Source organism: Arthrobacter sp. CAN_A2 (genome assembly GCF_015752045.1).
GTDB lineage: Bacteria > Actinomycetota > Actinomycetes > Actinomycetales > Micrococcaceae > Arthrobacter_D.
On the sequence record NZ_JADOUS010000002.1, the window covers coordinates 1 to 56,098 of the forward strand.

The window sequence follows — 56,098 nt, forward strand, 5'->3', positions numbered from 1 at the left end:
AAATGCGCGACAACCAGCCAATTCAACCAATCAAAAAACAATCGGTATCAACAAACTTGGCACACTATTGAGTTCTCAAACAACAGGAACAACCGATTACTCACGGAACCCGACGCTCACACGCCCACTCGGCTCCGCTTTCCCTCGCCGTTATGTTCACAGCTTATTTCACTTTCTTTTCCCTTGTCAAATCCCCCACCGTGACCTGAACCACGACAAAAGAAATACGACAAAGAACAAACCCACCACAAATGAAAGCCGAATTCGCCACCATAAAAACAGCGCACGAACCAACCACAAGAATTTGGAGGGGATGGCCACCCTCACCGGGGCAACTCCATCACTATACGGCCACGCCGCCCCGCCACCAAATCCACCTGCCGTCCACCTGCACGACGCCCCTCCACCCAATGGAAGAGCCGGCACACCCTGCGGGGTGTGCCGGCTCTCCTGGTGGGCGCGGGACCTGTCAGGCCACGTCGACCATGGCCAGGTTGCGTTTGCCGCGACGCACCAGGAGGTAGCGGCCGTGCAGCAGATCCCCCTCGACGACGACGTGGTCGGCGTCGGTGATCTTCGTGTTGTTCACGTAGGCACCACCCTCCCCGATGGTGCGACGGGCCGCGGAATTGCTCGCGGACAGCCCGGATGCGACGAGCAGCTCGACGATCCCCAATCCGTCCCGGGAGATCGCGACGGAATCCAGTTCGGCCGTCGCTGCCTCGAGGGTCGCGAGATCCAGGGACCCCAGGTCGCCCTGACCGAAGAGGGCTGCGGATGCCGCGATCACCTTCTCGGTCGCGTCGACGCCGTGGACCAGGGCGGTGACGTCGTAGGCCAGTGCGCGCTGAGCGGCCCGCTCGTGGGGCCGCTCGGATGTCGCCTGCTCGAGCGCGTCGAGTTCCACCCTGCTGCGGAAGGTGAAGATCCGCAGGCGCTCGGCCACATCGGCGTCGGAGGTGTTGAGCCAGAACTGGAACATCGCGTAGGGGCTGGTCATGGCGGCATCGAGCCAGACGGCGTTGCCTTCACTCTTGCCGAACTTGGTGCCGTCCGAGTTGGTGATCAGGGGCGTGCCGATGGCATGGACACTTTTGCCCTCCACCTTCCGGACCAGCTCGGTCCCGCTGGTGAGGTTGCCCCACTGGTCCGAGCCACCGGTCTGGAGGACGCAGTCGTAATCGCGGAACAGCTGCAGGAAGTCCATGCCCTGGAGGATCTGGTAGCTGAACTCGGCGTAGCTGATCCCCTCATCCGAGTTGAGCCGCTTGGCGACCGTCTCCTTCTTGATCATCGTGCCGACGCGGAAGTACTTCCCGACGTCGCGCAGGAAATCGATGACGCTCATCGGGCCGGTCCAGTCGAGGTTGTTCACGATCCGCGCCGCGGTGTCCCCTTCGAAATCGAGGAACCGGCGGACCTGGCCCTCCAGGGAACCGACCCACTCGGCGACGGTCTCCTTGGTATTCATGGTGCGCTCCGCCGTCGGCCGCGGGTCGCCGACCAGACCGGTGGACCCGCCGACCAGGCCGAGGGGACGGTGACCGGCGAGCTGGAGGCGGCGCATCGTCAGCAGCTGCACCAGGTTGCCGAGATGGAGGCTCGCGGCCGTCGGATCGAATCCGCAGTAGAAGGTGATGGACGGGCCGCCCAGCAGTTCCCGCAGCTCCCCCTCATCGGTGGAGACATGGATCAGACCACGCCACACGAGCTCGTCGTAGATACCGTCGAAGGACGGATCGTTGCGCTGGCCTGCGAGGCCACTGACCGGGACATCTGTTTGCTGGGACACGAGTCCAAATTATCAGTCGGCGATACCAGCAGGAATCCGGCCACTCGAGATGACGCGGAGGCGCTGCGTGGGGCGGGTCATCGCCACGTAGAGGTCACCGACCCGGGCCGTCGCCGAATCGAGCATCTCCTGCGGCTCGAGGATCACGACGCCGTCGAATTCCAGGCCCTTCGACTCGCGCGGGCTGATCACCACGATGTCCTGGCCCGGCCCGCCGGCTCCCGAGCCGACGCGCTCCCCGAACGCAGGCGCCAGAACGTCCCGGACGGCCGGTAGCAGGTGGTCGGGCGCGATGACTGCGAGCAGACCCCCGTCGATGGCCGCCAGCTCCTCGGGCATGGCCTGCACCAAAGCGGTGACGGAGTCGCCCACCGTGTCCAGGATCGGGGGGAACCGCCCCTCCCGCACCGCCTTCGGCGCGGACACGACGAGCCCCGCCGCATTCGCCATGCGCACCGCGGCCTCGGCGATCTGCGCGGGGGTGCGGTAGTTGACGGTCAGCTCCTCGAGCTGCCAGCGGTCCCGCACGAACGGTTCGAGGGCCTGCTGCCAGGACCTCGAACCGGCGGCCGAGCTGGTCTGCGCGATATCCCCGACGATGGTGAAGGACTTCAGCGGGCAACGCCGCATCAGCAGGCGCCACTGCATCGGGGAGAGTTCCTGGGCCTCGTCGACCACGATGTGCCCGTAGGCCCAGGTGCGGTCGCCGGAGGCGCGCTCTGCGGCCGAGAGCCTGGTAGCGGTCACGGCGTTGTGCTGCGCCAGGTCCTCGGCGGTCAGCATCCCGTCCACCCCGGAGTCCTCCAGGGACGCGTTGACGTTCTCGAGGGCCCGCTCCGCGTTGGCGAGGTCGCGCTTCTGCTCCTGCTCACGGGCGGCGGTGTCGCGTCCGGCGGACGGATCGAGGTCACCGAGCAGTTCGGCGGCCTCGTCGAGCAGGGGCACGTCCGCCTCGGTCCAGGGGGCGCCCGCGGGCCGGGCGAGGGCCGCCAGTTCCTCCTCCCCCAGGTGGGGCGCCGCCGCGCGCAGCAGCTCCGGGCGTGCGAACAGCTCGGAGACCAGCTTCTGCGGGGTGAGGGGCATCCACGCGAGATTCAGCGCGATCCTCACGTCGCGGGAGCTGCGGACGTCCTCGGCGAGATAGGAGCGGTCGGCGTTGTTGCCGCCGCCCGAGGATTCCTCCAGCTTGTCCAGCAGCTGCTCGGTGAGCTCACGGAGGAGGATCTTGACGAAGGTGACCCGCGCTTCGTTGTGGGGTTTCCCGGTGGCGCGCGCACGCTCCCGGGCGCGGGAGACCTGCCGGGGGGTGAGGGTCAGCATGGTGCCCTCGACGTTGAGGCGCTTGTTCTCCGACGGGACGCGCTCCCGGTTCGCGACGGCGTTGCGGATGACCTGGGCCATCTCCAGCCTGCCCTTGAGTGCGGCCGCGGTCTCGTCCGCCTCCAGCACGGTGGTGACGCCCGGCATCAGGGTACCGATGCCCGCCATGACGACGCCGGTCTCGCCGAGGGACGGCAGGACGCGCTCGATGTATTTCATGAAGGCGTCGGTGGGTCCGACAAGCAGCACGCCGGCGGACTTCAGCCGGTCGCGGTGCGTGTACAGGAGATAGGCGGCGCGGTGGAGGGCGACGGCCGTCTTGCCGGTGCCCGGACCGCCCTGCACCACGGTCACCCCGGGCAGCGGTGCCCGGATGATGCGGTCCTGCTCAGCCTGGATGGTGCCCACGATGTCGGACATCTGGCCGGTGCGCCGCGTGTTCAGCGCGGCGAGCAGGGCCCCTTCGCCCTGCAGCGAGTCGTCGTCGCCGAGGAGGTCCGCATCGAGGACGTCGTCCTCGATGGCGACGACGTCACGGCGCGAGAGGATCAGGTGGCGACGGCGTCGGACGCCCATGCGCTCGAAGGCCGTCGCCTGGTAGAACGTGCCGGCCTCGGGTGCCCGCCAGTCGACCATGAGCTGCCGGAGGTCCTCATCGGACAGGCCGATGCGGCCGATGTACCGCTTGTCGCCGTCGTCGAGGTCGAGGCGTCCGAACACGAGGCGGTCGTCGACGGCGTTGAGCTGCGCGAGGCGGTCCTCGTACATCGTCGCGAAGGCGTCCCGCTCCGACCTGTTCTGGTGGGATCCGGCCGCCTGCGTGCGACGGACCTCGGCGAGCTGCCGGGCCTTCTCCGCACGGAGTTCATCGAGACGGTGGTACAGGCCATCGACGTAGCCGCGCTCGTAGTCCAGCTCGGCCTTGGCCTGGGACGTCTCGTGCATCGGAGATTTCCTTCCTTCAAAGGCAGACCGTCAATTCTAGCGTGGTGGACGCTACACGGTTTCGAGCGCGTGCACCCGGCGGCCCGCGAGGGCGTCGCGTCCGGCGAGGTCCGCGAGTTCCAGGACCACACCGCAGCCGACGACGACGGCGCCGGCCTGTTCGAGCAACGCTCCCGCGGCGGCGAGCGTTCCCCCTGTGGCGAGGACGTCGTCGAGCAGGAGCACGCGCGTCCCGGCGGGCAGGTCCGACTGGTGGATCTCGAGGGTCGCCTGTCCGTATTCGAGGTCATAGGACTCGCGGTACACGGCGCGGGGCAGCTTGCCCGCCTTGCGGACGGCGACGACGCCGGTGCCGGTCGCGTAGCCGACGGCGGCGGCGAGGAGGAACCCGCGGGCTTCCACCCCGGCGACGGCGTCGAACTGGCCCGCGAAGGACTCCGCGAGCGCGTCGACGACCGCGCGGAAGCCCTGCGCGTCGGAGAACACCGGCGTGAGGTCCCTGAACATGATGCCGGGCGACGGGAAATCGGGGACCACGGAGCACAGCCGGTCGACGGCCTCCCGGGCCTGCGTGGCCAGTATGGTGGCGCCCGGTACCGTCGCCGGGCCGAGGTCCGCTTCGCTGATAATCACGGATCAACCTTACGGGCTGCACGGGGCTTCCCCGGACGGAAGCGGGAGACCGTGGGCTCGTCCGGCAGCCAGAAGCGCCACGGATACTCCTCCGTCCCTGCGACGCCGCTGACGCCCACACGCGGTCCCCGGAGGACCGCCGTCGCGGGCAGCTCCGGCAGGACCAGCCGGAAGGGGTGCGCGAGCACGTCGGCGCCGTCGTTCCGGCGGTCGAGGCCGAGCGCCTGGGCGAGGCGTGCGGGCCCCCGGGCGAGGTCGAGGTCCGACGCCGGATGCGAGCGCCGCCGGCGGGCGAGGTCCGCGCCGTCGACGATCTCCCCGGCGCGCAGGAGCAGCCCCGTGGCCCACCCCTCGTCCCCGCAGACGATGTTGGCGCAGTAGTGCATGCCGTAGGTGAAGTAGACGTAGAGGTGCCCGGCGGGCCCGAACATCGTCGCGTTCCGCGCGGTCCTGCCCCGGAAGGCGTGGGAGCCCGGATCGTCGGGGCCGAGATAGGCCTCGACCTCCGTGATGCGGACGGTGACGTCGCCGTCGTCGTCGCTGTGCGTGAGGTGCGCACCGAGGAGCGAGGGTGCGACCTCGAGGGCGCTGCCGCCCAGTCGTGCGCGGAGGTCCACGGTCGTCCTGCTCTCATCGATCACCCTTCGACCGTAACAAAGGCCTCCCCCGCCCCTCCGACCGTCGTGTCCGAATCCCGCTAGTCCGACGCGTGCCCGGGTGGCAGGATGGCGCCATGGACTTCTGGCAGCGCTACAGGGCGATCGACGCCCGGGACGCCCGCTTCGACGGGCAGTTCGTGACCGCTGTCTCGAGCACCGGCATCTACTGTCGGCCGTCCTGCCCCGCCCGGACGCCGAAGCCCGCCAACGTCACCTTCTTCCGCACCTCGGCGGCCGCCCACGACGCCGGGTACCGCGCCTGCAAGCGGTGCCTGCCCGAGGCCGTTCCGGGGGACCCCGAATGGAATCTGCGGAGCGACGCGGCGGCCCGGGCCATGCGGCTCATCGCCGACGGCGAAGTGGACCGCGCGGGGGTGCCGGGCCTGGCGGCGCGGATCGGGTACTCCCCCCGACAGCTCAACCGCATCCTGAAGGAGGAACTCGGCGCCGGAGCGCTCGCGCTGGCCCGCGCACACCGCGCCCAGACGGCGCGGACCCTCCTCACCGCCACGACGCTCCGCTTCGCCGACGTGGCGTTCGCCGCGGGCTTCGGGAGCATCCGGCAGTTCAACGACACCGTCCAGCAGGTCTTCGACCTCACTCCCGGCACACTGCGGGAGACGTCCCGTCAGCGGTCCGGGGCGTACGGCCCGCCGACGGCAGAACCCGGTGGGCCGCTCCGGATCTCGCTCTCCCTGCCCGCGCGGCTGCCGTACGACAACGGCATCTTCGGCTTCCTCGCCGCCCGCGCCGTCGCCGGCCTGGAGATCGGCACGGCGACGAGCTACGAGCGCCTGGTCCGCCTGCCGGCCGGGCCCGCCTGGTTCAGGGCGGAGGCCGTCGAGCCGCGGGGGAACGGACGGGCCGCCCTGCCCGTCACGGTCTCGGTGGCGGGGCTGGCGGACCTCCCCTCGCTGCTCAGCCGCATCCGGCGGCTGTTCGACCTCGACGCCGACCCCCTGGCCGTCGATGCCGGACTGTCACGTGATGCCCGCTTCGCGGCACTCGCCGCGGACCGGCCGGGCCTGCGTCTTCCCGGCTCGCTGGATCCCCACGAGACGCTGATCCGTGCCATCGCGGGCCAGCAGGTCACGGTCGCCGCCGCGACGACCGCACTCTGCCGGCTGACCGCGACGGGGCCGGCAGTCGGTGCGCCGGGCACCGGGCTGAACCGCCTCTTCCCCTCCGCCGAGGACCTCGCTGCCGCGCCCGGGCCGCTCCTGCGCGGGCCGCGGCGCCGTGACGAGGCGCTCCGCGCGGCGGCCGGCAAGCTCTCGTCCGGGGCCCTCATAATCGGGATCGGGTCCGACCCCGCCCGTCTGCACGAGGACCTGCTGCGGCTGGACGGCGTGGGACCCTGGACCGCGGACTACGTCACCATGCGCGTGCTCGGCCACCCTGACATCCACCCACCGGCCGATGCCGCCGTCCGCAACGGCTGGGCCCGGGTCGCACAGCGTTCGACCGTCGGTCCGGCCGTGACCCTCGATGCCGCGATGACCGACATCCGGCCCTGGCGCTCCTACGCGACCCTGCACCTGTGGCGGACCGCCGCCGCGCCGATCTCCCCGAGCACGACCGGAGAGCCCGTCGATGACGCCGCCTGACCACGCCCCACGTACCCTTGACCGACCCACCGAACGGATGCCCCCGCCATGAGCGCAACCCTCTCCCCGCCCGCCGTCCTCCGGGGCGCCACCACCGCGACCGTCGACACGCCCGACGGCCCCTTCACCGTCATCGAGGCGGAGGGAGCGGTCCTCTCCTCAGGCTGGACCTCCCTCCCGGAGGAACTGACCGGGCAGATCCATCCGAGCCTCCTGGCCGCCCGCTTCGACCCTGCGGCGTCCGCCATGCGCCCCGTCCTCGACGCCGTGGCCCGCTACTACGACGGCGACGTCGACGCCATCACGGCGGTGCGGGTGCGACAGGCCTCCGGACCGTTCCGCGCCCATGCCTGGGACGTCCTGCGCACGATCGCTCCGGGTGCGCCGGTCACCTATCTCGAGTACGCGGCCCGGGCGGGCAACCCGGCCGCGGTCCGCGCGGCGGCGGGAGCATGCGCGAAGAACGCCGCAGCGCTCTTCGTCCCCTGCCACAGGGTCATCAGGACCGACGGCTCGCTGGGCGGCTTCCGCTGGGGCCTCCCGGTCAAGCAGCGGCTCCTCGACCGGGAGGCCGGCCGGACGCCGGTGGCCTGACCCCCGGGTCTCTCAGGCGTGGGCGACCAGGCGCTGCCGGGCCGCCATGTCGCGATAGAGGTCGCTGCTCTCGAGGAGTTCATCGTGGGTGCCGACGGCGGCGACCCGCCCCTGGTCGAGCACGACGATCTGGTCGAAGTCCGCCACCGTGGACAGGCGGTGGGCGACGACGACAACGGTGCGGTCCCGCGAGGCCTCCCCCAGCGTCTGCTGGAGCAACTGCTCCGTCCGCGAGTCGACGGCCGACGTCGGCTCGTCCATCAGGAGGACCGGCCGGTCGGCGAGGATGACGCGGGCCCAGGCCAGGCGCTGCCGCTGGCCGCCCGAGAGCCGGATCCCGTCCTCGCCCAGGTTGAGGTCCAAACCGTCATCCGACCGGTCCCCGAGCGCATCGAGGCCCACCGCCGCGAGGACCCGGCGGAGCTGGTCGTCGGTGGCGTGCGGGGCTGCGAGCCGGAGGTTGTCCGCGAGTGTCCCGCTGAGGACGGGGGCCTCCTGCTCCACCAGACCGATCCGCGAGCGCAGGTCCGAGCGCGGGATCCCGGGCAGGGCGACGCCGTCGACCAGAATGGTGCCCGCCGTCGGTTCGTAGAACCGCTCCAGCAGGGCCAGCACCGTGGACTTGCCGGCGCCCGAGGGCCCTACGAGGGCCGTCCTGCTGCCCGCAGGGACGGTGAAGCTGACCCCGTCGAGGACCGGCAGCCCGGTAAGGCCGTCCGCACCGTGCCGTTCCGAGGGGCCCGGCACCGCCGGCGATACCGGAGATACGGGCGATACCGGAGATACGGGCGATACCGACCCGTCCACTGACGTCAGGGCCCCATCCGCCACGGCCGCGGCGTCCCCGCCGTCGTCGTAGCGGAAGCTGACATCGCGCAGTTCGATGCTGCTGCCGTGGGCGGACGCGGCCGGGGACGGCGCCGTCACCCCGGGTCCCGCCTGTCCGAGGCGCCCCTCGTCCGCCCGCTCCGGCTCCAGCCGTGCGATCTCCTGGATGCGGTCCAGCGCTGCGAGGCCGGACTGGATCTGCACGAACGCGCTCATGGCGGACCCGATGGGCATCACGAGCAGGAACAGGTACAGGATGAAGGCGATGAGGTCGCCGAGCAGCAGTTCGCCCGCGGCCACCCGGATCCCGCCGACGGCCAGGACCACGATGAACGCGCCCTGGATGCAGATGGACATGATGGGCTGGACAGCGGCCTGGAGGCGGGCCATGGCAATGCCGGCGTTGTACGCCGTGGTCGCCTCCACGTCGATCACCGCGGCCTCGCGCTCCTCGGCGACGGACGCCTTGATGGTGCGGATGCCGGAGAGGCCCCGCTCGACGGCGGCCGTCATCGAGCCGACGGCGTCCTGGACGTCGCGGCTGCGCTTGCGGATGAGGCGCCCGAGGAACACGACGCCGCCCGCGCCCACCAGGACGGCGGACAGCGTGATGCCGAACAGCAGGGGGTCGATGAGCACCATGAGGACGACGGCCGCGCAGAACATGAGGATGGACGAGACGATCTCGAACAGGCCGGAGGTGATCACGCTGCGCATGAGGGTCGTGTCGGAGCCGACCCTCGACATGAGGTCGCCGACGCGGCGGCGGTCGAACTCGCGCACGGGCAGCGCCAGCAACTGACCGACCAGCGACCGGCGCACCCCGAGGACCACGGACTCGGCAGTCCGCTGGAGGAGGTAGGACTGCGCCGCACCGAAGACGGCCCCGCCCAGGGTGATGGCGACGAGGAACCAGACGAAGACCGTGGCCGGACGATTCGCGGAGACGGCGTTGACGAGCTGCTGGACCATCAGCGGCTGCGCGATGGAGAGGCCCGTCGAGACGAGGGAGACGACGGCGACCAGGACGAGGACGCGCGCGTGCCCCCGCAGGTAGGGGAAGAATTCCCGGAGCGTGGCGCGCGGTGCGGTGGGCTGCATGCTCACACGATGCGCCGGGTGGTGCACGGTGTCAAAGCACTTCGCGGCGGGCGTAGCAGGTGCGCCGGGCTGCGTTCCGCCCACTGTGCACCCCTGAGCCCGCTCACTCAGCATCGGTCAACGGAAGCGGGCTCAGATGGTGAGGACGCCGCCGATCGCGGGGGTGATGAAGACGGCGGAGCGCTGCACGGCGTCATCGGGGTCCTCGGCATCCTCCGTCTCGTAGATGAGCCACGCCCCGGTCGGCGTGGACCATACGCGGGGTCCACCGACAGCACACTCAGGCATCGGAGCCTCGGGCCACACCACCCATCGCACGCTCGAATCCTGATCGACGATTGCTGCGACGGGTCGACCGGCATCCGGCACGATCGAAGCTCCGAGCGTGTATCCCGGACCGCTGATATCCGTCGAGTGACGATATGCCTCGCATCACCGCTGCACGCAGCTCAGGGGTTCTGTCGTTATTGACTTCTCCCCGATAAGCGAGCACGCTTGGGGTTCTCGCCCCGGACCCTGGCAGAGAACCGCTGTTGCCGTTCCACCAGAGGGGTCCCGTGCCATACGCATTTCACCACACCGGTCCTGGCGTGCCTCTCCGATCACCGGACACGTCCTTCAACCTGCCTGAGTTTCCATCGGTACAAAGCCCCATCCACCGGGGAGATGAGCGACGGCAGACGCTCCTCCCGAGATACTTCCTCGAACCCGGCATCGCCGCCGTGAACGCTTCAGGGACACCTCGACGGGCCGGTCAGCACAGCGACGTCCGTGCACATCGTGGTCTCACGGGGACAGGGTGTGGCTGGTGACCGAGGAGCTCAAGGTGCATAGGGGCATGCCGTCGTCACAGTACGGCGGCAGCGCACGGGTGCGGGATCTCGCCACTGAACTGGCGGAGCTGGCCCGGTCGCTGCAACAGGAACCGGATACGGACGCGATCCTCGGTGGATTCGTCCACGCGGCCCTCGAACTGATCCCCGGGGTCGATGAAGGCTCCGTCAGCGTGGTCCTGGGGCGGAGGAACATCGGAGCCCGCGCCCCGTCCGGGGACCTGCCGGTGCGTATCGACGCGCTGCAGATGGAAACCGGGGAGGGGCCCTGCCTGGAAGCGGCCTACGATCACCGGACCGTCCGCGTGCCGGACATGGCGCTCGAGAAGCGGTGGCCGCTCTTCGCCAGGCGCGCCACCGAGGCCGGCGCCCGCGGCATGCTCTCCATCCAGCTGTGGGTCAAGGGCGACGACCTCGGCGCGCTCAACCTCTACTCGTACAGGGCCAATGCGTTCACGGACGAGTCGGAGAACGTGGGCCTGCTGGTCGCGTCCCACGCCGCTGTGGCGTTCGCCGAGGCCGAGAAGGCCCGGCAGCTCCACGCGGCGGTGGATTCCAGGGACGTGATCGGGCAGGCCAAGGGCATCCTCATGGAACGCCACAAGATCACCGGCGAGCAGGCGTTCATCGTGCTCTCCATGGCCAGCCAGCGCACCCACCTGAAACTCTGGGATGTCGCCGACCACCTCATCAGCAGCGGCGAACTCCCCAGTAGGCAGTACGCCGCACGCTGAGGAACGCTGTCCCGCGTGCAACGGAACCGGTCGGTCGTGCTGTGATCCGACGGACCGGGACGCCGTCCGGCCCGTGCATTCCGGAACCGAACGCCTCGATCGCGTGGCGCCGGGCCGGTCGCGCCCCTTCGTCGAGCCAGGATGTGAAGGCGCCCTACCCGGAGCTGACGGCACCATCGGCCCGATCCTTCTCCTGCTCCTGCTCCTGCTCCTGCTCCTGGGCACAGCCGATGTCGGAGTCACGCGGTGGGGCGAGTGACGGGAGCAAAGCATTCCTGCCGATCGGGATCGTGTTCCTTGTTGTCGCGATTGCAATGATGTTCTCGGGGACGACGTCCTGGATCGCGTTCTCCACCGTTGGCATCACGTTCCTCATTCTGGGAACGCGGAAGCCCTCACATGAGGGTGGGACCCCTCCCAGCGGGACTTCGCCGGGCTGATCACGACCGGCGTACGCCGAAGAGCCACGCATTCCTCGGCTGGACCTACCTCTCATAGACGCGACCGGCCGCGGCGCGGCCCCGACAAGGAGCCGCACCGCGGTCGGCAGCCGGTGGTCGGCGATCAGGCTGTGGCGTACGCCTCGACGCCGTCGAGCTCGGCACGCAGGGCGGTGAGCTGGCGACGGACGGCGGCCGGAGCCGTACCGCCCTGCGCGTCGCGGCTGGCCAGCGATCCTTCGACCGTGAGCACCTCGCGCACGGCGGGCGTCAGGTGCGCGGAGATCCCTGCGAACTCCTCGTCCGTCAGGTCCCACAGTTCCACGCCGCGCTGCTCGGCGATGCGGACGGCGGCGCCCGAGAGCTCGTGCGCCTCGCGGAACGGCACGCCCTGCCGGACGAGCCACTCCGCGATGTCGGTCGCGAGGGCGAATCCCTGCGGTGCGAGTGCGGCGAGGCGCCGGGTGTCGAACACGAGGGTCGCGATCATGCCGGAGACCGCGGGCAGCAGGACTTCGAGGGTGTCGACGGCGTCGAACACCGGCTCCTTGTCCTCCTGCAGGTCCCGGTTGTACGCGAGCGGCAGTCCCTTGAGCGTAGCGAGCAGCCCCGTCAGGTCGCCGATCAGCCGGCCGGCCTTGCCGCGGGCGAGCTCGGCGACGTCGGGGTTCTTCTTCTGCGGCATGATCGACGAGCCGGTCGAGAAGGCGTCGTCGAGCGTGACGAAGGAGAACTCCTTCGTGGCCCAGATGATGATCTCCTCGCTCACGCGGGAGAGGTCCACCCCGATCATCGCGGCGACCCAGGAGAACTCCGCGTAGACGTCCCGTGACGCCGTCCCGTCGATCGAGTTGTGCGTCGCGGAGAAGAAGCCGAGGTCCGCGGCAACGGATTCCGGGTCGAGGCCCAGCGACGACCCCGCGAGGGCTCCCGATCCGTAGGGTGAGATCCCGGCGCGGCGGTCCCAGTCCTGCAGTCGCTGGACGTCCCGCAGCAGCGCCCACGCGTGGGCCAGCAGGTGGTGGCTCAGCAGTACCGGCTGCGCGTGCTGCAGGTGCGTGCGCCCCGGCATGGGCACCTCGAGGTGCGCCTCGGCCTGGTCGACCAGGGCGCCGATCGTCGCAAGGACGCCGCGGGCGATGATGCGGGCGTGGTCCCTGAGGTACATGCGTCCGAGCGTCGCCACCTGGTCGTTGCGGGACCGGCCGGCGCGCAGCTTGCCGCCGAGCGCCGGTCCGGCGCGTTCGATGAGGCCGCGCTCCAGCGAACCGTGCACGTCCTCGTCGCTCTGCGCCGGCATGTAGGCACCGGACCGCACGTCGGCGTCGAGGCGGTCGAGGGCGTCGATCATCCCGGCGAGCTCGCCGTCGTCAAGCAGCCCGGCGCGGTGGAGCACGCGGGCGTGGGCGCGGGAGCCCTCGATGTCGTAGACCGCAAGCCGCCAGTCGAAGTGCGTCGACTTGCTGAGCGCGGCGAGGGCGTCGGCGGGGCCGCCGGCGAACCGGCCGCCCCACAGCGAGCCCTCATTCGTCCCCGGGCGCCCCCCAACCTCGCTTCGCTCGGCCGGGGACCCCTGCGCTCGTGGGCCCAGGTGCTCTGGAGCCATCAGGCGCCCGCCCGCTGGTCCCGGCTCGAGGCCACTTTGGAGGACAGGCCGAAGATCTCGATGAAGCCGCGGGCCATCGACTGGTCGAAGGTGTCCCCGGAGTCGTAGGTCGCGAGGTTGAAGTCGTAGAGCGCGACGTCGGAGCGGCGCCCGGTGACGGTCGCGCGGCCGCCGTGGAGGTTCATGCGGATGTCACCGGTGACGTACTGCTGGGTGTCGTCGATGAAGGTGTCCAGCGAGCGCTTCAGCGGGGAGAACCACTGGCCGTCGTACACCAGCTCGGTCCAGCGCTGGCCGACGGTCTTCTTGAAGCGGGCGAGCTCGCGCTCGATGGTGACGTTCTCGAGCTCGCGGTGCGCGGCGATGAGGGCCATCGCGCCGGGAGCCTCGTAGATCTCGCGGCTCTTGATGCCGACCAGGCGGTCCTCGACGATGTCGATGCGGCCGATCCCCTGGGCACCGGCGCGGCGGTTGAGCTCCTCGATGGCCTGCAGCGGCGTGACCGTGTTGCCGTCGATCGCCACGGGGATGCCCTCCTTGAAGGAGATGACGACCTCGTCGACGGCGGGCGGGAACTCGGGCGACTCGGTGTAGTCGTAGACGTCCTTGGTGGGTCCGTTCCAGATGTCCTCAAGGAATCCGGTCTCGACGGCGCGGCCCCAGACGTTCTGGTCGATGGAGAACGGGTTCTTCTTGGTGGTCTCGATCGGCAGGCCCTTCTCCTCGGCGAAGGCGATGGCCTTGTCACGCGTGAGGGCGAGGTCACGGACGGGGGCGATGCACTTCAGGTCGGGGCCGAGGGTCTGGATGCCCACTTCGAAGCGCACCTGGTCGTTGCCCTTGCCAGTGCAGCCGTGGGACACGGTCGTGGCGCCGAACTGGCGTGCGGCGGCGACGAGGTGCTTGACGATCACGGGCCGGGACAGCGCGGAGACCAGCGGGTAGGCGTCCATGTAGAGCGCGTTGGCCTTCAGGGCGGGCATGCAGTAGTCGGTCGCGAACTCCTCACGGGCGTCGGCCACGTAGGCTTCGACGGCGCCGCAGCCGAGTGCGCGCTGGCGGATGGTCTCGAGGGACTCGCCGCCCTGTCCGACGTCGACGGCCACGGCGATCACCTCGGCCCCGGTGGCTTCGGCGATCCAGCCGATGGCTACGGAGGTGTCGAGTCCGCCGGAGTAGGCGAGGACGATGCGTTCGGTCACGGGAGGTGCTCCTTCGATTGTCCGGGCGGGCGCCCGTGGGTTGGTAGGTCTTCAGGGTGTCATGCCGCGGCAGGCGCAGGGCCAGGCGTCACGACGGGGTCAGGACGGATCGGTGGATCCCTGCGGTTCCTGCGCCAGTCCGAGGAAGCGGTCGGCGACGGCCGCACCGCCGTCGGGGTCCCGGCTGACGAGCATCACGGTGTCGTCCCCGGCGATGGTGCCGAGGATCGAAGGCATCACCGAGTGGTCGATGGCCAGGGCGAGGAAGTTCGCGGCTCCCGGCGGCGTCCGCAGGATGACGATGTTCCCCGAGGCTTCGGCCGTCACCAGCAGCTCGTTGCACAGCTTCGCGAGCCGGGCGTCGAGGATCTCCTGGGACACACCGCTGCGGGCGTGCCGGCCGCCGCCCTCCACCGGCACCGCGTAGATCAGCGCGCCCTCGGCTCCGCGGACGCGCACGACGCCGAGCTCCACGAGGTCCCGTGACAGCGTCCCCTGATTGACCTGTACGCCGTCGGCGGCGAGCAGGGTGGCCAGCTCCACCTGCGAGCGCACGGACTCGGCGGTGAGGAGGTCGGTGATGAGGGCGTGCCGGGCGGTCTTGGTGGTGAGGCGGGAGGAGTCGCGCTGCACGGTCATGAGCTGCTCCCCTGCCCGTCCGGCCGGGCGGACTGCTGCACGAGCCATGTCATGAGCGCCTTCTGGGCGTGCAGGCGGTTCTCGGCCTCGTCCCAGACGAGCGACTGCGGGCCGTCGATGACGTCCGCGGCGATCTCGTAGCCGCGGTAGGCGGGGAGGCAGTGGAGCACGACGGCGTCCGGCGCGGCCTGCGCCATGGCCGCGGCGTCGACGGCGTAGGGGCGGAACAGCTCCTGCCGTGCAGCCTTCTCGTCCTCCTGGCCCATGGACACCCAGGTGTCGGTGGCGACGACGTCCGCTCCGGCGAGGGCGATGGCCGCGTCGGTGGTGACGAGGACGGACCCTCCGGTCTCGGCGGCCCGCTCCTCGGCCGCGGCCACGACTGCCGGGTCGGGGAGGTACCCCCCGGGTCCGGCGATCCGGACGTGCATCCCGGCCGTGACCCCGGCGAGGAGGTAGGAGTTCGCCATGTTGTTGGCGCTGTCCCCGAGGTACGTCATGGTGAGCCCGGCCAGCGTGCCCTTGTGCTCGCGGATGGTGAGCAGGTCCGCGAGCAACTGGCACGGGTGGTAGTCGTCGGAGAGGGCGTTGATGACCGGGACACTCGACGCCGCGGCCATCTCCTCGAGGCCCGCCTGGGCGTAGGTGCGCCACACGATCGTCGCGACCATCCGGTCGAGGACCCTGGCCGTGTCGGTGATGGACTCCTTGTGCCCGAGCTGGGAGTCCCCGGCGCCGATGATCAGCGGCACCCCGCCGAGATCCGCGACCCCTGCGGCGAAGGACACCCGGGTGCGGGTCGAGGTCTTGTCGAAGATCACGGCGACGGTCCTGCGGCCCGCACCCTCCCCCGCGAACGGGGCGTGGGCGTATGGCTTCGCCTTGAGCTCGGCGGCGAGGTCGAGGACCTCGGCCTGCTCGGCGGGTGAGAGATCCGTGTCGACGAGGAAGTGGCGCGTCATGGGGTTGGCTCCCGGGTATCGGCGTGGGCGGTGCGGGCGGTGGTGAGGATGGCGGGCAGGGCGTCCAGGAACGTCGCGGCCTGCTCGCGGGTGAGGATGAGCGGCGGCGCGAGCCGGAGGGTCGACGGCCCCGTCGCGTTGATGATGAAGCCTGCGGCGAGAGCCGCCTGGACCGCGTCCGGCGCGTACTCACCGTCGACGTCGAACCCGATGAGCAGGCCCTGACCGCGTACCGCGGTGACGCCCCCCATCGGGGCGAGACCCGAGGTGAGGAAGGCGCCGACGTCGGACGCGTGCTGCAGGGCGCCCGTCGTCTCGAGGACGTGCAGCGTGGCGAGGCCCGCCGCGGTGGCGACGGGGTTCCCACCGAAGGTGGTGCCGTGCTGGCCTGCACCGATCAGCGAGGAGACGTCCCCGCCGAAGGTGACGAGCGCCCCGATCGGGAACCCGCCGCCGAGGCCCTTGGCGAGCGTCATGGCATCCGGGACCACGCCGTCGACCCATTGGTGGGCGAACCAGCGGCTCGTCCGCGCGACGCCGGACTGGACCTCGTCGAGGATGAGCAGGGCGCCGTGCTCGCGGGTCAGGTCCCGTGCGGCGCGCAGGTATTCGGGCGAGAGCGGCCTGACGCCGGCCTCACCCTGGATGGGTTCGATGACCAGTGCTGCCACGGAGGAGTCCATGGCGTTGCGGAGGGCCTCGATGTCGTCGAAGGGGATGTGCTCCACCCCGCCGGGCAGGGGCTCGAAGGGTTCGCGGTAGGCCTTCTTGGACGTCAGGGCGAGCGCCCCCATGGTGCGTCCGTGGAAGGCGCCGTCGAGGGCGAGGATGCGCTGCCGTTGCGGGGTGCTGTTGCGGCGCGCGAGCTTGACGGCGGCCTCGAGGGCTTCGGCTCCCGAGTTGGTGAAGAACACGCGGGACCCGGCGGGCGCCTCTGCCAGGGCCAGCAGCTTCTCGGCCAGCGCGACCTGCGTGGGACTCGTGAAGAAGTTGGAGATGTGGCCGAGGGTCGCAAGCTGGCTGGAGACGACGGAGGTGACGAAGGGGTGCGCGTGGCCGAGGGCGTTGACCGCGATGCCGCCGAGGAGGTCGAGGTACTGCTCGCCGTCGGCGTCCCAGACGAAGCAGCCGGACCCGCGCACCAGCACGCGCTGCGGCGTCCCGAAGACGCCCATCAGCGAGGAGCTGTAGCGGGCGAGCCAGTCCGCGCCCGAGGCTCCACCGGTGAGCAGGTCCGCGGTCTCCTTCATGGCGGGCTCATCCGTGGCCATGTCATTCGTGGCGATGTCGCTCATGCCGCCCCTCCCGGTGTCGTGGGGTGCGTCGGGACGGCAGCGTCGTCGGGAACCACCTGCGTGCCGATGCCCGCGGTGGTGAACGTCTCGAGCAGCATCGAGTGGGCCAGCCGCCCGTCCACGATGTGCGCGCGCTCCACCCCGGCCTCGACGGCCTGCAGGCACGCCGCCATCTTCGGGATCATGCCCGATTCGAGGCTCGGCAGGAGCTCGCGAAGCTCACTCACGGTCAGGGAGGAGATGAGCGAGCTGGGATCCGGCCAGGCCGCATAGAGCCCCTCGACGTCCGTGAGGATCACGAGCTTCGAAGCCCCGAGCGCGGCGGCCAGCGCCGCGGCGGCGGAATCGGCGTTCACATTGAGCACCTGCTGCATCGCCTCGCCATCGGCGTCGTACTCCGGTGCGACGGTCGAGATCACGGGGATGCGCCCGGCCTGGAGGATGTCGAGGATGGCGCCGGGATGGACCGCGGTCACATCCCCGACGAGCCCGAGGTCCACGGCCTCGCCGTCGACGACGGTCCCGGTGCGCACCGCGCGGAGCAGGCCCCCGTCCTCGCCGGACAGGCCGACGGCGTAGGGGCCGTGGGAGTTGATGAGTCCCACGAGTTCCCGGCCCACCTGGCCGGTGAGGACCATGCGGACCACGTCCATGGCCTCGGGGGTGGTCACCCGCAGGCCGCCCTTGAACTCGGACTCGATGCCGAGCTTCTGGAGCATCGCGTTGATCTGGGGGCCACCGCCGTGCACGACGACGGGGCGGATGCCCACGTGGTGCAGGAAGACGACGTCCTCGGCGAAGGCCCTGCGCATCTCGTCGTCGACCATGGCGTTGCCGCCGTACTTGATGACCATCGTGGTGCCCGCGAAGCGCTGGATCCAGGGCAGCGCCTCCACCAGCGTGGCGGCCTTGTCCTGGGCCTTCAGGGTCGAAGCCGACGGCGTCGCCGTCGGGTTCGCGTCGGTGCTCGTGTCACTGCTCGTCATGGCGTCTCCCGTCAGCTCGAGTAGGCGGAGTTCTCGTGCACGTACTCGTGCGTGAGGTCGTTGGTCCAGATCGTGGCGCGGGCCGTCCCGGCGGCGAGGTCGATCTCGACGGTCACGTCCCGACCCGTGAGGTCCACGAGGTCGCGCGGGTCGCCGATCCCCCCGTTCCGGCAGATCTGCACGCCGTTCATCGAGACGTTCAGCGCATCCGGCTCGAACACGGCGTCCGTGGTGCCGACGGCCGCGAGGACACGGCCCCAGTTCGGGTCGTTGCCGAAGATGGCGGTCTTGAACAGGTTGGATCGGGCCACGGCACGGCTGACCACCTCGGCGTCGCGCTCGGAGGCGGCGTTCACGGTGGTGACGGCGATGGTGTGGCTCGCGCCCTCGGCGTCGTGGATGAGCTGCGCCGCGAGGTCGAGGCAGACCTGCGTGAGGGCCGCGGCGAACTGCTCGGGGTGCGGTGCCACGCCGGCCGCGCCGGAGGCGAGCAGCACCACGGTGTCGTTGGTCGACATGCAGCCGTCCGCGTCGGTGCGGTCGAAGCTCACGCGCGTGGCCTCCCGCAGGGCGGCGTCGAGGACTTCGGGATCGAGTGCGGCATCCGTGGTGAGGACCACGAGCATCGTGGCCAGGCCCGGTGCCAGCATGCCGGCGCCCTTCGCCATCCCGCCGATCGCGTAGCCCTCGCTCGCGGCGTCGGCCGTCGCCGGGTAGCGGGCCTCTTTGGCGACCGTGTCCGTGGTCATGATCGCCTCGGCGGCATTGGGCCCGCCGCCCCGGCCCAGCGATCCGGCGGCGTCCGTGACCCCGGCGAGCAGCCGGTCCATCGGGAGCTGTTCGCCGATCAGGCCGGTGGAGCAGACGAAGACGTCGGTCGCGGAGACCCCGAGGAGACCGGCGGTGACCTCTGCGGTCCGGTGGGTGTTCTGGAAGCCCTCGGGCCCGGTGCAGGCATTGGCGCCGCCGGAGTTCAGGACGACGGCGTCGATGCGTCCGTCCGAGACGACCTGCCGTGACCAGAGCACGGGTGCTGCCGCTACGCGGTTGGAGGTGAACACGGCGGCCGCGTTGTGCAACGGGCCGTCGTTGGCGACGACGGCGACGTCGGGCTTGCCGGTGCTCTTGAGGCCTGCGGCGACGCCCGCGGCACGGAACCCGCCGGGATAGGTGATGCTCACGGTGCGATCCCCTGAATGGTCAGGCCCGCGGTCTCGTCGAGTCCGAGGGCGATGTTCATGGACTGCACGGCGCCGCCGGCGGTCCCCTTGGTGAGATTGTCGATGACGCTGCTGACGATCACGCGGCCGGCGTGGTCGTCGAAGGCGAGCTGGAGGTTCGCGTAGTTCGAGCCGAGGACCGCCTTGGTGGTGGGCCACTGGCCCTCGGGCAGCACCCGGACGAACGGCTCGGCCGCATAGGCGTCCTCCCAGGCCTGCCGCAGCTGCGCGTACCCGATGCCGGGCTTCACCCGGGCGGTCGCCGTGGTCAGGATCCCGCGCGCCATGGGCGCGAGGGTGGGCGTGAAGGACAGGGACACGCGCTCGCCGGCCGCGCGGCTCAGGCCCTGCTCCATCTCCGGGGTGTGGCGGTGTCCGCCGCCGACGCCGTAGGGGCTCATGCCGCCCATGACCTCGGACCCGAGGAGGTTGGGCTTGACGGCCTTGCCCGCCCCGGAGGTACCGGACGCGGAGACGACGACGACGTCGTCGGGCTCGAGGAGTCCTGCCGCGAAGCCCGGGGTGAGGGCGAGGAGGACGCTCGTGGGGTAGCAGCCCGGGACGGCGATCCGGCGGGCGCCGACGAGACCGGCCCGGTGTCCGGGCAGTTCGGGCAGCCCGTAGGGCCAGGTGCCCGCATGGGCCGAGCCGTAGAACTTCGTCCACGCGGCGGGGTCCTGGAGGCGGTGGTCGGCGCCTGCATCGATCACGAGCGTGTCCGCCGGCAGCCGGGCAGCGACCTCGGCGCTGGCACCGTGCGGCAGGGCGAGGAAGACGACGTCGTGTCCGGTGAGCACCTCGGGGGTCGTCTCCTGCAGCACCCGGTCGGCGAGCGAGTGCAGGTGGGGCTGGACGTCGCCGAGGCGCGCACCGGCGTTGCTGTGGGCCGTGATCGCCCCGACCTCGATGTCGGGATGGTTGGCGAGGAGCCGCAGGATCTCTCCCCCGGCGTAGCCGCTGGCGCCGGACACGGCTGCGGTGAACGTCATGAATCCAGCCTACAACAACATCATGCACAGCCATACATATTTATGCACTCGGGCCTCCGTCATCCGGGACTCAGTGAATCAAGTGGTGATGCCCCCGCTGTGGACGGGGCGGACCTCGACACCGCCCGTGCCGGTGCGGACCGCCGGGTTCCGGCCGGCGATCGCGACCGCGGCGGCGAGATCGGGGGCGTCGACGACGTAGAAGCCGGCGACGAACTGGTCGGCCGGCACGAAGGGCCCGGCCTCGATGCCATCCCGTCGGATGGACACCGCCTGTGCCCGGGGCGTCAGCGCGTAGGCCAGCGACATCGTGCCGGAGGCTGAGAGGTCCTGTGCATGGCGGTCGTTCTCTTCCAGTTCGGCCGCTGCTGCGTCCACCGCGTGGAGGGACTCGTCGGCGTAGATGAGGATGGCGAACTGGGGCATGGGTCGTCCTTTCGTGGAGGGCGGTAGGACAGTCGCTTATGTCTGGGGCTCGTACCCGATCAGCCAGCGCAGGCCGTGCCGGTCGGTGACCTGGCCGTCCGAGGCACCCCAGGGCTTCGGTGCCAACGGGTCGATCCCCGATCCTCCGACCGACAGCTTGTCGAACCACTCGTGGAGGATCGCCGGCTCGGCGGTCCCCAGCAGGGACAGCATGAGGCCCTCGAACCGCACGGTCTGTGCTCCTGCCGCCGCATCCGATCCTGCGAGGGCGACGACGCCGTCGAGCATGCCATGGGCCACGGCCTCGGGCGGGCCGTCGGTCCTCCCGAAATCCTCGTAGGAGTGCAGGGTCAGCTCGCCCCCGAAGACCTCGGCGTAGAAACCCAGCGCTTCCCGTGCGGTCCCGGGGAAGCTGAGGTAGACGAGGGGTGCGGCTATGGTCGGCATCACGTCAGCCTTCCACACCCCGGCCCGGACGGACAGGGATCACCACGGGATTAGCATGAGGGAACGCCACTGAAAGGGAACCCCATGCCTTCTGCCATCGTCGTCACCGCACCGGGCGGTCCGGACGTCCTCACCCTTGCGACCGTCGACCGTCCGGTACCGGGTCCGGGCCAGCTGCTCGTGAGGGTCGCCGCCGCCGGGGTCAACTTCATCGAGACCTACCAGCGCAGCGGCGCCTACGCCGTCGGCTACCCCTTCACTCCCGGTGCCGAGGCCGCAGGAACCGTGGAGGCGCTCGGCGAGGGCGCCACGGACTTTTCCGCCGGGGACCGCGTCGCTTTCGCCGAGGGGACGGGCACCTACGCGGAGTATGCCCTCGTGGACGCGGACAGGGCACTCCCGGTACCGGAGGGTGTGGACCTGGAGACCGCGGCAGCCCTCCCCCTGCAGGGCATGACCGCCCACTACCTGATCAACTCCACCTTCCCTGTCGAGCCCGACCACACCGTGCTCGTCCATGCGGGCGCGGGCGGCGTGGGCCTGCTGCTGATCCAACTGCTCAAGGCGAAGGGCGCCCGCGTGATCACGACTGTGTCGACGCCGGAGAAGGAAGACCTTGCGCGTACTGCCGGCGCCGACGAGGTGCTGCGCTACGAGGGATTCGCCGACGCGGTGAAGGCCCTGACGGACGGGGTCGGGGTGGACGCCGTCTTCGACGGCGTGGGCAGGACGACGTTCGACGACTCGCTTCGCTCGCTGCGGATCCGCGGCACCCTCGTGCTCTTCGGGGCGGCCTCCGGCGCGGTACCCCCGCTGGACCTGCAGCGCCTCAACAGCGGGGGCTCGCTCTTCGTCACCCGGCCCACGCTCGCGCACCACCTGCTCTCCTCCGAGGAGCGCCGCTGGCGGTCCGAGGAACTCTTCGGTGCGGTCGCGGCGGGCCAGCTCGAGGTGCGCATCGGTGCCCGGTACGCGCTCGCCGACGCGGCGCGCGCGCACGAGGACCTGCAGGCGCGCCGCACCACGGGCAAGGTGCTCCTGGTCCCCTGAGAAGCCGATAGCATCCGGGCCTTCGTCGTGTGCCGTTAGGTCCTGACGACCTCCACAAGGAGTCAGGCGAAGAGCAGTTCAGCCCGTCGGGATCGCCGCGCATAAGGGTATGCGGGAGTGGAGTGATCGTCCGGCGCGTGGCTCGGGGGTGTGGGCGGGCGGGCGTATCTCCCGGGTTCTTGCGCGTGTTCCCGCTCGTGCTCGTGTCCGCGTTCGTTCTGGTTGTTACCGGGGAGCGGTGGTGCCGTGGAATGGTAGGTATGCCCGGTGGGTGTCCTGAGCTCAAGGGCATGCCGGACCCCTGGACCGGTGTTGGGAGGCGCTGTTGCCGTCCAGCCGGCGAGTTCCTTGGTGTGGTTGCAGGCCTCACACAGCCCGGCACCGTTCGCGAGACTGGTGGGCCCGTTGGTGTGCCAGGGGATGATGTGGTCGTAGTGGCGGATCGGCGCATCACAGAACGGCGTCCGACACAGGTGGTCGCGGGCCTGGATGAACCGCCGCTGACCGGGAGTGAACAACCGGGCCCGAGAGTCGACGGCCACCAGCTCACCACTCCCCGGAGCGGTATAGAGACGCCGGAGCCACACCTCGAACCCTTGACGGGTTGATGGATCGGACGCGTTCCCTGATGCGGATCCGGCGGCTTGCCCGGCGGACGGCATCGATGCGCGCTGGAACGCCTGCCCGGTGGGCTGCCCGGCTGACTGATCGGTGGGTTGATTCCTGGGCTGACCCGCGGGCTGGTCGAATGGGTGCTTTGTGGTGTTCCGGGTGGCGAGGAGGTCCCTCGCCCAGCCGGCCGGGACGATCCCGTAGCCGGGCAGCCGAGCCGGTTCGCTATCGCCCTGGAGCAGGGTCCTGTCCGTCATGATCAGCTGCACCTCGACCCGGGAGAACCCGCCCGGTGTGCCCGTGGTCCGCTCCACCAGGGCATCAGCCATCACCTGACCCCGGCTGCGCTGATCGCCTTCCGCGCGGCAGGTGTCGGCGTGCCGGGAAAGCTCCGCATGCACCGCCACCCCCTCCGCCACCGGCAGCAACGCGGTCAGATAGGTCATGGTGTCCGGGGCCGGCCGCAGACTCACATGCCGCTCCGACGCCGCACGGCTCGCACGCTGGGTCACAGAGCGGGGGTCCTTGCGGTACGCCGCCGCCCGGGCGGCCGCGACGATCTGCCGGTCCCCGGCACCCTCGAAAGCACCCGTGTCGGCGGCCAACTCCTCATCGACCGCGCACCGATCCGCCGCCGACAGGCACGCGGTCTCCCGGACCAGGAGAGTCGCCCGCCACTCATTGAGTCGCCCGGCCTCGAGGGCGGCCTGAGTGTGGGGCATCTCCGTCACCAGCGCCCGCGCCAACCCCAACAGCCGACCGCCCCGGGCCAGGGACTCCCTCCGGGCCAAGGCGATCTGCGCGGCCACACCCTTGCCCTGCTCAGGGGCCGGGACACCGGCCGCGGCCTGGGACCGACGCTGGTCGAGGTCGAAGGCGACCGTATCCCGGGCCTGCCGACCCGCGATCAGCGACTTCATGTCCTCCAGGTCGCTCACCTCATCGATCAGTTCCGCACCATCCGTTGGTATGGGGAGGGAGGCCATCGCGTCAATCAGGTCCCGCATGCAGCGAACCCGCACGAAACCAGCCGGGACAACGCCGGACGGAACGGTAGTCGCCTCGACAGTAGCCCGCCGCGAAACACCACCGATATCGGTGGCCTCGAGCGGAGCATTCGGGCTGCTGTCCATACTGAATTCTCCCTGCTGCCACCGACATTATGAGGTTGCTACGAACCGCCGCTGGAGGAAAAGAATCAGCAATCATCAGGGTCGTTTCCGGCCCGGATGGCCGATGCCGGTAAGGCGGACCACGCATCAGGTACGAAGCTACGACGATCCTCCGCAGCACGCTGCAATGCGCGGATTGGCAAGACGAAGACCTCCTCGATCTCTGCTGCGGCCGGTGGACGCCTCACTCGCATCCGCAGTAGCAAAGGGACCGAGGACAAGAGAAAGCCCGCCCCCACTCCGGGGACGGGCCTTCGGGTACTACAGGGATCAGCGCTGCACGGCGCCGAACCGCTCGGCCGCGAGGGCCACGGCGGCGTCGCGTGCGGCACTGGCCTCGTCCGCCGTCAGCGTGCGGTCCGGAGCACGGAAACGCAGGGCGAAGGCCAGCGACTTCCGCCCGTCGGGGATTCCCTGCCCCGTGTAGACGTCGAACAGGCTGACGTCCTCGAGGAGCTCGCCCGCCCCCTCACGCAGGGTCTCGAGCACATCGCCCGCGACCGCGGAGGATTCGACGACGAGCGCGACGTCCTGCGTGGCCGGCGGATAGGTGGACAGCGACCGCGCGACGATCACGTCCGCGGCTGCCTCGAAGAGCAGATCCGCGGTGATCTCCAGGGCCACCGTGCGCGCCGGCAAATCCTGCGCGGAGATCAGCTTCGGATGCAGCTCGCCGGCATAGCCCAGCACCTCGCCGCTGCGCAGTGAGAACTCTGCCGTGCGACCGGGGTGGAACGCCTGGTGGCTGCCCTTCCGGACCACGACGTCGACGCCGGTGACCTGTGCCATGAGCTGCACGGCGTCGACGGCGTCCGCCCAGTCCCACGCGCGCGGGGCGACGCCGGCCGACGGCTCCGTCTCATGGCCCGTGAACAATGCGGCAACGACCAGCGGCTGATCCGGGATCCCGGCGTGCAGCCCGTCGAGGACGTCGTCGTCGGGCCTGATGCCCAGTGGCGGGATGGACTCGGAACCGAGCGCGCCGTCGGGCAGGAAGACGGACCCCGCCTCGAACAGCGCCAGGTCACGGAAGCCACGCGAGTGGTTCCGCTTCGCCAGCTCCACGAGACCGGGGAGGATCGACCGGCGGAGGAAGCCCAGTTCGGCGCTGAGCGGGTTCGCGAGCTTCACCGAGGCCGGTGCGGCGCCCTCGTGCGGCGTCCCGAACACGGCGTTCGACGCCTCGCTCACGAACGGGTAGGAGAGCACCTCCGTGAGCCCTGCCGCCGCGAGGGCGTTCATGAGCCGCCGGCGCTGCTGCTGCACGCGCGTCAATCCGCGCCCGGGCGGCGCGACGGGCAGCGAGGAGGGGATCGTGTCATAGCCGACAAGGCGGATGATCTCCTCGGTCAGGTCCTCGCGGGTCTCCAGGTCGCTGCGCCAGCTCGGAGCGGTGACGCGGTAGCCGCCCTCGGTCTCCTCGACCGTCGCCCCGAGGTCCGTGAGCGTGCCCCGGATCTGCTCGTCGGTGAACTCGCGTCCGATCAGCCGGGCGGGGAAGTCGGCGGCAAGGTCGATGACCCGCGGTTCCGGTGCCTGGCCGACGTCGGTGGCGGCGTCGTCGACGGTCCCGCCGGCGAGTTCGAGGAGGATTTCGACGGCGCGCTGCGCCGCGATGTCCGCCACGTTCCAGTCCACGCCGCGCTCGAAGCGCTTGGACGCCTCGGACGGCAGCCGATGGCGGCGCCGGGACCGGCCGATGCTGACGGCGTCGAAGTGGGCGGATTCGATGAGCACGTTGGCCGTGCTCGCCGACACCTCGGTGGAGGCACCGCCCATGACGCCGGCGATGCCGATGGGACCCGAGGCGTCGGTGATGAGGAGGTCCTCGGCGTCGAGCGTGCGCTCCCTGTCGTCGAGGGTCCGCAGCGTCTCCCCCGCAGTGGCGCGGCGCACCACGATGTCGCCCGAGAGCGCGTCGAGGTCGTAGAAGTGCAGGGGCTGGCCGAGCTCGAGCATCACGTAGTTGGAGATGTCGACGACGAGCGAGATGGAGCGGATGCCGGCGAGGCGCAGCCGGGCGGACATCCACGGCGGCGTAGGGCGCGTGGGGTCGACGCCGCGGACCGTCCGCGCCACGAACCGGTCGCAGCCGGGCGTGCCGTAGACGGGAGAGGCGTCCTCGAGCCGCACCGGGTATCCGCCGGGCGCGGCAGGCGGGACGACGACGGCGGCGGCCGGGTCGGTGAAGGCCGTCCCGGTGGCGTGGGCGTATTCGCGGGCCGCCCCGCGGATGGAGAAGCAGTAGCCGCGGTCGGGGGTCACGTTGATCTCCGCGGCCTGGTCGTACAGGCCGAGGAGTTCCATGGCGTCGGCGCCGACCTCGGGGTCGAGCCCGAGGGTGGACAGCACGAGGATGCCGTCGTGGTCGTCGCCGATGCCGAGTTCGCGGACCGAGGCGATCATGCCGGCGGACACGTGGCCGTAGGTCTTGCGGGGGCTGATGCGGAAGTCGCCCGGCAGCACCGAGCCGGGCAGGGTGACGACCACCTTGTCGCCCTCGACGAAGTTGTGGGCGCCGCACACGATGCCCTGGACGCCGGAGGGGTCGATGCCGTCCCCGGTGAGGGTCTGCTGGGCGCCCTCGGGCACCACGCGGACCTCGCACCAGTTGATGGTCTTACCGTTGGACTGCGGTTCCTTGACGATGCTGAGCACCTGGCCGACCACGATCGGACCGGTCAGCTCGTCGGTGGGACGGTGGACGGCCTCTTCCTCGAGGCCCACCTTCACCAGCTCGGCCATCACGTCTTCCGCGGTCGCATCCGCAGGTACGGCTGCGTACTCACGCAGCCAGGACAGTGGGATTCTCACTTAGATCTCCATCCCGAAGTGTTCGCTGAAACGTACGTCGCCCTCGATCATGTCCCGCATGTCGATGACCTCGTTGCGGAACATGAGTGCCCGCTCGATCCCCATGCCGAAGGCGAACCCGGAGTAGACCTCCGGGTCGATGCCGGTGGCGCGCAGGACGTTGGGGTTGACCATGCCGCAGCCACCCCACTCGATCCAGCGGGGGCCGCCCTTGGCGCCCGGGTGCCAGATGTCGAGCTCGGCGCTCGGCTCCGTGAAGGGGAAGAAGTTGGGGCGCAGGCGCACCTTGGCGTCGTCGCCGAAGAGCTGCTGCGTGAAGTGCTCGAGCGTGCCCACAAGGTCCGCCATGGTGAGTCCCTTGTCGATGGCGAGGCCCTCGAACTGGTGGAAGACCGGCGTGTGGGTGGCGTCGAGCTCGTCCGTGCGGAACACCTTGCCCGGGCACAGGATGTAGATCGGCAGGTCGCGCTCGAGCATGGAGCGTGCCTGGACGGGCGAGGTGTGGGTGCGCAGCACGAGGTGGGCCTCGGGCGGCTCGACGAAGAATGTGTCCTGCATCTCGCGTGCCGGGTGGTCGGGCTTGAAGTTCAGGGCATCGAAGTTGAACCACTCGGACTCGAGCTCGGGTCCTTCGGCGATCTCCCAGCCCATGCCCACGAAGACGTCGCTGACGCGCTCCTGCAGCGTCGACAGCGGGTGCCGGGCACCCGTCCGACGACGGCGCGGGGCGGCGGTGACGTCCACGGCCTCCTCGACGAGGATCCGTGCGTCGCGCTCGGCCTCGAGCTCCACCGTGCGGGCGGCGAGCGCCTGGTTGATCCGCCCGCGTGCGGGGCCGATGTTCTTGCCCGCCGCCGACTTCTGCTCCTTCGGCAGGGCGCCGATGCCCCGATTGGCGAGGCTGAGCGGCGACTTCTCACCGGTGTGGGCGATCCGGACCGACTTCAGCACGTCGAGGTCGGTCGCGGCCGCGATGTCGGCGAGCGCGGCGTCGACGGCGGCGGCGACCGACGCGGCGTCCAGCGGATCGGGGGCCTGGGCATCGCGGCCGGCAGGCCCGGTGTGCTCTGGGGTTTCGGACATGGGGTTGCGTACCTTGCACTCTCGAAACGTGCGGCGGGCCGTTCGCTGGGGCGGGCCACACCGTGGACAGGAAAACGCCGGGACGCAGCGGGGCGCACCGGCGTCTCAAGTCTAGGCGACGGCTTCGGCGGCGTGACAACCGGCTGTCGGGCGCGCTGCCAGGCGGCGCGAGGGCAGGTGGCGCGGGGTCGCCGTACGATGGCGGCATGAACCGGAGGCTCGTACCGTTCCTCAACTGGATCAACCTGTCGACGCCGTGCGGCCTCGCCGTCGCGGCCCTGTCCGGCTGCCGTGTCTCGCCCGGACCGTACGGCATCCTGCTCGCGGAGGGCTACCGCCGTCGCCTGCCGAGGGCACGCGCCTTCACGGTGGGCAGCGTGGTACTGCTGCGGGGCAGCGCGCCCCGCACCGCCTCGCCGGCGTTCCTCCGGCTCCTCGAGCACGAGGCGCGCCATACCCGCCAGTACGCAGCGTGCCTCGGCCTGCCCTTCCTCCCGGCGTACCTGGTGGCGGCGGCCTACTCGCTCCTGCGCACCGGGGATCCGGCGTCGCGCAACGTCTTCGAGCGCTGGGCAGGGCTTCCCGACGGCGGCTACCGGGAGCGGCCGGTGCGTCCGCTCAGGGCATCGCTCAGCGCATCGGTCAGGGCCGCGGTCAGGGCATCGGTCGCCTCGCGTGGCACGAGGTCCGGCCGGCGGTGATGCCGGTCAGTGCTCGGCGCCCGCGGTGATCCGCGCGTCGAGGGCGGTCTCCGCCGTCGTCGTCGCGATCGCGACGAGGGCTGCTGCCATCGCCTCGACGGTGATGCCCGGCTGCCCGTGGGCGGATCCCTGCTCGGTGGAGAAGGGCACGTGGATGAACCCGCCGCGGATTCCCCGCCGATCCTGCAGCAGGTCCATGAGTCCGTAGAAGAGGTGGTTGCACACATAGGTGCCGGCCGTCTGCGAGACCTCGACGGGAACCCCCAGCCCGGCTACGGCCTCGCGGCACGCCTTGATCGGCAGGGTGCTGAAGTACGCTGCGGGGCCCGCGGCCACCACCGGTTCGTCGATGGGCTGGAGCCCGGCGTTGTCGGGGATGCGGGCGTCGTCGACATTGATGGCCACGCGTTCCAGCGAGACGCTTCCGCGCCCGCCGGCCTGGCCGACGCACAGGACGATGTCGGGCTCGAACTGCCCGAGGGCGGCCTCCAGCACCTCGATGCTCCGCCCGAAGACGCACGGCACCTCGACGGCAGCGGCGTCCAGGCCCAGCGCGACGAGCAGTTCTGCCGCCCGCTGTGCGGCGTGCCAGGACGGATTGGTCGATTCTCCCCCGAAGGGTTCGAAGCCGGTCAGCAGGATCATGCCCCCAGCCTAGACGGCCCGCGAGTCGACCGTGACGGAATATTAGTACGCGTGTTCTAATAGTCCGTATGCGATGGGACGGGCAGAAGATCACGCACGACGGCGACGCGCCGGCCGCACCGCCGCTGATGCCGCTTGCCGGTCTCGTCAGGACGGTGCAGACGCCTGACTTCGCCGGGATCACCTTCCACGAAGTAGCCGCCAGGACGATCCTCAACAAAGTCCCGCCCACGTCCTCGATGCCCTTCTCGTGGACCATCAACCCGTTCCGCGGCTGCTCCCACGCCTGTGTGTACTGCTTCGCCCGCAAGACCCACAGTTACCTGAATCTCGACACGGGGCTCGACTTCGACGCGCAGCTCGTCGTCAAGATCAACGCGGCCGAGGTGCTTACCCGCGAGCTGGGCAGGCCCTCCTGGGCCCGCGAGCACGTCGCTCTGGGCACGAACACGGACCCGTACCAGCGGGCCGAGGGGCGTTATCGGCTCATGCCGGGCATCATCTCCGCCCTCGCGGACTCAGGGACGCCGTTCTCCATCCTGACCAAGGGCACGCTGCTCGCGCGCGACATCCCCCTCCTGAAGGCGGCGTCACAATCGGTCGGCGTCGGCATGGGGATCTCCCTCGCGCTGGTGGATCCGGTGCTGGCCGAGGCGATCGAACCCGGCACGCCCGCACCGAAGGCACGGCTGGCGCTCATCTCCAAGCTCCGCGAAGCCGGGCTGCCGTGCGGCGTCCTCGCCATGCCGATCCTCCCCTGGCTCACGGACGGCGACGAATCGCTCGACCGGTTGTTCGGCGCGCTGGCCGACGCCGGGGCCACGGGCGTGACCGCCGGGCCGCTGCACCTGCGGCCCGGTTCCCGCGAGTGGTTCATGCAATGGCTCGCCGCGCACCACCCGCGGCTCGTCCCCCGCTACGAGGAGCTCTACCGCGGCGGGAGCTACGCGTCGAAGGAGTATCGGGACTGGCTCTCGGGGCGGATCCGGATCTTCCGCAGGAAACACGGTCTGGTGGCCGGCGCCGGATTCTTCCGCAACCTGTCGGCCGACGGACAGCCCGGAGCGGCCGCGGCGCCCGCCCCCACCGCCCCCGCGCCGGATCCGGTCCAGGCGGCGCTGTTCTGAGGCCCAGTCCCGACGCCCCGTTCTGGGTGCCAGTTGTGAGGCCCCGTTCTACGGCACTGCCGTCAGGGCTGCGTCGTCAGGGCTGAGTGCTCGAACGAGGGACTCGTCGCACGGCGGGCTCCTCAGCGAGCGGCGCGGGAAGCCGTCGCGGACCGCAGGGCGGCGAGGATGGGCCGGTCGGCGGGGATCCACGGCAGCGCCTCGAGCTCCTCGCCCGGGTGGAGCGGCAGCCAGCGCAGATCGTCATGGTCCTGCAGCGGCATCGCCTCGCCCGCCGTGACTTCGGCCAGCCAGACCCGCATCGCCGCGCGCTCGTTGAGCGGCCACCCCTGGGGTCCGGGGCCGGTGATCTCACGGCCGAGCCGTGCGGTGACGCCGAGCTCCTCCTCCAGTTCGCGCAGCAGGGCGGCCTCGCAGTCCTCCCCCGCCTCCACCTTCCCGCCGGGGAACTCCCACATCCCGGCGAACTGCGGCGGCGCCGACCGCCGGGCGACGAGCAGTCGGGTCGGCTGCCCGAGGGAGTCGACGACGGCCGCCCCCACGATCTGGAGGAGCTGGTTCGAGGATGGTTGCGTCACCCGCCGAGTCTATCGACGACTCCGCCGCGCTCCCGTCCGGCCCCGGGGTCGGCTCGACGCTCGCCCCCTCACCCTGAGGCTCCCGACGACGGCACCCCGGATCCCGTCCCTCGGCGTCCCGAGGTCGCGTTTCGGGACAGCACGGCGTCGTCGCCTAGGCTTGAGGGGACGACGGCGTCCGTGTCGCCGTCCGCTCCTCCCATTCCGTGGCGGGGCTTCCGGCGGCCGATCCTCCCGTTCCCCAGATCCAGCCGCAAGGACACCCATGACCGCCTCCGCTCCCCCGTCGACGTCGAACCGGTTGACCGGCCGTCCGCTCCTCCTCGCCATCGGCGCGCTCGCCGTCGGCGGATTCGCGATCGGTACCACCGAGTTCACCATCATGGGCCTGCTGGAGGAGATGCGGGCGGATCTCGGCGTGGACTACGCGCAGGGCGGGCACGTCATCTCCGCCTACGCCCTCGGGGTCGTGGTGGGTGCTCCGATCCTGGCCACCCTCGGCGCGAAGAAACCGCAGCGCGCCGTCGCCCTGGCCCTCATGGTCCTCATCACGGTGGCCAACCTGTCGTCCTACTTCGCGTCGGGTTTCGGCTGGATGCTGGCCTCGCGGTTCCTGGCCGGACTCCCGCACGGCGCCTACTTCGGCGTCGCCGCCGTCATCGCCGCGTCCCTCGCGGACCCCGCCCGGCGTGGACGTGCCATCGCCATGGTGATGCTGGGCCTCAGCATCGCCAACGTGGTGGGTGTCCCGTTCGCCACGTGGCTCGGCCAGCAATTCGGCTGGCGGTCGATGTTCCTGCTCGTGGGACTGATCGGCGCGACGACGCTGGTGCTGATCCGCGCCTTCGTCCCGGACATTCCGGTACGGCCCGGTGCGAGCATCCGCACGGAACTCGGGGCCCTGCGCCGTCCGCAGCTCTGGATGACACTGCTCATCGGCATCGTCGGCTTCGGCGGCTTCTTCGCCGTCTATGCATACATCTCACCGACGATGACCGAGGTGGCGGGCCTCAGTGCGTCGCTGCTGCCCCTCGTCGTCGCGCTGTACGGCGTGGGCATGGTGGTCGGCAACATCCTGGGCGGGCGCCTCGCGGACAGGTCCATCATGGGCAGCATCTACGGCGCCATGGTGGCCATCGCGGCGGTCCTGCTGCTGTTCCCCCTCGCCGCGACCATCCCCTGGACCGCCTGCGTCTTCGTCTTCCTCGTCGGTACGAGCGGATCGGCGCTCATCCCGCCCCTGCAGGCCCGCCTGCTGGACGTCTCGCCGGGAGCGCCGTCGCTCGCCTCCTCGATGAACCACTCCTCGTTGAATACCGCCAATGCGCTCGGCGCGGCGCTGGGCGGCGCCGTCATCACCGCCGGGTGGGGCTTCACGGCACCCGCCCTGGTCGGCGCGGTCCTCGCGGTCCTGGGCCTCGGCGTGGCCCTGCTCAGCGGCAGGATGGACAGGCGCAGCGCACGTGGCCTCTCCGGGCACGCGGACTCCGGATCGACAGGGCCGACAGAGCAGACAGGGCCGACAGAGCAGACAGGGCCGACAGGGTCAGCGAAGGCGCTGCGCGCGCGCTGAGGCGTACAGGCAGACGGTGGCGGCGGTCCCGACGTTGAGGGACTCCGCGCTGCCGTAGATGGGCACCGCGACCCGCGCGTCCGCGGCCGCGGTGACGTCGGCCGGCAGCCCCTGCGCCTCGTTGCCGAAGAGCCAGGCGCCGGCGTCCTCCAGGCGCACCGTAGTGGAGTCTGCCGCGCCGACTGCGTCGGAGCCGTTGGAGCCGTCGGCGTCGCCGGGCCCGGGTGAGGCGGCGTCGCCCGAGGGCCGCCTCGACGGCGCGTCGCCGCCCGGCCCGGCCCGGCGTGTGCGCACGGTGGCGAACCTGCGCTGCGCGCTGGCGTCCTGGAGGTCGTCGAGGCTGGTGCTGCCGTAGCCGTCGGCTGCGAGGACGGTCATGCCCGCGTCCCGCAGGCCCTCCATGAGCCCGTCGAGCTCCGCGCCCAGGACCAGCGGGAGGTGGAAGAGAGAGCCCACGGTGGACCTCACGGTCTTGGGGTTGTACGGGTCCACGCTGGCGCCGGTCAGGATGACCGCGTCGGCACCCGCGGAGTCCGCGGCCCTGATGATGGTGCCCGCGTTCCCCGGGTCACGTACCTCCACGAGCACGGCCACGAGGCGCGGCGAGGCGGAGAGGACATCGTCGAGTGGGACGTCGACGAACCGGCATACCGCGACGAAGCCCTGGGGTGTCACGGTCGAGGACATGGCGGCGAGGACGTCGGCGGTGACGAGCCGCACGGCCGGGGCGCCGTCGTGCCCTGACAGCTCCGCGATGTCGGTGTGGCGCTCGAGTGCCTCCGCCGTCGCGTACGCGTCGACGACGACGCCGTCCTGCCCCGCCTCGTGGCGCGTGAGATGCAGGCGCAGCGCCTCCCTGACCGCCTGGGGGCCCTCGGCCAGGAACTCCCGCCGCCTTAACCGCGAAGGACGCCCGGCCAGGCGTGCCACCTCCTTCACCCGATCAGCGTGGGTGTTGGTCATCAGTGGCGCCTGGGGGCGTCCGTTCGCAGTCATGGTGTTCCGGTGTGCGGGCCTGGAGACCCGCAGCAGCCGATGCGCCTAGGCCGAGGCCTTGAGCGGTGCCGAGGTGTCCGCCGGCAGGGCGTTCTTGGCGAGCTGCACGAGGGCCGCGAAGGCCGCGCCGTCGGTGACGGCGAGATCGGCGAGCATGCGGCGGTCGACCTGGATCTCGGCGGCCTTGAGCCCCTGGATCAGGCGGTTGTAGGTCAGGCCGTTCGCGCGGGACGCAGCGTTGATGCGCTGGATCCAGAGGCGACGGAAGTCACCCTTGCGCTTGCGGCGGTCGCCGTAGCTGTAGACGAACGAGTGGAGCAGCTGCTCCTTCGCCTTGCGGTACAGGCGTGAACGCTGGCCGCGGTAACCCTTGGCGCGCTCGAGGATGACCCTACGCTTCTTGTGGGCATTGACTGCCCGCTTCACACGTGCCACGTGTGTACTCCTTTGGTTCTTCTCCGGTCACGGCTGGAGCCGTGAGCGCGGCACCGTGGGTGCCTGCGCTTTCCCGGGAGGGGGTGGATTGGTGGTTAGACGCCGAGCATCTTCTTGATGACCTTGGTGTCGGCCTTCGAGACGATCTTGTCGCCCGCGAGGCGGCGCGTCACGGTCGAGGACTTGTGCTCGAGGTAGTGGCGGCGGTTGGCCTGCTGGCGCTTGAGCTTGCCGCTACCGGTGAGCTTGAAGCGCTTCTTGGCGCCACTGTGGGTCTTCATCTTCGGCATGGGAACCGATCTCCTTTGGATAGCCGGGCGGGTGCACCCGGAGTTCGGCACCCGAAGGTGCCTGCTGGTTTCGATCGTGCCCGATCGGACAGGGCAGGGGCCTAGTCCGTGCTTCCGGGCTTGGGGCGGCTGGTCGGGCTCTTGGTCGGAGCCGTTCGTCCGGCTGGCTTGGGGGTTGCCGGCGGCCTGGGCGCTCCGGGCTTCGGCATGGCCATCGGCTTGGCAGCGACGGCCGGCTTCGGCGCGGGCGCCGCGTCCGGGGTGGATGCCGGAGCGGCATCCGCCGTCTTTGCCGCCGGGGCGGCAGAACGGGCCGGCGCAGGCCGCTCGGTCGCAGGCTTCGACGCCGTCGAGCGCGGGGCCGATGACGTGCGGGCCGGTGCGGCCTGACGGACGGGCGCGGACCGGACCGGAGCAGCCGCGGCCGGAGCCTCGGTGGTCACCGGAGCAGCCTCGGTGGCCTCGGGAGTTGCCGGTGCTTCCTGCACGGGCGCCTCCGTGGCCTCCTGCGCGGGGGCCTCCTGCACGGGAGCTTCCACGACCTCAGGTTCGCTCCTGATCTCGTAGCCCTCGGGCAGCAGGTCCGCGAGGGACTGCGTGAGCGGCGCACCACCGGAGCCGGAGGTGTCGATGCGCTTGACCTCGCCACCCGACTTCGCGACCTCGTTGGCGGCCTTCGCCTCGGCACGCTGGGTCTCCCGGCGCGCCTCCGCCTTGGCTTCGGCCTTGTTCTTCGTGGGGCCGATCACCATGACCATGTTGCGTCCGTCGATGCGTGGCGTCGACTCGACGACGCCGACCTCGGCGACATCGTCTGCGAACTTCTGCAGCAGGCGGATGCCCATCTCGGGCCGCTGCTGCTCACGTCCGCGGAACTGGATCATGGCCTTGACCTTGTCGCCGGCGCCGAGGAAGCGCATGGCGTGCCCACGCTTGGTCTCGTAGTCGTGCGTGTCGATCTTCAGGCGGAAGCGGATCTCCTTCAGGACCGTGTTGGTCTGGTTCTTCCGCGCCTCGCGCGCCTTGACGGCTGCTTCGTACTTGTACTTACCAAAATCCATGAGCTTGGCTACCGGAGGCTTCGCCTGCGGTGCCACCTCGACAAGATCCAGGTCGGACTCGGCGGCAAGTCGGAGCGCGTCCTCGATACGGACGATTCCTACCTGTTCGCCGGCAGGTCCGACCAACCGCACCTCGGGAACGCGGATACGATCATTGATTCTTGGCTCGCTAATGTGTGACTCCTGTGGATTCTCGAGCTGAAACCGCCTGCAGACGAAAGAAGGCCTCCCATTGCATGCGCAATCAGAGGCCTCGTTGACCGGTCATCTGCGATCGGAGGAAGCGTGAGCCTCCTGCACGATCGTTGGCAGGACCGACCAGGAACCCGGCTACCTGCAATGCGATCTGAGATCGCACCAGGCAAACGCGGGTGGGAGAGGACTCCGCTTGCAGACCGGCACCAAAGCCTGCTCGAAGAGCACAGCGGCTAACAGCGACCGGTTGGTCTATGCCAAGCTTACCAGTATGAACACGCCACACGACAACCCGCAGATCACCCCCGCCGAAGGACCCCCTGCGACCTCCCGCCGCAGCTTTTCCGACGAGCAGGACCACGGCCACAGTGCATCGGACGAGGCCGAGCAGGGCGTCCGGCAGCAGATGCGGGACATCTCCGAGGTGGCCGCCGTGGAGGTCATCGTGACGTCCGCGGTGCACCTCATGAGTGCCGCCGCCGTGAAGTGCGGTCTCGGCCACGAGGAGAACGCCGAGCAGCTCAAGGACCTCGACGAGGCCCGGAAGCTGATCACCGCGCTGGCCGGTTTCGTCACGGCGGCCGCGCCCGAGATCGGGTCCCAGCACGCAGGACCGTTGCGCGATGGACTCCGCTCGCTGCAGCTCGCGTTCCGCGAGGCGTCGATCATCCCGGATGCGCCCGGCCAGGGACCCGGCGAGAAGTACACCGGCCCCGTCAACTGACACCGTCGTCGTCCCCGGGCCGCCGGGGTCCGGAACGGCCCGCGCCCGACCAGGCGCGGGCCGTTCGCGTTCGACGCAGACGGCGCGGAGGCTCGTGGCCCGCCCGGTCCGCTGCGCGCTCTCCCCCTAGCGGGAGACGGGGACGGTGTCTGCCGTCGGCCGGCTGCCCAGGTCACGCACCATGAACCCGACGACGCCGACGAGCGCCGCGACGATTCCCACCGCGGTGAAGCCGCCCCATGGACCGACGGCATCGATAAGGAGTCCTGCGACCGGCGCACCGAGCGCGACGCCGGAGGTCAGCGCCGAGCCGTACCAGCCCATCGCCTCGCCCCGTCGGTCCTCGGCCACGAGGTCGGCGACCTTCTCGGACGCGGCGGAGAGGACGGGCGCGCAGAGGAGGCCGGCCGGGATCGAGAGCAGGGCCAGCGACAGCGTGGTCTCGGCGAACCCCATGGGGAGGGTCAGGAGCGCCATGCCGAGCAGGAGGAGTGACGGAGCGATCGGCCGGTGCAGGGCGCCGTAGACGAGTCCGCCGACCACCGACGCGGCGCACCACGCCACGAAGACGAGCCCGAGCTGGCCCTCGTTCCCCGTCTGTTCGAGCGCGGCGACGATGCCCACCTCGGATCCTGACAGGACGAGCCCGGCGCCGGCAGCGGTGATCATGACCATGACCAGCGGCACGGTGATCCACGGGAAGGCCCTCCGTACGCCCCTGCGGAGCATCGAGGCGGGTTGGTGCTCCGGTGTGCCGGCACCGTGGGCGCCGATCAGATCGGCCGCGGCCTCGTTGATCCCGGCCGGCGCGGACGCTGCGACCGTGACGGCGTCGGGGAGCTGGTCCGACCGCGTGGGCGGGTTGAACCACATGAGGAACAGGCCCGCCGAGGCAGTGGCGATCCCCACCAGCGTCAGGCCGAGTACCGTGGACACCTGCGTGGCCAGGACGACGCCCACCGCCGGGCCGACCATGAAGATGACCTCGGTGGAGATCGCGTCGAGCGTGAACGCCGTGCGCCGCCGGTCACCGTCCACGAGCACACCGAGCGCCTGACGGATCACGGAGAAGGCGGGCAGGGTGAAGAGTCCGCCGACCAGCGCCGCGACGAGCAGCCACTGGTAGGACAGGTGCGGGGCGACGGACCAGATGGCCGCCTCTGCGATGACGGAGGGAATGAGTGCGCGGCGCAATCCCGCGCTGTCGATCCGCCTGCCGCGCCATGGTGCGCCGACGGCGATGCCGATCGTGACGACCGCGGCCACGGCGCCCGCTTCCGCGTAGCCGCGATCGAGGGTCTGGACCACGTGCAGCGTGAGCAGCACCCCGGCAGCGGAGTGCGGGAAGCGGGCGATCATCCCGACGAGGAGCAGCCTCCGGACGGAACGGATGCGCAGCAGGTCCCGGTATACGGCGAAGTTCACGATCAGTCTTTCTGGCCGACGACTCCGTCAGCGGGTGAGTTTGATGTCGAGCGAGTCGACGCGTTCCACGAATCCGGTGAGGTCCAGGAGCTTCCCGCGGAAGGAGGCGACGGCGTCGCGCACCCCGTCGGGAGACAGGCCCGGGCGGAGCTGGAGATCCATCCTGAGTTCGGGGCCCGGTCCCCCACCGGAGGCAATGCTACCGCCGGCCGTGCGTGTCAGCACTCCGCCCGCGGGACGCAGGCCCACCGCGAGGATGTCCGCCTCCTGTCCGGCCGCCTCCTCGACGAGCGAGGCCAGCGCCGGGTCCTCGTACGACGGCGTCCAGGGGACCTGCCGGGCCAGGGCCCAGACGGCAGGACGCCGGAGCACGAACGTGAGGTCGGCGCCCGGGTCGAGGACCATCAACTGGGCATCCTCGGCGGCGGCCGCGAGGGCGGCCCGCGATGCGTACGCCGCGACGGGCCGCGCGTCCCGGTGCCAGCGGCCCAGCGCCTCGGTCGAGGAGAAGACCGGGAGGGCCTTGCGGCCGTCGGGCGCCGTCAGCGTGACGAGCGCCATCTCGGCCTCCTTGTCGGAGTGCAGCCCCGTGGCGGCCTCGGCCTGTTCGCTGAGCCGGGCGACGATGGGGATGAACACCCTGGCCGTCGTGAGGGCCCCGAACACGGCCCGCTCCGCGTCGCCGGGCCCGTCCGCTGATCCCAGGAGCCCGGCCAGCGCCGCCACGAGCCCGGGATCGGCCGTGCCGTCGTCGTCGTCGAAGGCATGCAGCGGGTTCTCCGGACCGGAGAGGTCGCGTCCCGCCCACGGCTGCCCGGCGGAATCCGCGGTGTTGCCGGCGAGGGCCGCCGCGATATGGGCGGGAAGCTGCCGGCCGCTCACGCGTCCGAGGCGGGCAGCCCTGCGACGTCCAGGGCCTGCGGCAGGGTGAAGGCCCCCGCATAGAGTGCCTTGCCGACGATCGCACCCTCGAGCCCGAGGGGTACGAGGTCGCGGAGGGCGGCGATGTCATCAAGGCTGGAGATACCGCCCGAGGCGACGACGGGGCGCGTCGTCTTCGCGAGGACGTCCCTGAGGAGGGTCAGATTCGGGCCCTTGAGCGTGCCGTCCTTGGTCACGTCCGTCACGACGTAGCGCGCGCAGCCGGCATCCTCGAGGCGCTGGAGGACCTCCCACAGGTCTCCGCCCTCCTGGGTCCAGCCGCGCGCCGCGAGCGTGGTCCCCCGGACATCGAGCCCGACGGCGACGGCGTCCCCGTAGCGGGCGATCGCCCGCTCCGTCCACTCCGGGTTCTCCAGCGCTGCCGTGCCGAGGTTGACGCGCGTCGCCCCCAGCTCCAGGGCAGCCTCCAGCGACGCGTCGTCCCGGATGCCCCCAGAGAGTTCCACCTTGATGTCGAGGTCCCTGACGACCCGCTCGAGCAGGTCCTTGTTGGACCCGCGGCCGAAGGCCGCGTCGAGGTCCACGAGGTGCACCCACTCGGCACCGGCGTCCTGCCAGGCGCGGGCCGCATCCACCGGATCCCCGTAACTGGTCTCGCTGCCCGCCTCGCCCTGCACCAGGCGAACGGCCTGGCCGTCGGCGATGTCGACGGCGGGGAGGAGCTCGAGGGTGGGCGATTCGGAGAAGGGGCTCATGGTCTGCTGACTGCTTTCGTACGGGCGGCGGTGCCGCGGGTGTGGGAGTGAGAAGGGTCGGGGCGGGCTAGTCGCCCGGCAGCGTGAACAGGTAGGAGGCCAGGAGCGCCAGGCCGGCGAGGGCGAGGAAAACGATCCACACCCAGCGCGGGAACTCCTGGCCGCGCAGGGAGAAGGCTCCGCCGATGAGGAGTCCGGCAACCCCCATGAGCACGAGGCTCAGCATCGGTTCACCATCGGATCAGCGCAGCCCGTCGATCCAGTTGCGCAGGAGCTGGGCCCCGGCGTCACCGGACTTCTCGGGGTGGAACTGGGTGGCGCTGAGCGGGCCGTTCTCGACGGCGGCGATGAACCGGCCGCCGTGGTCGGACCAGGTGACCTGCGGCGGCTTCATGGCGGGCTGGGTGACGTCGAAGGACCAGTCCTGCACGCCGTAGGAGTGCACGAAGTAGAACCGCTCGTCGCCGAGGCCGTCGAACAGGACGGTGTCCTCCGGCGGTTCCACCGTGTTCCAGCCCATGTGGGGTACGACGTCGGCCTTGAGCCGTTCGACGGTGCCGGGCCACTCACCCATACCGGGCGTGCGCACGCCGTGCTCCACGCCCTCGTCGAACAGCACCTGCAGGCCCACGCAGATCCCCAGGACGGGGCGGCCGCCCGCGACCCTGCGCCCGATCATCCGCAGGGCGTCGACGTCCTTCAGCCCCTTCATGACGGCGGCGAAAGCACCGACGCCCGGGACGAGCAGCCCATCGGCGTTCAGGACGTCCTCGGGCTTGGCACTGAGGACCACGTCGGCGCCCACGTGTTCGAGGGCGCGCACCACGGAGCGGACGTTGCCCGATCCGTAGTCGAGGACGGTGACGGTGCGCGCGGTCACAGCGCTCCCTTCGTGGACGGGATTCCCTCGACCCGCGGATCCGGTTCGACCGCCGCGCGGAGTGCACGGGCGAGGGCCTTGAACTGGGCCTCGACGATGTGGTGGGGGTCGCGGCCGCCGAGGACGGTGACGTGCAGGCAGATCTGGGCGTGCAGGGCGAGCGCCTCGAACACGTGGCGCGTCAGCGAACCCGTGAAGTGGCCGCCGATGAGGTGGTACTCCTGACCGGCCGGCTCCCCGCCGTGGACGAGGAACGGACGTCCCGAGATGTCGACGACGGCGTTGGCGAGTGCCTCGTCCAGCGGGACGGTGGCCTCGCCGAAGCGTCGGATCCCGGCCTTCGTGCCGAGAGCGAGACGCAGGGCCTCGCCGATCGCGATGGCCGTGTCCTCGACCGTGTGGTGGACGTCGATGTGCGTGTCCCCGGAGGACCTGATGGTCATGTCGATGAGCGAGTGCTTCGACAGGGCGGTGAGCATGTGGTCGTAGAACGGCACCGTGGTGTCGATCGACGACGCCCCGGTGCCGTCCAGGTCGAGCTCCACGAGGACATTGGACTCGCTCGTGACGCGCTCGATACGGGCCGTACGGCCGCGGGCGGCATCAACTGTCATAACAACTTCCTTTTGTGCGCGTCATTCAGGCGCGGATCGACGTGGGACCGTGACGGGCGGCGCGAGCCACCCGGTGGTCCTGCCCTTCAATTCTAGGTGTACTCGCTCGACAGGTTCGCGTCACCGGCCCGCGCGGGGGTCCGGGTCGACGGTCGGCACGTCCATCCCACGCCACCCGGCCGATCGCCCTGCCCGACGCCGCCGGGACGGCACGGCCCGCCACGCCTCCCGGACCTGCCGACCGGTCACCGTGCTCCGCTTCAGTGGCGCGGGCCGAACCGCTGCTCAGCGGTGAGGGCGGATGCTCCCACGTAGCGGGTCAGCCAATCGTGCAGGGCGGCGGGTTCGCGCAGGAGCTCGTCGATGCCCGACGATGCGGAGGCGACATCCACCCAGGCAGGCCGGCGCACGCGATGATTGACCTCGATGCCCTTCCACCGCAGCAGATCCGCCCTCGGATGATTCGCCGGGTAGCCCCGGGGGACGCGCTTCAGCGGTTGCGCCCGTCCGGGGCGGATCATCATTCCCCGCGCGGTGACGGTACTGATCGCGGCGACCAGGGCCGCGCCCGAGGCCTCGTCGGCCACCGCGGCACGGAACCCGGCGAGCTGATCCGCTGCGGGCAGCGGCAGGCCGGTTGCGACCAGCAAGCCGAGGCTGCTCACGCGGATGAAGGCACCCACCCCGTCGGGGCGCTCGGCGACCGCGCCGATGAAGGTCTTGTACGGCGGGCTGTCCGCCCGGAACCTGACGTCGTTGTGGGGGCGGTAGATCCGCCAATCCGAGAACGACGTCAGGGCGGCACACACCGCGGAGAAGACCGGCCGGATGCCTTCGTCGTACAGCCTGCGCTGGCGAGCCCAGAACTCACGCGTGTTGTCCGCCTCCAGCCGCGCGAAGAACGACTGCGCCTCATCGAAGATCGGACGATCCATGCGACACATGATGGGCGAAGCGTCCGGGCGGCGCAAGGCCGCCGGGAACGGTCCGGCAGGGCCCGGACCAGGCGGCGCCGACCGTCAGATCAGCGTCGCCAGCGCCGTCAGGAACGCCGTCGTCTCCTCCTCCGTGCCTGCGGTGACCCGGAGCGACCCCGGGATCCCGACATCACGGACGAGGACACCTGCTTCCAGGAGGCCCTGCCAGACACGGTGCGGGTCGTCGAGGCCCGAGAAGAAGACGAAATTCGAGTCCGAGGGGGCGGGCGAGAGCCCCAGGGTCTCGAGCTCTCGCACGATGCGGTCCCGCTGCACCTTGATCGCCTCGACGTTCGCCAGGAGCGTGTCCGCATGGGTGAGGGCGGCATTCGCGGCCGCCTGGGTGATGGCGGAGAGGTGGTACGGCAGCCGGACCAGCCGCAGGGCATCGGCGATCTCCGGCGCCGCCGCGAGGTAGCCGATCCGGGCACCGGCAAGGGCGAAGGCCTTGCTCATGGTCCGTGACACGAGCAACCGCGGGCGTCCCGACAGAAGGGTGAGGGCGCTCGCCGTACCTTCCTGCGCGAACTCGCCGTAGGCCTCGTCCACGATGATGATGGCGCGCGCGTCCTCACCGGCCTCGTAGGCCGCCTCGACGACGTCGAGGCCGAGCGCCGTGCCGGTCGGATTGTTCGGCGAGCACAGGAACACGATGTTCGCCCCGGATGTGCGGACGGCCCGGGCGGTGTCCTCGGGTGTCATGGTGTAGGCGGCGCCGCGGGCGGCGGTGACGTAGCGCGTGCCGGTCCCGCTCGCGAGCAAGGGGTACATCGAATACGTGGGCGGGAAGCCGATCGCGGTGCGTCCGGGCCCACCGAAGGCCTGGAGGACCTGCTGGAGGACCTCGTTGGAGCCGTTGGCGGCCCACAGCTGATCGGGCGTCAGGCCGTGCCCGAGATAGTCGGCGAGGTTCTTCCTCAGCTGGGTGAACTCGCGGTCGGGGTAGCGGTTGAGCCCCCGGGTCGCCTCCGCGACGGCCTCCACGATCGCGGCGTGCACGTCGGCCGGCACGCCGTGGGTGTTCTCGTTGACGTTGAGCAGGATGGGGACGTCCAGCTGCGGAGCGCCGTACGGGTGCAGCCCCACGAGGTCGTCGCGCAGAGGAAGGGCGGCTAGGGCTTCAACGGAGGAGGGCACCACTCCAGTTTAAGGGATGCCGTCTTCCGCGGGCGAATGGGCTGCGTCCGAGACTCGACCCCGACGCGGGTGGCGCTCACCCCTCGGCGGGGACCGCGATGCTCTGCCCGGCCTGCACCACGGAGCTCGGCAGGTCGTTGAGCTCGACGATCTCCGCGACGACGTCCCGGGGATCGCGCTCCGGCGCGTAGAGCACGGCGAGATCCCACAGGGTCTCCCCGGTGGCGACACTCACCTCGACCGTGGCGGTGGACGTCGGCGCCGACTCCCCCGCCTGGGCCTGGGAGGTCAGGAACGCTGCCAGGAGGATCAGGGCCGCGACGGCCAGGGCGATCGGCAGGCCGACCAGCAGCAGGCGCCCGCGCCGCGTGAGCGTCAGGGGGCGTTCCGTACTCCGCTGCGTGGAGGTACGGGGCTGCATGGAGGTACCGGGCTGCATGGAGGTACCGGTCGTGTCCGAGGGACGGGCCGAGTGAGGGCTGGAGGGCGCCGCGAAGGCCGAAGGTGTCAGGGGGCCGGTGGACGGCGACGCTCCGGGCGCGGAGATCAGCCTGAGATGGCTTTCGGGGCGAGCGGGCGTCCACAGCGAGCTGCCATGCAGTACGGGTGTAACCATTGCCGTTCCTCTTTCCTTCGAATGCCCTGACCGGGCGAAGCGCTCGGTTCGAACACACGTTCTAATAAGCCTCTGCCTATTTCTAGCATCTACGATCGACCCGTGTCGAGACTCGCTCGAACATATGTTTGAAAAGTGCCCTCGTCTGTCCTAGCGTGGGGAGATCAGGACATCGTCGACGGATGCTGCTCTCCGAGGGCCGTTCCGTGGCCGATGCATCTCACACAACCAGCCGCCTCTGACAAAACGACTTCCGGTCCACGGGAGCGGACCGGCGGTGACGACGGGATCAGCGATCCCAGGCGAAAGGCGCAACAGTGGCGGAATCACCAGCGGCAGCCCGGCAGGAATCGAACACTGCCGACGTCCCGGCAGACGCCGTGCCCATCTCTGCGGGCCGGGGCAGGCCGCGCGGCCGCTCCGTGTCCAAGGGGCTGACCGCCCGGCAGCTGACGATCCTCGAGACGATCCAGCGGTCGATCGCCGACAAGGGGTACCCGCCGTCCATGCGGGAGATCGGCGACACCGTGGGCCTCGCGAGCCTGTCCAGCGTGACCCACCAGCTGGCGCAGCTCGAGAGGCTCGGGTACGTGCGCAGGGACCCGAAGCGCCCCCGCGCCATGGAGGTCCTGCTCCCCCTGACCCTGGCTCCGGACACGTCGGGCGCGCACGCCGATTCGTCTCCGGACCGGAAGCCTGCCGTCGAGCACCGGATCGCCGTCGACACCGCCCTGGTGCCGCTCGTAGGGCGCATCGCCGCGGGTGGTCCGATCCTCGCGGACCAGGTGGTCGAGGATGTCATGCCCCTCCCCCGCCAGCTCGTCGGCCACGGGGATCTCTTCATGCTCAGGGTCTCGGGAGACTCCATGGTGGACGCCGCGATCTGCGACGGCGACTGGGTGGTGGTCCGCAGGCAGCAGAGCGCACAGAACGGCGACATCGTCGCGGCGCTGCTCGACGAGGAGGCCACCGTCAAGACCTTCCGGCAGCGGGACGGGCACACGTGGCTCCTGCCGCAGAACACCCGCTACGAGCCCATCCTGGGCGACCATGCCAGCATCATGGGCAAGGTCGTCTCGGTGCTGCGCGCGCTGTAGCTTCCGCGCGGGAGGCCGCGCCGCCCGGGACTTATCAGCGCCCCGAGAGCCGCTCCAGGATCCCCGTGACGGTGGCGCGGTCCGTCGTCGCCCAGAAGGGCGGGAGGGCGGCCCGGAGGAATCCCCCGTACCGGGCGGTGGCGAGCCGACTGTCCAGGACGGCGACCACGCCCCGGTCCCCCGTGGCCCTGATCAGGCGGCCGGCGCCCTGTGCGAGCCGGACGGCCGCATGGGTGGCGGACACGCTCATGAATCCGTTGCCACCGTTCCGGGCCACCGCCCTGGTGCGGGCGGTCATCAAGGGATCGTCGGGCCGGGGGAACGGGATGCGATCGATCACGACCAGCCGGCACGAGGACCCCGGCACGTCCACGCCCTGCCACAGTGACATGGTGCCGAACAGGCAGGTGTCCGGTTCCTCCGCGAACTGCGTCACCAGCGCATTCAGTGAGGACTCCCCCTGGCACAGGATCTCGAAATCGACCTTCGGGCGCAGAGCCTCCGCCGCCTCCTCGGCAGCGCGCTTCGACGAGAACAGTCCCAGCGCGCCCCCACGGGACGCCCTGAGCAGTCCGAGGAGCTCCTCGAGCTGCGCCTCGGAGGTGCCGCGTTCGGGTTTCGGGAGGTCCTTCGCCACGTAGAGCACGCCCTGCCGCGGGTAGTCGAAGGGGCTCCCGACGTCGACGCCGGTCCAGGCGGGTGCACCGGGACCGCTGAGGCCCAGTGATCCCGCGACGGGGCCGAACTCGGAGCCGATGGCGAGGGTCGCGGAGGTGAGGATCACGGTGTGGTCCTCGAACAACCCCTCCCGCAGCCGCCCGGCGACGGACAGCGGTGCGACGTTCAGCGTCGCGGGCGCGCTCTCGTCGGGCTGCGCGTAGCCGGATCCCGGCGTGAAGGTGCTGGGGCGCGACGCCCAGACCACCTCGTTGACGTCGGAGGCGGCGAGGATCCTCTCGGCGAGCTCGAAGACCAGGGTGGCGCGGGACCGCGCGACCTGCCGGCCGCCGTCGACGTCGGCTTCGGACTTGCCATCCGTCTTCGTGTCCGACAGCGCAGCCCGGGAGGCGTCACGGACCTGGGCGAGGGCCTGCTCGAGATCCTCCGGGAGGCCGCCCGGCAGCAGGCCAGAGGGGACGAGCTCGGCTGCCGCCTCGAACGCGTCGGCGGCCGTGTCGAGGGATCCGGTGCCGATCGAGGCGTGGCGGCGGAGCGCCGCGGCGGCCGCGCTCACCATCGAGGCGGAGAGCTGGCCGGAGACGGCTCCGGTCACGCGGTCGTGGAGCTCGTGCGCCTCGTCGATGACGACGACGTCGTACTCCGGCAGGACCGCGAGACCCTCGAAGGCGCTGATCGCGAGCATCGCGTGGTTGGTGATGATGATGTCGGCGTCCGCCGCTGCGGCGCGCGCCTTCTCACTGAAGCACTCCTGGGCCATCGGGCAGCGGGCAGCGCCGAGGCACTCCATGCTGGAGACGGACACCTGGCGCCACGCGCGGTCGCTCACGCCCGGGACGAGGTCGTCGCGGTCGCCGGTCCCGGTCTCCTCGGCCCATTCACGCAGCCGCACGACGTCCCTGCCGAGCGCCGAGGACGGGCCGTCGACGGCCGGGGCCGGATGCGGTGCGGCGTCCTCACCGAGACTGAAGAGGGTTCCGGGCGCGTCCTCCTCCGGGAACCCGCCGCCGGTCTTGTGGAGGCAGACGTAGTTCGACCGGCCCTTGAGCAGGGCGACGTCGACGGGGCGCGTGAGCGCGGGCCTCACGGCGTCAAGAAGGCGCGGCAGGTCCCGGCCCACGATCTGCGCCTGGAGGGCCAGCGTGGCCGTCGAGACGATCGAGGGCTTGTCGCTGTCCATCGCATGGGCGATCAGCGGGACCAGGTACGCGAGCGACTTCCCGGTGCCGGTGCCGGCCTGGACGAGCAGGTGCTCGCCCGCGCGGATCGACTCGCTGACCTGGCGGACCATCTCGTGCTGACCGGAGCGCATCTCCCCGCCCATGGCGCCCACGGCGGCGTCGAGCAGTTCGAGGGCCTGCCGGGCTTCAGCCGAAGGGCGAGCCGCGTCCGGCGCCGCCACGGCGCCGGACCGCGTGCTCTCACTCATGCCGGACGTACGCCTCCAGCTCGGCGGCCAGGCCCTCCCGGACCATCACTTCGAGGCGTGTCCCCTCGCCGACGTGTTCCAGGCCGAGGATCTCGACGTCCTCCTCGTGGAGGCGGCTGAGGATCTCCCCGCGCGCGTACGGCACCATGAGGTCCAGCTTCACACCCGGTCGGGGGATGTTCGTGCTGATCAGCTGGCGCAGCTCCGTGAGCCCTGCACCGGTGCGCGCCGAGACGACGACGGACCGGGGTTCGCGCTGCCGCAGGCGCTCGATGACGAACGGGTCCGCGGCGTCGGCCTTGTTCAGCACGATGATCTCGGGCACCCTGCGGGCGTCGACCTCCGTCAGCACGGCGCGGACCGCGGCGATCTGCCCTTCGGGGTCGGGGTGGGATGCGTCGACGACGTGCAGGATCAGGTCGGAGTCGGCGACCTCCTCCAGCGTCGAGCGGAACGCCTCGATGAGCTGGGTGGGCAGCGAGCGGACGAATCCGACCGTGTCCGCCAGGGTGTAGCCGATCCCGTCCGGCGTCTCCGCCTTGCGGACCGTCGGATCCAGAGTGGCGAACAGCGCGTTCTCGACGAGCACCCCGGCGTCGGTGAGCCGGTTCAGCAGCGACGACTTGCCGGCGTTCGTGTAGCCGGCGATGGCGACGGACGGCACCTGGTTGCGGCGGCGGTTGGAACGCTTGGTCTCCCGCGCGGGCTTCATCCCGGCGATCTCACGGCGGAGCTTGGCCATGCGCGTGCGGATCTTCCGGCGGTCGAGCTCGATCTTCGTCTCACCCGGACCACGCGAGCCCATGCCGGACCCTGCGCTGCCGACCTGGCCACCGGCCTGGCGGGACATCGACTCGCCCCAGCCGCGCAGGCGCGGCAGCAGGTACTCGAGCTGCGCGAGCTCGACCTGGGCCTTGCCCTCACGGCTCTTGGCGTGCTGGGCGAAGATGTCGAGGATCAGCGCGGTCCGGTCGATCACCTTGACCTTTACGATGTCCTCCAGCCCGCGACGCTGGGACGGCGACAGTTCGCTGTCGACGATCACGGTGTCCGCCCCGGTCGCCTGGACGATGCCCTTCAGCTCCTGGGCCTTGCCCGAGCCGAGGAACGTGCCCGGGTCCGGCTTCAGGCGCCGCTGCACGATGCCGTCGAGCACCTCGGATCCGGCCGTCTCGGCCAGTGCCGCGAGCTCCTGGAGCGAATTCTCGGCATCCTGCGCCGTCCCTTCGCTCCACAGGCCGGCGAGGACGACCCGCTCCAGCCGGAGCTGCCGGTACTCGACCTCGGTGACGTCCTCGAGTTCGGTGGACAGCCCCGCGACACGTCGGAGCGCCCGGCGCTCGGCCAGGTCCTGCTGGTCTCCGTCGGCGTCCGACGGCTCCTCGTCCTGGGACAGGGCCTGTGCCCGTGATCGCCAGGTCTTCTCGGTCGGTGCGGGGGTCTCCCCCGGCCCGGGTGTCGCGTTCTTCGCCTTGGCCACGGCAGCTTCGTCGCTGGCGAGGATCCGGTCGATGACGGCTTGGATCTCCTCCGGGCCCATGTCGGCGCCGGTGGAATGTCCGTGATTCTCGGTCATGGTCTCCCTAGGTGGATGTCCCACAATCCTACGACCGACGCCGGGGCGCGCTCCAGCGTATTCTCCCAGCGCGAAACCCGCCGGCTCGGACGTGTCCCCGGCATGCCACTAGGCTTTCGTCCATGGAGTCTCAGCATTATTTCAGCGCCCAGCCAGCGGGACCCGACACCCGGCGACCGCTCTCCGTCGTCCTGGACGGCGTGCGCCGGGACCTCGTGACCTCGTCGGGCCTGTTCAGCCCCGACGGCGTCGACAAGGGCACCGCGATCCTGCTCGACGCCGTACCCGCGCCGCAGGGGCGCCGCATGCTGGATCTCGGCAGCGGGTGGGGGCCGATCGCCCTCACCATGGCCCTGAAGGCGCCCGACGCCGCGGTCTATGCCGTCGACGTCAACGAGCGGTGCGTGGCGCTGACCGCGGAGAACGCCGCACGGCTGGGACTGGGTAACGTGGCGGCCGGCACCCCCGACGCCGTCGAGGCGGCACTCGAGTTCGACACCATCTGGTCCAATCCGCCCATCCGCATCGGGAAGCAGGAACTGCACGCGCTGCTCCTGCGCTGGCTTCCGCGCCTCGCTCCGGACGGACGGGCCTGGCTGGTGGTGCAGAAGAACCTCGGCGCCGACTCGCTGCAGCGCTGGCTCGGCGAGGAGCTGCCCGCGGGCTTCCTGGTCCGGCGCGCGGAGACGTCCAAGTCCTTCCGCATCATCGAGGTGCACCGGGCGGGCTGAACCCCGACGTCGGGGGATGCCCCGGGGTCCTCCCACCCCGGCTCAGCCGGCGGGAAGGAGCATGCCCTCCGCCACCAGGGTCGCCGGGCCGCTGAGCTGCACGTGTTCGCGGCCGTCCGGGCCGGCGAAGAAGGTCACCCCGACGACGCCGCCCGGGACGGTCACCTGCCACTGCGCCGGGGCGCCCTGGCCGGCCCAGAATCGGGTGGCCGCCGCCGCGGCACACGCACCCGTGCCGCAGGACTGGGTCTCGCCGACGCCCCGCTCGTGGACGCGCATGCTGAGCCGGCCGACGCCGTCGTCGCCCACCAGCGGATCGGAGGGCACCACGACCTCCACGTTGGTCCCCTCGGGCGGCACCGGCTGCACGGCCGGTGCCCGGTGCAGTTCGGTCTTCCGCAGTTCGGCGGCCTCGGCCAGTGCGACGACGGTGTGCGGGTTGCCCATGCTGATCGACAGCGCGGGGCGGTCGACGTCGAGTCCGCCGATGTCGACGAGCGAGTCCATACCGCGGGCCACGGCCGCCTCGGGGAAGATGAACTCCCAGGGGCCCATGTCCACCGCGTACCCGTCCTGCGATCGGGTCACGCGCTTGACGCCCGCGCGGGTGCCGATGGCGAGCTCGCCGCCCTCGGGCAGCTCGGCGACGGACGAGGCGAGCAGGAAGTGCGCGAAGACGCGGACCCCGTTGCCGCACATCTCGGACACCGAGCCGTCGGCGTTGCGGTAGTCCATGAACCATTCGGCGTCGGGCTCGGTCTGCAGGAGCGCCCGCCCCTCGGGCAGCGCGGACGAGCGCACGGCACGGATGTATCCGTCCGCGCCGATGCCCCGGTGGCGGTCGCAGAGGGATGCGACGAACGCGGCGTCGTCCGGAGCCGTCGCGTCCGGGTCGAGCGTCAGGATGAAGTCGTTGCCGGTGCCATGGCCCTTGGTGAAGGATAGGCCGGCGGACTGCCGGGACGGGGTGGCATGGGCGCGGTAGTCGGTCACCGTCCTAGGATATGTCCCCGTGCTGCCGCACGATTGCGAGGGCCCGGTCGACGAGGCCGGGCGCTTGCCAGTCCGTCCAGGCCACGCGCGGGTCGCCCCGGAACCAGGTCAGCTGGCGCCGGGCGAACCGGCGGGTCGCGGCGATCGTCTCCTCGATCGCGTCCTGCTCCGTCAGGGAACCGTCGAGCACGCGGAGGAACTGCCCGTATCCGAGGGCGCGCGACGCCGTCCTTCCATCCCGCAGTCCGTCCGCCGCCAGTCGCTCCACCTCGTCGGCCAGTCCGCGGCGCACCATCGCGTGCACCCTCCCGGCGAGCCGTTCGCGCAGGGCGTCCCGGTCGACCCCGAGGCCGATCTGCACCGCGGGCTGGTGGTACTCCCGGCGCGGCATGAACGCGCTGAAGGGCCGTCCGCTGATCTCGTGCACCTCGACGGCACGGACGAGGCGACGATCGTCGTCGATCCGTTCGGCGGAGGCCGGGTCCACCGCCCGGAGCCGCTGGCGGAAGGCCGCGCTTCCGGTGGCGGCGAGCTCGGCCTCGAGCCGGGCCCGGACGCCGGAGTCGGTCGGCGGGAACTCGAGCCGGTCGAGGGCGGCCCGGATGTACAGGCCGGACCCGCCGACGAGGATCGGCACCCGTCCCCGCGCACGGACATCCCCGACGATCCGCCGGGCGTCCTCCTGGTAGGCGGCGACGCTCGCCTCCTGCGTGACGTCAAGGACGTCGAGGAGATGGTGCTCGATGCCCTGCCGCTCCGCCGGGCCCAGCTTGGCCGTACCGATGTCCATGCCACGGTAGAACTGGAGGGCGTCGGCGTTGATGACCTCGCCGTCGAGGCGCCGGGCCAGGGCGAGGCCGAGCTCGGATTTGCCCGACCCGGTCGGCCCGACGACCGCCACCACGGGCAGGGTCAAGAACGCCCTCCGCGGAGCGGCAGCGACGGCATGCCCAGCGAGACGGGTCGTGGGCCCCCGTCGGGGCCGGCGGCGCCGTCGGACGGGGCGGGAACGCCGCAGGAGTCCGCCTGGCTCCTGTCCCACGCGTCGCCGGCGCGGGAGCGGCGCACCGCGTACTGCTCCGGAGCGGGGTCCGAGAGCAGGTGGAAGGACGCCGCCTGGGTGATGGGCAGGGTCACGACGTCGCCCGGTCGGGGCGCGGCCGAGCCCTCGGGGACGGAGAAGTGGACGAGCCGCTGGTCCCGTGCACGCCCGGTGAGCCGGTGCGTCTCGCCGCCCTTGCGGCCCTGCTGATCGGTGACGAGCACCTCGACGACCGTCCCGACCTGCTTCGCGTTCTCCTCGCCCGCGATGCGGTCCTGCAGCGCGGTCAGCCGTTCGAACCGCTCCTGCACCACGGCCTTGGGCAGCTGGTCGGGCAGGTCCGCCGCGGGGGTGCCGGGTCGCTTGGAGTACTGGAAGGTGAAGGCCGTGGCGAAGCGCGACTGCTCGACGACGTCGAGGGTGGCCTGGAAGTCCTCCTCGGTCTCGCCGGGGAAGCCCACGATGATGTCAGTGGAGATCGCCGCGTGGGGCATCCGGTCGCGGACCCGCTCGAGGATGCCGAGGAATCGGCTGGACCGGTAGGACCGGCGCATCGCCTTCAGGACCCGGTCCGAGCCCGACTGCAGGGGCATGTGCAGTTGGGGCATCACGTTGGGCGTCTCGGCCATCGCGTCGATCACGTCATCGGTGAACGCCGCGGGGTGGGGGCTGGTGAACCGGACCCGCTCGAGGCCCTCGATCGACCCGCAGGCGCGCAGCAGCTTCGCGAAGGCGCCGCGGTCCCCGAACTCGACGCCGTAGGAGTTCACGTTCTGGCCGAGGAGCGTGACCTCGACGGCGCCGTCGGCGACGAGCGCCTCGATCTCGGCGAGGATCTCCCCCGGCCGTCGGTCGCGCTCCTTGCCCCGCAGGGACGGCACGATGCAGAAGGTGCAGGTGTTGTTGCAGCCCACGGAGATCGAGACCCATCCGGCGTAGACCGATTCGCGGCGTGTCGGCAGGGTGGAGGGGAAGACATCCAGGGATTCCAGGATCTCCAGCTGGGCGTCCTGGTTGTGGCGGGAACGTTCGAGCAGAGCGGGCAGCGCGCCGATGTTGTGCGTCCCGAAGACCGCGTCCACCCAGGGCGCCTTCTTGAGGATGGTCTCCCGGTCCTTCTGCGCCAGGCACCCGCCGACGGCGATCTGCAGGTCGGGGCGAGCGTCCTTGACCGCCTTGAGGATGCCGAGGTTGCCGTACAGCTTGTTGTCCGCGTTCTCCCGGACCGCGCAGGTGTTGAAGACGACGACGTCCGCCTGGCCGTCCTTCACCCGCGCGAGTCCGGCGCCCTCGAGGAGCCCGGAGATCCGCTCGGAGTCGTGCACGTTCATCTGGCAGCCGAACGTCCGCACCTCGTAGGTGCGCTGGTCGGCTGCACCGGCCGGGGTGCTGCGGGGTGTCTCGTCGAGGGAGACGGGAAGTGCCATACTCACGTCCTCAAGCGTACGGCGGGCGTGCTGGGCACCCACAATCGCGGCGTCCACCGGTGCACTCATCCGGCGTCGGCGATGACATCCTTCACGATCGAGAACGCGGTTCCGGGGCTGTACCCCTTGCGTGCGAGCACGCCGACGAGGCGCCGTACCTCCTTGTCCCGCACGGCACGATCCGAGAGATCGGCGCTGTGGCGGAGCTTCCGGCGGACGACTTCCCGGGCCTGTTCGTCCTCGTTTTCGTCGGAGAGCTGCAGCAGGGCATCCTCCGCCAGCTCCGCGTCGATGCCCCTGTCCGCGAGCTCGCGCCGCAGCGAGGACCGGGACAACGATTTGGCGGCGGTGCGGGTGCGCACCCACATCCGGGCGAACTCCGCATCATCGATGAGCTGCACCTCCTCGAACCTGTCGAGGAGGGCTGTGGCGACCGGCTGGGGTACCTCCCGCTCGGCGAGCTTGCGGGCGAGCTGCTGGCGGCTCCGCGCACCCATGGCCAGTTGGCGGAGCAGGACGGAGCGTGCCAGCGAGGTCCATTCCTCGTCACTTCTAACGGGGGTCTCGTCACCCTCCGACCCGCGTCCGTCGCCGGCACCGGTGCGGGGGCCGCCGGCCGAACCTCCTGCGGCGGCGCGACTCCCGCGACGGCCACCGGTGGACGGAGAGCGGTCACCGCCGTCACGCGCCCGCCGACCGCCGCGGGACCCGCCGCTCGTGTCGGAGGCATCGCTCGCGTCGAGGGCATCGACCGCGTCGGAGGCATCCGCCGATGCACCGACGACCGGACCGAACGGGTCCTCGGAGCGCGGTCGGCCCGCCGAGCCTCGTCGCCGCTGAGCCCGCGGGGCTCCCCGACCCTGGGTCAATGTCGTTCTCCCGAACGAGGACGTCGTCGACCGCGACGGCCCCTTGCGTGTCGATCGGGACCGAGGAGGCGGCTCGGATCCGTCGGGATCAGCGGAGCTGTCCGAACCGAACAGGCCGTAGGAGATCCCCCATCCGGCCGCCTCCGGCCCGGTCTCCGATGCCACGCCGCCTACTCGCCGCTGACGGCCTTGAGCTTCGGTACATCCGTCTCCTCCGGCTGCACTCCGATGCCCAGCTTGACCCTGATCTTCTGCTCGAGTTCGTCAGCCAGATCCGGGTTGTCCTTCAGGAACTTGCGGGCGTTCTCCTTGCCCTGTCCCAGCTGGTCACCGTCATAGGTGAACCAGGCGCCGGACTTCTTGACCAGTCCGTTCTCGACACCGACATCGATCAGGCCGCCCTCGCGGGAGATGCCGTAGCCGTACAGGATGTCGAACTCGGCCTGCTTGAACGGCGGGGCCATCTTGTTCTTGACGATCTTGGCGCGCGTCCGGTTGCCGACCGGGTTGACGCCTTCCTTCAGGGTCTCGATGCGTCGCACGTCGATCCGGACGGACGCGTAGAACTTCAGCGCCTTGCCACCCGTGGTGGTCTCGGGGCTTCCGAAGAACACGCCGATCTTTTCGCGGAGCTGGTTGATGAAGATGGCCGTGGTCTTGGTCTGGGCGAGCCGCCCGGTGATCTTCCGGAGGGCCTGGCTCATGAGCCGGGCCTGCAGGCCGACGTGGCTGTCACCCATCTCGCCCTCGATCTCGGCGCGCGGCACGAGTGCGGCGACCGAGTCGATGACGACGATGTCGATGGAGCCCGAACCGATGAGCATGTCCATGATCTCGAGCGCCTGCTCGCCGGTGTCCGGCTGTGAGACGAGGAGTGCGTCCGTGTCCACGCCCAGCCTCTTCGCGTACTCGGGATCCAGGGCGTGCTCGGCATCAATGAAGGCCGCGATCCCGCCGTTGCGCTGGGCGCTCGCCACGGCATGGAGGGCGACGGTGGTCTTGCCCGACGACTCGGGACCGTAGATCTCGACAACCCTGCCGCGCGGCAGGCCGCCGATGCCGAGGGCCGCATCCAGAGCAATGGAGCTCGTGGAGATCGTCTCGATGGGCGCCCTGGTCTCGTCGCCGAGACGCATGATCGAACCCTTGCCGTACTGCTTGTCGATCTGGGCGAGAGCAGCTTCTAGGGCTTTCTCGCGGTCTGGAGCGGCCATTCTTCACCTCGGTTGCTCATGGCCAACTGGCCTATGTATACGTCGTCGATTCGACTGTAGGGGCCCGCACCGACAGTTTGTGGTGCGGCCGTCGCTATGTGCGTAACAGCGCTCGGGCCGTCCACCCATCATATCCCCGTCCGAACAGGTATTCGATTATTCGCCCGATCTTCTGTGTGTCCCCGCGGATCCCGCTGCCGGCGTGTTCACAGCCCGGACGGGGGGCCGCCGAACGTGGGAGCAGGTCACCGCGGCGTGACGTCCCGACCGAGCCAACGGCTCGTCGGCACATCCTGCGCCCGGCACACAGCCTCCCAGACCGCTTTCGGATCGGCACCCGCGCCGAGCGCCTCGGACGCCGTCCTGTCACCCAACCGGTCCACGACGAGATCCCGGGCGAGGGTCCGCGAGTACCGCTCCCCGAACTCGTCGTCCATCAGTCGCCAGAAGTCGCTCACCCGCATGTACTGTCCCCTGCTCTCGTCGTCGGCCGGTCGCCACACCCTCTCCTATCATTCTGGGTCCTGCGGACCGGGTCCTGCACCGGCCGCCGGGCGTGCGCCGGTGCAATCACCTGCGGGGATGACCGCCGCGCGGAATTCGGGTCCCGGCCGACGGACGGAGCGGTGCGGCATGGCGATTCCGCCCGGGAGCCCTACAATGGCCCCATGAACGCGAAGCCGAGCACCACCGACGCCGGAGTGGGCCGCACAGGCTATCCCGGCGAGGATGCCGACACCGACACGGCCATCGAAGCCCTGGAACAGCAACTGAGCATGCTGTGGCGCCGTGCCCGATCCAACTCGTACAAGGTGGCCCGTCGGGTGCACCCGGACATGGAACCGGCGGCCTACGGGCTCCTCGTGATCCTGCAGCGCGAGGGCTCCATGCGCCTCACCGACATCGCGGCGAGCGTGGGAGTGGGTAAGCCCTCCGTCAGCCGGCAGATCGCGATGCTGGAGCAGCTGGGGCTCGTCAGGAAGGAAGCCGACCCGCTCGACGGCCGCGCGCAGTCGATCTCCCTGACGGATGCCGGCACGCGGCAGCTCGTCGCTGCGCAGACCGCCCGGAAGCAGGCGTTTCACCAGCTCATGGAGGACTGGGATGTGGAGGACCTGACCCGCCTGGGCACGCTCATCGCCCAGCTCAACAGCACCTACACCAAGGACAACTGGTAGCAGACGGCAGGAAGGCCCGTCTCCTCTATCTCGCCGGGGACGGGCCTTCCTTAGCGTGGGGCGGCTAGCGGTTCGTGGCCGCCAGCCCCCGACGGAAGTCGTCGTTCAGTTCGTCGGTGAGGTCGTCCCCGAATTCGCGGGAGAACTCCTGAGGGATGGTGTCCGGAATGGATACGCCTTCGGCTTCTGCCAGGCGGTCGCTGACTTCCCGCAGCATCGAGGAGAGCGGCACCTCGAGTGCACTGCAGATTGATGAGAGGAGTT

General features: G+C 70.6%; 55 protein-coding genes (1 of these 55 cut by a window edge). 11 read left to right on the top strand and 44 right to left on the bottom strand.

Annotated elements, in window-relative coordinates:
* Positions 1–469: 469 nt before the first annotated feature.
* The 4 genes from tyrS to IWX63_RS02240 are packed head-to-tail and all read right to left on the bottom strand — an operon-like array spanning position 470 to position 5,328.
* The gene (gene tyrS / locus IWX63_RS02225) at positions 470–1,792 is read right to left on the bottom strand and encodes a tyrosine--tRNA ligase (protein ID WP_199276545.1); all 1,323 of its coding nucleotides are present in this window, start codon (positions 1,790–1,792) and stop codon (positions 470–472) included.
* Positions 1,793–1,804: 12 nt separating this feature from the next.
* On the bottom strand, positions 1,805–4,057 hold the full coding sequence (locus IWX63_RS02230; protein ID WP_199276546.1) for a HelD family protein: 2,253 nt from the start codon (positions 4,055–4,057) through the stop codon (positions 1,805–1,807).
* A gap of 51 nt (positions 4,058–4,108) precedes the next feature.
* On the bottom strand, positions 4,109–4,639 hold the full coding sequence (locus IWX63_RS02235; RefSeq protein WP_199276898.1) for an adenine phosphoribosyltransferase: 531 nt from the start codon (positions 4,637–4,639) through the stop codon (positions 4,109–4,111).
* Between the two features lie 47 nt (positions 4,640–4,686).
* Positions 4,687–5,328, bottom strand: a complete 642-nt coding sequence (locus tag IWX63_RS02240) for a DNA-3-methyladenine glycosylase (protein WP_199276899.1) — start codon at positions 5,326–5,328, stop codon at positions 4,687–4,689.
* Positions 5,329–5,423: 95 nt separating this feature from the next.
* Here IWX63_RS02240 and IWX63_RS02245 point away from each other — a divergent pair, with 95 nt between their 5' ends.
* Both IWX63_RS02245 and IWX63_RS02250 read left to right on the top strand, forming a co-directional pair.
* Positions 5,424–6,956, top strand: coding sequence for an Ada metal-binding domain-containing protein (locus IWX63_RS02245; RefSeq protein ID WP_199276547.1), 1,533 nt, complete (start codon positions 5,424–5,426; stop codon positions 6,954–6,956).
* Between the two features lie 48 nt (positions 6,957–7,004).
* Positions 7,005–7,550 (top strand): methylated-DNA--[protein]-cysteine S-methyltransferase, encoded by a 546-nt coding sequence (locus IWX63_RS02250; RefSeq protein ID WP_199276548.1) that lies wholly within the window; start codon positions 7,005–7,007, stop codon positions 7,548–7,550.
* 12 nt (positions 7,551–7,562) lie between these two features.
* Here the strand turns inward: IWX63_RS02250 and IWX63_RS02255 are convergent, their stop codons facing one another.
* Both IWX63_RS02255 and IWX63_RS02260 read right to left on the bottom strand, forming a co-directional pair.
* Positions 7,563–9,479 carry an ABC transporter ATP-binding protein gene (locus IWX63_RS02255; protein ID WP_199276549.1) on the bottom strand — a complete coding sequence of 639 codons (1,917 nt, stop codon included), beginning with the start codon at positions 9,477–9,479 and terminating at the stop codon, positions 7,563–7,565.
* Between the two features lie 132 nt (positions 9,480–9,611).
* On the bottom strand, positions 9,612–9,767 hold the full coding sequence (locus IWX63_RS02260) for a hypothetical protein (protein WP_199276550.1): 156 nt from the start codon (positions 9,765–9,767) through the stop codon (positions 9,612–9,614).
* Between the two features lie 520 nt (positions 9,768–10,287).
* On the opposite strand from IWX63_RS02260, the gene IWX63_RS02265 reads away from it, so the two are divergent.
* On the top strand, positions 10,288–11,046 hold the full coding sequence (locus IWX63_RS02265; RefSeq protein WP_334685569.1) for a GAF and ANTAR domain-containing protein: 759 nt from the start codon (positions 10,288–10,290) through the stop codon (positions 11,044–11,046).
* A gap of 154 nt (positions 11,047–11,200) precedes the next feature.
* On the opposite strand, the gene IWX63_RS02270 is transcribed toward IWX63_RS02265, so the two are convergent.
* The 11 genes from IWX63_RS02270 to IWX63_RS02320 form a co-directional block, all read right to left on the bottom strand.
* Positions 11,201–11,413: a hypothetical protein gene (locus IWX63_RS02270; RefSeq protein ID WP_199276551.1), complete on the bottom strand. Its 213-nt coding sequence runs from the start codon at positions 11,411–11,413 to the stop codon at positions 11,201–11,203.
* Positions 11,414–11,610: 197 nt separating this feature from the next.
* Positions 11,611–13,092: an argininosuccinate lyase gene (argH, locus tag IWX63_RS02275; RefSeq protein ID WP_199276552.1), complete on the bottom strand. Its 1,482-nt coding sequence runs from the start codon at positions 13,090–13,092 to the stop codon at positions 11,611–11,613.
* Positions 13,092–14,294 carry an argininosuccinate synthase gene (locus tag IWX63_RS02280; protein WP_199276553.1) on the bottom strand — a complete coding sequence of 401 codons (1,203 nt, stop codon included), beginning with the start codon at positions 14,292–14,294 and terminating at the stop codon, positions 13,092–13,094. The genes argH and IWX63_RS02280 overlap by 1 nt, the downstream gene beginning before the upstream one ends.
* 99 nt (positions 14,295–14,393) lie before the next feature.
* Entirely contained in the window at positions 14,394–14,933 is a 540-nt protein-coding gene (locus IWX63_RS02285) for an arginine repressor (protein WP_199276554.1), read from the bottom strand.
* Complete coding sequence (gene argF / locus IWX63_RS02290; RefSeq protein WP_199276555.1) at positions 14,930–15,895, bottom strand: ornithine carbamoyltransferase; 966 nt, start codon at positions 15,893–15,895, stop codon at positions 14,930–14,932. The genes IWX63_RS02285 and argF overlap by 4 nt, the downstream gene beginning before the upstream one ends.
* A complete protein-coding gene (locus IWX63_RS02295; RefSeq protein ID WP_199276901.1) occupies positions 15,892–17,166 on the bottom strand; it encodes an acetylornithine transaminase in 1,275 nt (424 codons plus the stop codon). Before IWX63_RS02295 ends, argF begins: the two co-directional genes overlap by 4 nt.
* A gap of 20 nt (positions 17,167–17,186) precedes the next feature.
* Positions 17,187–18,176: an acetylglutamate kinase gene (argB, locus tag IWX63_RS02300; protein ID WP_199276556.1), complete on the bottom strand. Its 990-nt coding sequence runs from the start codon at positions 18,174–18,176 to the stop codon at positions 17,187–17,189.
* Positions 18,177–18,187: 11 nt separating this feature from the next.
* The gene (argJ, locus tag IWX63_RS02305) at positions 18,188–19,357 is read right to left on the bottom strand and encodes a bifunctional glutamate N-acetyltransferase/amino-acid acetyltransferase ArgJ (RefSeq protein ID WP_199276557.1); all 1,170 of its coding nucleotides are present in this window, start codon (positions 19,355–19,357) and stop codon (positions 18,188–18,190) included.
* On the bottom strand, positions 19,354–20,385 hold the full coding sequence (gene argC / locus IWX63_RS02310) for an N-acetyl-gamma-glutamyl-phosphate reductase (RefSeq protein WP_199276558.1): 1,032 nt from the start codon (positions 20,383–20,385) through the stop codon (positions 19,354–19,356). Before argC ends, argJ begins: the two co-directional genes overlap by 4 nt.
* 78 nt (positions 20,386–20,463) lie before the next feature.
* Complete coding sequence (locus tag IWX63_RS02315; protein ID WP_199276559.1) at positions 20,464–20,811, bottom strand: YciI family protein; 348 nt, start codon at positions 20,809–20,811, stop codon at positions 20,464–20,466.
* A 36-nt stretch (positions 20,812–20,847) separates the two neighbouring features.
* Positions 20,848–21,249, bottom strand: coding sequence for a VOC family protein (locus IWX63_RS02320; RefSeq protein WP_199276902.1), 402 nt, complete (start codon positions 21,247–21,249; stop codon positions 20,848–20,850).
* Positions 21,250–21,342: 93 nt separating this feature from the next.
* Here IWX63_RS02320 and IWX63_RS02325 point away from each other — a divergent pair, with 93 nt between their 5' ends.
* Positions 21,343–22,308 (top strand): quinone oxidoreductase family protein, encoded by a 966-nt coding sequence (locus IWX63_RS02325; RefSeq protein ID WP_199276560.1) that lies wholly within the window; start codon positions 21,343–21,345, stop codon positions 22,306–22,308.
* Between the two features lie 62 nt (positions 22,309–22,370).
* On the opposite strand, the gene IWX63_RS02330 is transcribed toward IWX63_RS02325, so the two are convergent.
* From IWX63_RS02330 to pheS, 3 genes are all read right to left on the bottom strand, one after another.
* On the bottom strand, positions 22,371–23,927 hold the full coding sequence (locus IWX63_RS02330; protein WP_334685570.1) for a DUF222 domain-containing protein: 1,557 nt from the start codon (positions 23,925–23,927) through the stop codon (positions 22,371–22,373).
* A 435-nt stretch (positions 23,928–24,362) separates the two neighbouring features.
* Entirely contained in the window at positions 24,363–26,906 is a 2,544-nt protein-coding gene (gene pheT, locus IWX63_RS02335; RefSeq protein ID WP_199276562.1) for a phenylalanine--tRNA ligase subunit beta, read from the bottom strand.
* Positions 26,907–27,989, bottom strand: a complete 1,083-nt coding sequence (gene pheS / locus IWX63_RS02340) for a phenylalanine--tRNA ligase subunit alpha (protein ID WP_199276563.1) — start codon at positions 27,987–27,989, stop codon at positions 26,907–26,909. It lies immediately after the preceding gene.
* Between the two features lie 206 nt (positions 27,990–28,195).
* Between pheS and IWX63_RS02345 the strand changes: the two genes are divergently transcribed.
* Complete coding sequence (locus tag IWX63_RS02345; protein ID WP_199276564.1) at positions 28,196–28,690, top strand: eCIS core domain-containing protein; 495 nt, start codon at positions 28,196–28,198, stop codon at positions 28,688–28,690.
* Positions 28,691–28,696: 6 nt separating this feature from the next.
* Here IWX63_RS02345 and pcp read toward each other — a convergent pair whose 3' ends face one another.
* Positions 28,697–29,335 carry a pyroglutamyl-peptidase I gene (gene pcp / locus IWX63_RS02350; protein WP_199276565.1) on the bottom strand — a complete coding sequence of 213 codons (639 nt, stop codon included), beginning with the start codon at positions 29,333–29,335 and terminating at the stop codon, positions 28,697–28,699.
* 68 nt (positions 29,336–29,403) lie between these two features.
* Here pcp and IWX63_RS02355 point away from each other — a divergent pair, with 68 nt between their 5' ends.
* Positions 29,404–30,462 carry an Rv2578c family radical SAM protein gene (locus IWX63_RS02355; RefSeq protein WP_199276566.1) on the top strand — a complete coding sequence of 353 codons (1,059 nt, stop codon included), beginning with the start codon at positions 29,404–29,406 and terminating at the stop codon, positions 30,460–30,462.
* Positions 30,463–30,584: 122 nt separating this feature from the next.
* Here IWX63_RS02355 and IWX63_RS02360 read toward each other — a convergent pair whose 3' ends face one another.
* Positions 30,585–31,040 (bottom strand): NUDIX domain-containing protein, encoded by a 456-nt coding sequence (locus tag IWX63_RS02360; protein WP_334685571.1) that lies wholly within the window; start codon positions 31,038–31,040, stop codon positions 30,585–30,587.
* A gap of 265 nt (positions 31,041–31,305) precedes the next feature.
* Between IWX63_RS02360 and IWX63_RS02365 the strand changes: the two genes are divergently transcribed.
* On the top strand, positions 31,306–32,613 hold the full coding sequence (locus IWX63_RS02365; protein ID WP_199276567.1) for an MFS transporter: 1,308 nt from the start codon (positions 31,306–31,308) through the stop codon (positions 32,611–32,613).
* Here the strand turns inward: IWX63_RS02365 and IWX63_RS02370 are convergent.
* The 4 genes from IWX63_RS02370 to infC all read right to left on the bottom strand — a co-directional run bounded on the left by IWX63_RS02370 (position 32,587) and on the right by infC (position 35,527).
* Entirely contained in the window at positions 32,587–33,609 is a 1,023-nt protein-coding gene (locus tag IWX63_RS02370; RefSeq protein ID WP_334685572.1) for a TrmH family RNA methyltransferase, read from the bottom strand. The two genes, IWX63_RS02365 and IWX63_RS02370, sit on opposite strands and share 27 nt — an antisense overlap.
* Before the next feature lie 45 nt (positions 33,610–33,654).
* Complete coding sequence (rplT, locus tag IWX63_RS02375; RefSeq protein WP_120148089.1) at positions 33,655–34,044, bottom strand: 50S ribosomal protein L20; 390 nt, start codon at positions 34,042–34,044, stop codon at positions 33,655–33,657.
* A 95-nt stretch (positions 34,045–34,139) separates the two neighbouring features.
* Positions 34,140–34,334 carry a 50S ribosomal protein L35 gene (gene rpmI / locus IWX63_RS02380; RefSeq protein ID WP_043447572.1) on the bottom strand — a complete coding sequence of 65 codons (195 nt, stop codon included), beginning with the start codon at positions 34,332–34,334 and terminating at the stop codon, positions 34,140–34,142.
* 101 nt (positions 34,335–34,435) lie between these two features.
* Positions 34,436–35,527: a translation initiation factor IF-3 gene (gene infC, locus IWX63_RS02385; protein WP_442859083.1), complete on the bottom strand. Its 1,092-nt coding sequence runs from the start codon at positions 35,525–35,527 to the stop codon at positions 34,436–34,438.
* A gap of 334 nt (positions 35,528–35,861) precedes the next feature.
* On the opposite strand from infC, the gene IWX63_RS02390 reads away from it, so the two are divergent.
* Entirely contained in the window at positions 35,862–36,314 is a 453-nt protein-coding gene (locus IWX63_RS02390) for a DUF1844 domain-containing protein (protein ID WP_334685573.1), read from the top strand.
* A gap of 126 nt (positions 36,315–36,440) precedes the next feature.
* On the opposite strand, the gene IWX63_RS02395 is transcribed toward IWX63_RS02390, so the two are convergent.
* The 9 genes from IWX63_RS02395 to IWX63_RS16690 form a co-directional block, all read right to left on the bottom strand.
* The gene (locus IWX63_RS02395; RefSeq protein WP_199276568.1) at positions 36,441–37,739 is read right to left on the bottom strand and encodes an MFS transporter; all 1,299 of its coding nucleotides are present in this window, start codon (positions 37,737–37,739) and stop codon (positions 36,441–36,443) included.
* A gap of 27 nt (positions 37,740–37,766) precedes the next feature.
* The gene (locus IWX63_RS02400; protein ID WP_199276569.1) at positions 37,767–38,621 is read right to left on the bottom strand and encodes an SseB family protein; all 855 of its coding nucleotides are present in this window, start codon (positions 38,619–38,621) and stop codon (positions 37,767–37,769) included.
* Positions 38,618–39,376, bottom strand: a complete 759-nt coding sequence (priA, locus tag IWX63_RS02405) for a bifunctional 1-(5-phosphoribosyl)-5-((5-phosphoribosylamino)methylideneamino)imidazole-4-carboxamide isomerase/phosphoribosylanthranilate isomerase PriA (RefSeq protein WP_199276570.1) — start codon at positions 39,374–39,376, stop codon at positions 38,618–38,620. The genes IWX63_RS02400 and priA overlap by 4 nt, the downstream gene beginning before the upstream one ends.
* Positions 39,377–39,443: 67 nt before the next feature.
* Entirely contained in the window at positions 39,444–39,602 is a 159-nt protein-coding gene (locus tag IWX63_RS02410; protein WP_199276571.1) for a hypothetical protein, read from the bottom strand.
* A gap of 15 nt (positions 39,603–39,617) precedes the next feature.
* Positions 39,618–40,256: an imidazole glycerol phosphate synthase subunit HisH gene (gene hisH / locus IWX63_RS02415; RefSeq protein WP_199276572.1), complete on the bottom strand. Its 639-nt coding sequence runs from the start codon at positions 40,254–40,256 to the stop codon at positions 39,618–39,620.
* The gene (gene hisB, locus IWX63_RS02420; protein ID WP_199276573.1) at positions 40,253–40,870 is read right to left on the bottom strand and encodes an imidazoleglycerol-phosphate dehydratase HisB; all 618 of its coding nucleotides are present in this window, start codon (positions 40,868–40,870) and stop codon (positions 40,253–40,255) included. The genes hisH and hisB overlap by 4 nt, the downstream gene beginning before the upstream one ends.
* A 260-nt stretch (positions 40,871–41,130) precedes the next feature.
* A complete protein-coding gene (locus tag IWX63_RS02425; protein ID WP_199276574.1) occupies positions 41,131–41,805 on the bottom strand; it encodes a DUF2461 family protein in 675 nt (224 codons plus the stop codon).
* A gap of 84 nt (positions 41,806–41,889) precedes the next feature.
* Positions 41,890–42,984: a histidinol-phosphate transaminase gene (locus IWX63_RS02430; protein WP_199276575.1), complete on the bottom strand. Its 1,095-nt coding sequence runs from the start codon at positions 42,982–42,984 to the stop codon at positions 41,890–41,892.
* 76 nt (positions 42,985–43,060) lie between these two features.
* Positions 43,061–43,600 carry a LysM peptidoglycan-binding domain-containing protein gene (locus tag IWX63_RS16690; RefSeq protein WP_334685574.1) on the bottom strand — a complete coding sequence of 180 codons (540 nt, stop codon included), beginning with the start codon at positions 43,598–43,600 and terminating at the stop codon, positions 43,061–43,063.
* Between the two features lie 380 nt (positions 43,601–43,980).
* On the opposite strand from IWX63_RS16690, the gene lexA reads away from it, so the two are divergent.
* Entirely contained in the window at positions 43,981–44,697 is a 717-nt protein-coding gene (gene lexA / locus IWX63_RS02440; protein ID WP_442859092.1) for a transcriptional repressor LexA, read from the top strand.
* Between the two features lie 34 nt (positions 44,698–44,731).
* On the opposite strand, the gene IWX63_RS02445 is transcribed toward lexA, so the two are convergent.
* Both IWX63_RS02445 and hflX read right to left on the bottom strand, forming a co-directional pair.
* Positions 44,732–46,804: an ATP-dependent DNA helicase gene (locus tag IWX63_RS02445; protein WP_199276576.1), complete on the bottom strand. Its 2,073-nt coding sequence runs from the start codon at positions 46,802–46,804 to the stop codon at positions 44,732–44,734.
* A complete protein-coding gene (gene hflX / locus IWX63_RS02450) occupies positions 46,797–48,380 on the bottom strand; it encodes a GTPase HflX (protein WP_199276577.1) in 1,584 nt (527 codons plus the stop codon). The genes IWX63_RS02445 and hflX overlap by 8 nt, the downstream gene beginning before the upstream one ends.
* Before the next feature lie 122 nt (positions 48,381–48,502).
* Between hflX and IWX63_RS02455 the strand changes: the two genes are divergently transcribed.
* Complete coding sequence (locus IWX63_RS02455; RefSeq protein WP_199276578.1) at positions 48,503–49,111, top strand: class I SAM-dependent methyltransferase; 609 nt, start codon at positions 48,503–48,505, stop codon at positions 49,109–49,111.
* Between the two features lie 42 nt (positions 49,112–49,153).
* Here IWX63_RS02455 and dapF read toward each other — a convergent pair whose 3' ends face one another.
* From dapF to IWX63_RS02485, 6 genes are all read right to left on the bottom strand, one after another.
* Positions 49,154–50,104 carry a diaminopimelate epimerase gene (dapF, locus tag IWX63_RS02460; RefSeq protein ID WP_199276579.1) on the bottom strand — a complete coding sequence of 317 codons (951 nt, stop codon included), beginning with the start codon at positions 50,102–50,104 and terminating at the stop codon, positions 49,154–49,156.
* Positions 50,105–50,108: 4 nt separating this feature from the next.
* Positions 50,109–51,020: a tRNA (adenosine(37)-N6)-dimethylallyltransferase MiaA gene (gene miaA, locus IWX63_RS02465; protein ID WP_199276580.1), complete on the bottom strand. Its 912-nt coding sequence runs from the start codon at positions 51,018–51,020 to the stop codon at positions 50,109–50,111.
* Complete coding sequence (miaB, locus tag IWX63_RS02470) at positions 51,017–52,573, bottom strand: tRNA (N6-isopentenyl adenosine(37)-C2)-methylthiotransferase MiaB (RefSeq protein WP_199276581.1); 1,557 nt, start codon at positions 52,571–52,573, stop codon at positions 51,017–51,019. The genes miaA and miaB overlap by 4 nt, the downstream gene beginning before the upstream one ends.
* Before the next feature lie 65 nt (positions 52,574–52,638).
* Positions 52,639–53,607 (bottom strand): regulatory protein RecX, encoded by a 969-nt coding sequence (locus IWX63_RS16695; RefSeq protein ID WP_334685575.1) that lies wholly within the window; start codon positions 53,605–53,607, stop codon positions 52,639–52,641.
* Between the two features lie 5 nt (positions 53,608–53,612).
* Entirely contained in the window at positions 53,613–54,656 is a 1,044-nt protein-coding gene (gene recA, locus IWX63_RS02480; protein WP_199276582.1) for a recombinase RecA, read from the bottom strand.
* Between the two features lie 245 nt (positions 54,657–54,901).
* Positions 54,902–55,120 carry a DUF3046 domain-containing protein gene (locus IWX63_RS02485; RefSeq protein WP_199276583.1) on the bottom strand — a complete coding sequence of 73 codons (219 nt, stop codon included), beginning with the start codon at positions 55,118–55,120 and terminating at the stop codon, positions 54,902–54,904.
* Between the two features lie 204 nt (positions 55,121–55,324).
* On the opposite strand from IWX63_RS02485, the gene IWX63_RS02490 reads away from it, so the two are divergent.
* Positions 55,325–55,834 carry a MarR family winged helix-turn-helix transcriptional regulator gene (locus IWX63_RS02490; protein WP_334685576.1) on the top strand — a complete coding sequence of 170 codons (510 nt, stop codon included), beginning with the start codon at positions 55,325–55,327 and terminating at the stop codon, positions 55,832–55,834.
* A 64-nt stretch (positions 55,835–55,898) separates the two neighbouring features.
* Here the strand turns inward: IWX63_RS02490 and IWX63_RS02495 are convergent, their stop codons facing one another.
* Positions 55,899–56,098, bottom strand: the end of a protein-coding gene (locus IWX63_RS02495; RefSeq protein ID WP_043447546.1) for a helix-turn-helix domain-containing protein. The gene runs 241 nt beyond the window's last position; only the last 200 of its 441 coding nucleotides appear in the window; the start codon falls outside the window, past its right edge — the gene reads right to left on this strand; its stop codon occupies positions 55,899–55,901.

Bases quoted from the DNA above. Each gene is read 5' to 3' on its own strand.
- IWX63_RS02230 (WP_199276546.1), bottom strand. From the start codon at position 4,057: ATGCACGAGACGTCCCAGGCCAAGGCCGAGCTGGACTACGAGCGCGGC.
- IWX63_RS02245 (WP_199276547.1), top strand. From the start codon at position 5,424: ATGGACTTCTGGCAGCGCTACAGGGCGATCGACGCCCGGGACGCCCGC.
- IWX63_RS02250 (WP_199276548.1), top strand. From the start codon at position 7,005: ATGAGCGCAACCCTCTCCCCGCCCGCCGTCCTCCGGGGCGCCACCACC.
- IWX63_RS02255 (WP_199276549.1), bottom strand. From the start codon at position 9,479: ATGCAGCCCACCGCACCGCGCGCCACGCTCCGGGAATTCTTCCCCTAC.
- IWX63_RS02260 (WP_199276550.1), bottom strand. From the start codon at position 9,767: ATGCCTGAGTGTGCTGTCGGTGGACCCCGCGTATGGTCCACGCCGACC.
- argH (WP_199276552.1), bottom strand. From the start codon at position 13,092: ATGGCTCCAGAGCACCTGGGCCCACGAGCGCAGGGGTCCCCGGCCGAG.
- IWX63_RS02285 (WP_199276554.1), bottom strand. From the start codon at position 14,933: ATGACCGTGCAGCGCGACTCCTCCCGCCTCACCACCAAGACCGCCCGG.
- argF (WP_199276555.1), bottom strand. From the start codon at position 15,895: ATGACGCGCCACTTCCTCGTCGACACGGATCTCTCACCCGCCGAGCAG.
- IWX63_RS02295 (WP_199276901.1), bottom strand. From the start codon at position 17,166: ATGGCCACGGATGAGCCCGCCATGAAGGAGACCGCGGACCTGCTCACC.
- argB (WP_199276556.1), bottom strand. From the start codon at position 18,176: ATGACGAGCAGTGACACGAGCACCGACGCGAACCCGACGGCGACGCCG.
- argC (WP_199276558.1), bottom strand. From the start codon at position 20,385: ATGACGTTCACCGCAGCCGTGTCCGGCGCCAGCGGCTACGCCGGGGGA.
- IWX63_RS02315 (WP_199276559.1), bottom strand. From the start codon at position 20,811: ATGCCCCAGTTCGCCATCCTCATCTACGCCGACGAGTCCCTCCACGCG.
- IWX63_RS02325 (WP_199276560.1), top strand. From the start codon at position 21,343: ATGCCTTCTGCCATCGTCGTCACCGCACCGGGCGGTCCGGACGTCCTC.
- IWX63_RS02330 (WP_334685570.1), bottom strand. From the start codon at position 23,927: ATGCGGGACCTGATTGACGCGATGGCCTCCCTCCCCATACCAACGGAT.
- pheS (WP_199276563.1), bottom strand. From the start codon at position 27,989: ATGTCCGAAACCCCAGAGCACACCGGGCCTGCCGGCCGCGATGCCCAG.
- IWX63_RS02345 (WP_199276564.1), top strand. From the start codon at position 28,196: ATGAACCGGAGGCTCGTACCGTTCCTCAACTGGATCAACCTGTCGACG.
- pcp (WP_199276565.1), bottom strand. From the start codon at position 29,335: ATGATCCTGCTGACCGGCTTCGAACCCTTCGGGGGAGAATCGACCAAT.
- IWX63_RS02355 (WP_199276566.1), top strand. From the start codon at position 29,404: ATGCGATGGGACGGGCAGAAGATCACGCACGACGGCGACGCGCCGGCC.
- IWX63_RS02365 (WP_199276567.1), top strand. From the start codon at position 31,306: ATGACCGCCTCCGCTCCCCCGTCGACGTCGAACCGGTTGACCGGCCGT.
- IWX63_RS02370 (WP_334685572.1), bottom strand. From the start codon at position 33,609: ATGACTGCGAACGGACGCCCCCAGGCGCCACTGATGACCAACACCCAC.
- rpmI (WP_043447572.1), bottom strand. From the start codon at position 34,334: ATGCCGAAGATGAAGACCCACAGTGGCGCCAAGAAGCGCTTCAAGCTC.
- IWX63_RS02390 (WP_334685573.1), top strand. From the start codon at position 35,862: ATGAACACGCCACACGACAACCCGCAGATCACCCCCGCCGAAGGACCC.
- priA (WP_199276570.1), bottom strand. From the start codon at position 39,376: ATGAGCCCCTTCTCCGAATCGCCCACCCTCGAGCTCCTCCCCGCCGTC.
- IWX63_RS02410 (WP_199276571.1), bottom strand. From the start codon at position 39,602: ATGCTGAGCCTCGTGCTCATGGGGGTTGCCGGACTCCTCATCGGCGGA.
- hisB (WP_199276573.1), bottom strand. From the start codon at position 40,870: ATGACAGTTGATGCCGCCCGCGGCCGTACGGCCCGTATCGAGCGCGTC.
- IWX63_RS02425 (WP_199276574.1), bottom strand. From the start codon at position 41,805: ATGGATCGTCCGATCTTCGATGAGGCGCAGTCGTTCTTCGCGCGGCTG.
- IWX63_RS16690 (WP_334685574.1), bottom strand. From the start codon at position 43,600: ATGGTTACACCCGTACTGCATGGCAGCTCGCTGTGGACGCCCGCTCGC.
- IWX63_RS02445 (WP_199276576.1), bottom strand. From the start codon at position 46,804: ATGAGTGAGAGCACGCGGTCCGGCGCCGTGGCGGCGCCGGACGCGGCT.
- hflX (WP_199276577.1), bottom strand. From the start codon at position 48,380: ATGACCGAGAATCACGGACATTCCACCGGCGCCGACATGGGCCCGGAG.
- IWX63_RS02455 (WP_199276578.1), top strand. From the start codon at position 48,503: ATGGAGTCTCAGCATTATTTCAGCGCCCAGCCAGCGGGACCCGACACC.
- miaB (WP_199276581.1), bottom strand. From the start codon at position 52,573: ATGGCACTTCCCGTCTCCCTCGACGAGACACCCCGCAGCACCCCGGCC.
- recA (WP_199276582.1), bottom strand. From the start codon at position 54,656: ATGGCCGCTCCAGACCGCGAGAAAGCCCTAGAAGCTGCTCTCGCCCAG.
- IWX63_RS02485 (WP_199276583.1), bottom strand. From the start codon at position 55,120: ATGCGGGTGAGCGACTTCTGGCGACTGATGGACGACGAGTTCGGGGAG.
- IWX63_RS02490 (WP_334685576.1), top strand. From the start codon at position 55,325: ATGAACGCGAAGCCGAGCACCACCGACGCCGGAGTGGGCCGCACAGGC.